Here is a 55949-nt window from a genome sequence, read left to right as displayed (position 1 = left end):
ATCGAGTTTCGTGAGGGCGTAGCGACCCCCAAAGGAAAGTGCGGCCACACCCCCCTCATCATCGGTCACAGCCGTACATGCCCGTCATGTCGCAAACTGATTTGCTCCAAGTGCTCCTTCTGTAGCCAGCCGTGCAGAGATCAGTCCTTGGTCGAGGCAGCATCGCAGGAGATGGAGCGCATTCGATTGCGACGTGAACAGCACGAAGTCAGATGGGCATCGCAGAGCTCCCCCCCTCCAGAATGGGACGAAGTGCCACTCGGCGCATATGAGGACAGCCGACGTTGGGAGCGCATTCGTTAGATCGAGGCTAATGGTCGTCACCATGAGCTTCCAGCAGACCTTCGTATTGACACGACCACCCGGCCTATGATGTCGCGTTTCAGTCATTAACTGGCTGCGAAAAGCGACGGGTACCGCGCCCGAAGCTTTGCCTCATACTGCGTTTTGAAGTTCCAACGCGCAAAGCCTGCCCATGCCCATAGAATCACGCTGGCGTACCAAGCGAACGGAAGGAGGCAGAAGCCTGCGACCGTTGGCGCGATGACCACCCAGTTCTCGCCTGGTGCCCACATTTTACGAGCCTCGTGCTTCAGGAGCTTCTCGACCTCGGCACGACGCAGCCCGGAAATATCAATTGGGGTCACAGCTTGCTCAACGAGGGCTAGCCGATCTCCTTCACGCACGACCTCGACGCCTTCAGTCGAAATCTCGACCGCAAAGGCATCTAGCGCGGCTTCGCGTTGGGCCTTCTCAAACTCCTGCTGCTGACGAGCTCGTGCCGCCGCTGCCGTTTGATCGTTCTTAGCTTGCCTCTCAAGCTCTGCTCGTCGAGCCGCAACCTGCGCCTGGAAATCCATCGGCCTACCCCTCGTCGCTGCCGGAAAGCACGGCACCCAGCAGAGCGCCCCCTACAGCGAGCCCAAGCGTCCCGGCTGCCGCTTTGCGCCCAATGACTTTTGCCCGGTCCTCGGCAACGATCACGTCATCAAGCACACGGGCAGCACGTGCCTGTCGCTCGTGCTCAGGCACTCGACGTTCGAACGTGACCATCAAGGTTTCTCGGTCGGAAACGATCAAATGACGCTGCATGACATTCGCCATGAACACCATCCGCCACCCCTCAGCGGCCATCGCGTTGAGGTAGGCCTGCAGGACGTCGGTTTCGATCCGCCCCTCGTTCAGCAGCAAGGAACTGACCGCTCCATCAGCTACATCTATCACTTTGTATTCGTATTCCATTTCCCCTCGACAACCTCCGCCCCAACTCACGCCGATTCAACCCCAGGGCACTTCGCTTCTAGTGAAGGCTAGGCACCAGCGCTACGACAAATCGTCGTTTGGTCAGACGTTGATTTCAGGCCCGACGTTCTTTCGCCAGCCGTGCTCTCGTGGAGGCGTCAGTGGGTATGGTGCAGGTCGAATTCCAAAGTTAGACTGAGCTAACGATCATAACTTAGGAAACGTCCGAATCACGATGTCACGCCAGAATGGGAAGTCTGTGGGTGGAGCCCTTTCGCCGTGCCGTAATCGGCGCTAGAAGCCATGCCACGACTGGCTTTGATGGCGCTCCTTCCGACGAGTTCGTAATGATGGGGTCAGGTGTTCGAGTCACCTAAGCGGCACCACTTCTCCGAGCGCGATTCGCGCGGGAGGCGGCGCATGAAGCGCCGAAATATATCCTCAAGGTTGAATCGTCAGCTATAGCGCACGTAGCAATCCCTAGCTGAGCAGCTTTGGCTTGACGGGATCGGTGTTTTGGGGCCATGGCGCCGCATTATCTATGCCCGCAGGCCGACATGAACGACGCAGTTGATCCCGTAGACATCGCCATCGGCGGACGCATCCGCACCCGTCGTGAGGAACTGCGTATCACCCAGGCGCAATTGGCCGCCGGCGCAGGCGTGACCTTCCAGCAGATCCAGAAGTACGAGCGGGGCGTGAACCGCGTCTCGGCCGCCCGTCTGCTGCAGATCGCCTCAGTGCTGAAATCGACCGGCGCAGCCCTGTTGGGCGAACTTGAAACGGCCGAGGGCGACGAGCTGGCCCTGGCCGCACCCGGCGTCGCCGAACTGCTGGCGGCCTTCCGCGGCATCAAGGACGCCGCTCAACGCGACGCCCTTCTGACCGTGGCCAAGGGCCTGCGCGGCTGATCAGGCCCGGTTGCTGGCGCTTTTCAGCAACTGCTCAACCTCGTCGCGATGGTCGGCTCCGTCGAGAGCCGCGCCTGCCAACCATGACTGGATGGCGTCCAGTGCGCGCGCATCGCGTCCGTCCGAACGGCCGGCGTCGGACAGGCTCTGGCGGATGATCTCGATCATGCAGACCGCCTCGACGGCCGAGGTCGGGGCGTGATCGAGAAGCGTGGTTTCCGCCGCTTCCATCGGCGTCAGATCCAGTTCGACAAGAAGGTTCTCGCCGCTGGCGGACAGCGATGACGATCCGACCTGTTTCGCCAGATTGGCCGTTTCCAGCCACGAGCGGAAAAGCGGCATGAAGGCGGGGGCGGTTTGGATATTCATGACATTCAGACTTTCTGTAGCGCCCGGATCGATGCGGGCGCTGATTTGGGACGGGCGTAGGGGGCGCATTGGGCCTCCCAGACGCCCAAGAGGGCGAGGAGAAGGAGCTCGAACCAGACGACCATTCGGGTCGATACGATCGACCACAGCAGGGCGTCGGAACCGGCGATGCCGGCCAGATGGGTCGAAACCGCGATGAGCTGGGCGCCGGCGGCGAGAAGCAGCCACCATCGGTCGTAACGGAGCGCCAGACCGACCAGCAGACAGAACATGGACACCGACAGGATCGCCACCCCCCACCGGAAATGCCCGATGAACAGGTGATCGACCAATGGCGTGCCCCAGTTGAGGACGACCAGTGCGACCAGGGCGATCCGCTCCGGCATACGACCCTTCCAAAGCAGAAGGGCCATGACGCCGTAGGTCAGGCACATCAGAAACAAGGACAGCGGCGACCCCATTCCGACGGCCGCGATCAAGCGGCGACGGCGAGAACCGGGGCGAACCCAGTGGGTTTGACTGTCTTGTCTTCGTGCGCGCCGTCCATATGCCAGCCGACCTGATGGTCGTCGGCGACCTGGGCCAGTTCGGAGTGACTGGCGATGACGGCGCCACGAACCTCGGCCAGTTGGCTTAGGCCGCGCACCATATTGGCCAGCGCCTTCTGTCCGACTTCCGCCGCCAGGCGCGCCTCGACCCGACCTTCCAACGCGGTCTGAACCAAGCGGCTGACCTCGATCATCGCCTGATCGACGACGTGTTCGGCGGTTCTGACCTGCCGCGCCACGCGGACGCCGACGTGCATGTTCTTCATTGGCCCATCTCCCGTTAAGCCGTTTGGTCAGCGCATTTCAGCGGGAGCAAGCCGGTCGAAAAGGGATGGAACCACCATGCCCGCCGTCACGATCCCGATGGCGAACAGAAGGGCGATGGCGGCCCCGGCGACGATGATCCCCACCCTCGCCAGAGCCCCACGAGGAGGCGCAGGCAGAAGCCAGGATGTCGTTGGGTCGGAAACCGCATCGCCCGACTGTTCGGCCGACGTGGGATCATTGAGCGGAGGTGAGCGGTCGCTGGGAATGAGTATCGACGCCTCTGAGTAGCCAATACTCAGTCGCCGGGCCGCCAGTTTGCGGTCCGAAACGCCCAGTTTGGCGTAGGCGCGGTGCAGATGATTGCCGACCGTGCGCGGCGAGATGCGCAGGCGCGCAGCGATTTCCTTGTCCTCCAGACCTTGGCCGGCCAGGCGGACGCATTCGCTCTCTCTCGTCGTCAGGCCGTCTGGCATGGGGACCCCCTTGGGCCTGTTTACCCTAAAATGAGGGGGAGTCAGCCGATATGCTTACGCCGCGAAGCAGTTTCTGCAGGCTGCGCGCCGCGTCAGATCACTTGAACATATAAGCATATCTTTATATGCCTGTCGGTCTGACACTGACAGGAGCCTCTCTTGGCCGCTCGTTCTTCCTTCCTCTTCACCTCGGAAAGCGTTTCCGAAGGCCACCCCGACAAGGTCGCGGACCGCATCTCGGACACCGTCGTGGACGCCTTCCTGGCCAAGGATCCCGAGGCGCGCGTGGCGTGCGAGACCCTGGTGACGACCCAGCGCATCGTGCTGGCCGGCGAGGTCCGCGCCACCCAGCCGGGCAACACCAAAGAACAGAACGAAGCCTTCACCCAGAGCATCATCGACAGCCTGGAGCCGCTGGTCCGCGCTGCGGTCAAGGACATCGGCTATGAACAGGACGGCTTCCATTGGGAGACGGCGGACTACTCCTGCTTCCTGCACGCCCAGTCAGCCGACATCGCCGTCGGCGTCGACTCGACCAATGAGAAGGACGAGGGCGCGGGCGATCAGGGCATCATGTTCGGCTATGCGTCGAACGAGACGCCCGAGCTGATGCCGGCGACCCTGCAGTACAGCCACAACATCCTGAAGCGCCTGGCCGAGGTTCGTCACGCCGGCGGCTCGCAGCTTGAGCCCGACGCCAAGAGCCAGGTCACGATCGAATACGAGGACGGCAAGCCGGTCCGCGCCACCTCGATCGTCCTGTCGACCCAGCACGCCAAGGGGCTGAGCTCCGAACAGGTCGCCGAGATCGTCAAACCCTATATCCTCGAAGTGCTGCCGGAAGGCTTCACCGACGAGAACACCGTCTGGCACATCAACCCGACCGGCATCTTCGAGATCGGCGGACCGGACGGCGACGCCGGCCTGACCGGCCGCAAGATCATCGTCGACACCTACGGCGGCGCGGCGCCCCACGGCGGCGGCGCCTTCTCGGGCAAGGATCCGACCAAGGTGGACCGTTCAGCCGCCTACGCCTGCCGCTATCTGGCCAAGAACGTGGTCGCCGCCGGCCTGGCCGACCGCTGCACCATTCAGATCTCCTACGCCATCGGCGTGGCCAAGCCCCAGTCGATCCACGTCGATTTGCACGGCACCGGCAAAATCTCCGAAGCGGTGTTGGAAGACAAGATTCTGGACCTGATCGGCGGCGCCACGCCGCGTGCGATCCGCCAGCATCTGGGCCTGAACAAGCCGATCTACGCGCGCACGACCGCCTATGGCCACTTCGGCCGCGAGCCGGACGCAGACGGCGGTTTCAGCTGGGAAAGGACCGATCTGGTCGATCAGCTCAAGGCGTTGGCCTAAGGCTTCAAGCGGCCTGATCGACGGTCAGGCCGCGCACGCCCGCCAGATTGGCGTCGGTCAGGTCGGCCTGACGGGTCTGGGCGCCGTGCAGCGTCGCCCGGCCCAGATCGGCGCCGGCCAGGACGGCGCGCTTCAGGTCGGCGCCCGACAGGTCAGCGCCGCGGAGCACGGCGCCCGTCAGATCGGCGGGCATCAGCCGGTCGGCGGCGATCAGAAGCGGCCCCAGTTGCGCCTCGCGCATGTCCGCTCCGTTCAGTCGCGCGCCTCGCAGGCGCGCCCCGCGCAGGTCGGCGCGCCGCAGCTTGGCGGAGCGCAGGTCGGCGTTGTCGAGCTGGGCGCCCTGCAACTGCACCCCTTCCATATCCAGGCCATAAAAGACCGCGCCCTTGGCCGACAGGGCGGTCAGGTTCAGGCCCGTGATCGATTTCAGCGGACGCAGGTCGACGCCGTTGAAGACCGACGGCTGTCCTTCCGCGCCGCCGGTCTCGCACCAGCGCGCATGTTCGCGCAGCATCTCGGCGGCGGGCATTTTTTCCACGGACTCGCAGGACGACCTGTTGTCGGTTAGGGCACCCTGCATGTCGGCGCCGTCGGCGCGCCACATGGTTGTCTTGCAGCCCACAAGGATGGCGTCGCGCAAATCGGCGCCCGACAGGTCCGCCCCTGACAGATCGGCGCCGGCCAGGTCGGCCCCGCGGAAATCCGCCTGCTTCAGATTGGCCCGCACCAGTTTGCAGTCCTTCATCACCGCGCCGGAGAAGTCGGCCTTCACAGCGATGACGCCGGCCATCTTGGAGCGTTGAAGATTGGCGCCGGCCAGGCAGGCGCCGCTGGCCTCGGTCTCGTCGCGGTGGCGCGGTTCGATGACCTTGAAGCCCAGTCTGGCGTCGGCGGCCGCGATGGTGCCCTCACGCAGGTCGGCCTCGAACAGATCGGCGCCCGACAGGTCCGCTCCGCGCAGACAGGCGCCGCGCAGATCAGAGCGGCGCAGGCTGGCCTCAGCCAGGATCGCATCCTGCATGTCCGCGCCGAAGAAGTTGGCGTTGTCCAGCTTGGCCCCGGTCAGGTCGCAGCCTTCCAGACAGGCGGCGGCGAAATCGGCATCGGCCAGATTGCGGCCCTTCAGGCTGAGGCCCGACAGGTCCATCCAGGCGAAGACGGCGCGGGCGCCGCCGGGTCGGGCCTGGAACAGCCGGTCGTGCCGGGCGCAGATGACGTCCAGCTCCGCCTGCGTCAGGCGCTTTCTCACGAGGGGTTCAGCGGCGAGGGCCATCAGGACACATTACGCGCCCTGACTTAAGAAACCTTTGAACGGCGAAGCCGCCTCAGACGGTCAGCAGCCCCTGGGCCTGAAGGGCCTCGGCCAACTCGCCCGGCCCGGTCCACAGCCGCGTGTAACCGGCTTCGCCCAGCCGCTTCAGCTCGGTGACCAGATCGGCCTTGGGCGAGGCGACGAACCGGCCGTCGAAGCCCGAGCCATCCTCGCTGATGCGCACCATCGGGCGGCCGGTTTCCAGCCGGTGCAGGAAGCCTTCGCACAGGGCCGCGCCCTCTTCGCACATCAGGCCGGTCTCGACCGTCAGCCCTTGCGCGCGCAGGCGCTCGGTGCCGCGCCCGGCCGCAAACGGCGACGGGTCCATACAGGCGATCACGACCCGCGCCACGCCCGCCTCGGTCAGGAAGTGGGCGCAGGACTTGCGGCCCGACGACCGCGCGCCGCAGGGTTCCAGCGTGACATAGACGGTCGAGCCGACGACATCCGCGCCGGCGGCGGGCACGGCCTGCTCCTCGGCATGGGGACGACCGCCCGGCGCGGTGGCGGCCTGGGCGATGACCCGGCCGTCCTTGACGATGACGCAACCGACCGCCGGATTAGGCCAGGTCTCGCCCATCCGGCCGGTCGCCAGGGCGATCGCCTGGGCCATGAAGGCCTGGTCGGCTTCGCTCCAGCTCATGATGCGGTCGGCAATGTCTCGGCGCGAGCGGCGTCGAGGTAGCGGGCGGCGGTGGGCTTCAGATCCGCGTCCAGATCGATCTCCAGCGGATTGCCCGTGGGGATTTCGACGCCGACGATCTGATCGTCCGGCACGCCGAACAGCAGTTTGACGATGGCGCGCAGGGAGTTGCCGTGGGCGGCGATCAACACATCCTCGCCCGCCTTCAGGCGCGGCGCGATCTCGGCGTCCCAATAGGGCTTCACCCGGTCCAGCGTGGTCTTCAGGCTTTCGGTGTCGGGAATGGCCTTGCCGGCGTAGCGGGGGTCGGCGTTGAAATCGAACTCGCCGCCGGGCGCCAGCGGGGGCGGCGGCACATCATAGCTGCGGCGCCAGATCTTGACCTGGTCTTCGCCGTGTTTCTGGGCCGTCTCGGCCTTGTTCAGGCCCGTCAGACCGCCGTAGTGGCGCTCGTTCAGCCGCCAGTCCTCGATCACCGGCACATCGGTCAGGCCCGCCGACTGCAACGCCAGGGCGCCCGTGCGCTGGGCGCGCGTCAGGACCGAGGTGAACATCACCGCCGGCTTGAACCCGGCCTCGGCGATCAGTTCGCCGCCGCGACGCGCCTGGACCTCGCCTTCCGCCGTCAGATCGACGTCGACCCAGCCGGTGAAGCGGTTCTCGAGGTTCCACTGGCTCTGGCCGTGGCGGAGCAGGATCAGGCGCGGCATTCGGTCGGTCCTTCGAAATAGGGCCTCTCGGGGTAGGACGCCCTCCGAAGTCGGTCAAGGCTCGCGAGCCGCGCCATCGCTTGTCGCGCCGCGCAGGTCGGGGTAACGGTCGGATCGATGTCCGACCGTCTTTTCTTTCCACTGGCGCTCGCCGCCGCCGTCGTGATGATCGCCCTGGCGACCGTCTGGCCCTGAGCCTCTAGAAGAGGATCTTGCGCAGGTTGATGCGGAAGACGCGCCCCTGCGGGTCCAGATAGTCGCGCTGATAGTTGACCGGCGTCTGACCGTCGCTGCTGGTCACCGAGACGCGGTCGTCAAAGATGTTCTGAACGCCGAAGCCGATCCGCGTGCCCTTCAGGAACGGGAAGCGCTCGACCCATGAGGTGCGTTGGGTCAGGTCGGCGAAGGCGAACAGATTGACGGTTGTCCGGCCCGAGAAGTCCAGATCGGGCGACCCCAGCGCGTCGCCATTGACCGTCGTGCCCGAGCGCCAGTTGGCGTTGACGAAGGCGCCCACGCCGTTTCTGGATAGGCCGGTCTGAAGCTGGACCTCATGGCGCGACTGACCGCCCGAGCCGGAGATGGAATCGCCGTCCAGCAGATCCAGCGACGCCAGACCGTCGCGAATGGTGACCTCGTCCTGGACGCGCCAGGTGTGGGTCAGCGACAGGTTGAAGATGCCTTGGCCGGGCTGCATTCCGGATCCCCGTCCGCCGCGCATCCGTCCGCCGCCGGGGCCGCCCGGTCCGCCCGGTCCGCCCATCATCATCATTCCGCCGCCGCCCGGGCCGCCGCCAGGACCGCCGCGTCCGCCCGGACCACGACCGCCCGCCGCCGCCGGGTTCGGCTTGCCGAACGGGCGCGAGAAGTTGAAGCCCCACTGTACGTCCTGCTGCTCGCGCTTGAAGAAGTTCAGCGGACGGGCATCGATGGACACCAGATTGCCGTCCGCATCGCGAACGAACCGATCCGGCAGGGCTGCCTCAAGGTCGGGCGTGATGGCCGGGAAGCTGGAGATTTCATTGTCCGCCTCGGTGCGAGTGTAGGCCAGGTTCAGGCGGAAATCCTTGTCCGACACCGGCTGCCAGTTCATGCCCAGCTTCAGGATGCGCCGATCCTCGGCCTGCAGATTGGGATCGCCGCCGGTGATCCGGTTGATCTCGACGGTCTGGCCGGTGCGGAAGTCGAAGACCGGCGTATTCGGCGTCGATACCGTCGGGTCGTTCAACTGCTGGACCGTTGGAGCCTTGCCCTCGTCGGAATAGTTGGCCGAGAAGGACAGCCGCTCGACCGGCGACCAGTTCAGCCCGGCCCCGACCGAGGACACGCCGCCGAAGTCGGACAGCTCCTGATAGGCCAAGTTCAGATTGGCCGACAGATCGCCGATCTTGGGCAGGACGCCGCGCTCGACGTTGGAGATCGGCAGATCGAAGTTGGCCTGGACGCTGCCCGAGTTGCGCGACTGCGACCGATCCACGGCGACACTTGAACCCAGGCTCTCGGAGAACCGCAGGCTCTCGGAATCCAGCGACTGATAACCGGCCCCGACCTTGAAGGTCGAGGTGATGTCGCCGGCCGGCAGTTCATAGGGACGCCCGTTCAACACCAGTTCCGCCGTCGCCGTCTGGGCCACAGAGTTGGCGGTGTCGCGCGGATTGACGATGGCCCGGTCGGTCAGGTCGCCGAAAGGATTGACCGTCAGATCGCCTGCGATCAAAGCCCGCAACGCCGTCGCGTTCACGCCTCGCCCCGTCGTGGTGTCGGTCTCGACGCGGCTGTATTCCCCCGTCGCCGTCCAGCGCCAGTCACCGACATAGCCGTCGAACACCGTGCCCAGTTCGGCGGTGCGCGTATCGGTCTTGCGCGTCAGGGCGCCGGGCAGGTCCAGATAGCTGAACAGGGTCGCGTCCTGGCCGGTCGGCGAGAACGGATTGGTCCCCGGCACGGTCAGCTGAACATTGGGCAGGCCCTGATAGCTGAAGCTGTTGGAGTCCTCCACGCTGCCGCTCAGCGTCATGCCGACCTTGTCGTTCAGGTCGTGCTTGTAGGTGCCCGACACCGACAGTTCGTCCGTCTTGGGCAGCAGGGTGCGATAGGCGTTGGCCAGTTCGCTGTCGCCGCCGGCTGTCGTGCTGCGGTCGATGTCGCGCTCGGTCTCGAACAGGGTGTTGGAGGTCGTGCCGTTGATATCGACCGACCAGCGGTCCGAGCCGGCGATGCGCAGGATATTGTTCTCGCTGGCGGTGGTCGTGCGACCACCCTGCTCAGGTCGGCTGACGTTGACCGAGGCGGTCAGGGACTTGAAGTCCGCCTTCAGCACGATGTTCACCACCCGCTGATTGGCGCTGTAGCCATAGGACAACGCGGTCTCTTCAGGCAGAACGTCGAACCGTTCGATGGCCTCGGGCGGAATGCCGCGGATTTCGCGGAAGCCCGAGATGCGGCGTCCATTGACCAGGAAGACCGGAGACCCGCCGCGCGCGCTGCGGGTTTGGGCCTCCAGCAGGGTGATCAGTTCGCCGATGTTGGTCGCGCCGAACGCCTGGATCTGGGCGGTGTCGTAAGAGACGATCGGTTCCTGCCCGCCCAGGGCCACCCCGCGCCGCGCCGCCGTCACCTCTACGTCCGGCAGAACGACCGTCGGCTCCTCCTGCTGGACCTGCGCCTGGGCTTCTAGCGGCTGGGCCGCATTGGTTTGGGCCTGAACAGGCTGGACGACACCGGCGGCGGGGGCCAGCGCAAGCAGGAGAAGCGCGGTCTGGGTCATGGAACGACGATCCGGGAGATGATTTCAGCCCTTGTCAGGACGGGACAAACATGGCCGTAAAACGACACAATTCATGAACAAAGTGAAAGCGTTGCACTCTTTCGACACAACGCAAAAACCTGCGACGGAAAGTCCGCTAAAGCGCGTTAAAGCCTGTTGGGTTGCGTTTGGATGATAGCGCGCAAGGCGCGCTCAAACCGGCGTCCTGGCCCAACCTTGGAGTCCAGCGATGAAGACTCCGCGTTGACCGCCTCCGGGCTTTCGGCTATAGGCCCGCCCTCTTGAGATTTCCGCGCCGTGGACGTGTGCTCCGCGGCGTTTTCCGTTCGAAGGTTTGACATGGCCAACAACCCCGGCGCCCGCAAGGCGATCCGCAAGATCGAAGCGCGTACCGAAGTGAACAAGGCGCGCCGCTCGCGCGTCCGCACCTATCTGCGCAAGTTCCAGGAAGCTCTGGCCGGCGGCGACGCCGCCGTCGCCAAGACCGCCTTCATCGAGGCCCAGTCCGAGCTGATGCGCGCCGTCTCCAAGGGCGTCGTTCACAAGAACACCGGCTCGCGCAAGGTTTCGCGCCTGGCCGCCCAGCTGAAGAAGCTGTCGGCCGCCTGAGCCAAAATTAATCCAACAGCGGACGGAGCAGCTGTCGCTGTTTCGTTGTGGGATTATAAAGCAATATCAACGGCGAAGGCGCGCAAGCTCCTTCGCCGTTTTGCGTTGTGTCGCTAACTGTCAAATCTGAAAACACCGATCGTCGAGCCATGATCCGGCCGAAATTCCAAGCGGTGTCAGGGTTTCACGGAGTCAAACAATTTAACTGCAAATCGACCAACGAATCAGCGTTGACCCACCCGGCTCGCGGCGTAAGTTTTGACCTCTAACGCACTTCCATCCCAGCACGGATGAAGACGGCGCGAGGCCTATGTTTCGCGTCGGCGGGAGATGTCTGTTCAGAGGTTAGACCCCGTCCGAAAAGCACTGCTTTTCGGCGCAGGAGAAGTCGTCCCTGAACCATCGCCCTGAAGCGCGGAAGGTCGGAATGGTTCTTCTCAAGGTGGGCGGGCAAAGATGGTTGGGGGCGCAGCGGCGATGGCAGGCGGAACGAAGACGTCGGGACTGACGGATCCGGACCGCATCTGGAGCGAGGCGTCCGTGCGCCTGCGCGCTGAAATCGGCGATGGTCCCTTCTCGTCCTATATCGCCCCGTCGGCGGTCCGCCTGGACAACGCCGGCCATCTGATCCTGGTCACCCCGACCGCCTATGCTCGCGACTGGGTGCGCAAGAACGCCCTGCGTCGCATGAACGAGCTGTGGCTGGGCCTGGACGGCCTGTCGCGCCGCCTTGAGGTGCGCTGCCGCGCCGAAGTGGGTTCGGCCCCGCCGGCCTCGGCCGTGATGCCAGGCAATGTGGTGGACGCCGCCCCGCGTCTGGCCGCCTTCGCCGCCACGCCGCAGATGGCGTCCGCCGCCCCAATCAGCGCCGACGGCGCCCGCGCCGTTCGCGCCGCCGGTCTGCAGGATCGCCTGACGTTCGACAGCTTCGTCGAGGGTCAGGGCAACGCCTTCGCCCTGGCCATCGCCAAACAGGTCGCCAGCTGGGCCGACGGTCACTTCAATCCCGTCTTCTTCTGCGGCCCCTACGGTTACGGCAAGACCCACCTGCTGAACGCGATCGCCTGGGAGGCTCAGCGTCTGCGGCCAGAGGCCAAGGTCGTCTATCTGACCGCCGAACGTTTCCTGTCGACCTTCGTCAAGGCGATGCAGGACCGCTCGACCGCCGCCTTCAAGGAAAGCCTGCGCTCGGCCGACATGCTGCTGCTGGACGACGTCCAGTTCGTGGGCGGCAAGACCTCGACCCAGGAAGAGCTGCTCTCGACCCTGACCGCCCTGATCGAGGACGGCAAACGCATCGTCTTCTCGGCCGACCGTGCGCCCATGGCCCTGACCGAGGTCGAGCCGCGCCTGCGCAGCCACCTTGCCGCCGGTTTGACCTGCCCGGTCGAGGCGGGCGACCGCGAGCTGAAGATCGCCGTGGCCCAGAACCGTCTGAAGGCCCTGTCAGCCCTGGGCGTCGTCCAGGGCGAAGCCAACCCGGAGGTCCTGGCCCAGCTGGTGGACCGCACCCCCGGCTCGATGCGAGAGCTCGAGGGCGCCGTGAACACCCTGGCCGCCGCCGCGGGCGCGCGCCTGTCGTCGGTGTCGGTGGACGAAGCCTCGACCCTGCTGGGCATGGCCATGCGCGGCGGCCCCGAGCGTCGCATCACCGTGGACGAGATTCAGAAGACGGTCGCCGACCACTTCAACATGAAACAGGCCGACCTGCTCAGCGAGCGCCGCACCCGTTCGGTCGCCCGCCCGCGCCAGATCGCCATGTATCTGTGCAAGCAGCACACGACCCGCTCCTACCCCGACATCGGCCGTCGTTTCGGCGGGCGCGATCACACCACGGTCCTGCACGGCGTGCGCAAGATCGAGGAGCTGATGCCGCAGGACGATCAGATCGCCCGCGATGTCGAGGCCCTGACGCGCAAGCTGCGGGGCTGATTTCGAGCGGCGAGTGACGCGTGGCGAGTGACAAGCGAGGAGAAACTGTCTCCTCCTACCGAGTTGCCCCCAATATCCACTCGCCACTCGCCACTAACCACTCGCCACTTCCTTGCAGCACGCGCCCAATCCGCTAGTGTCCCAGGTCACTTAACCGCAGCCGCCTTGCGAGTCGGCCGCGCCGGGCGAGACGACATGCAGCTGACCATCGAACGATCCGCGCTCCTGAAGGCCCTGGGCCACGTGCAGAGCGTCGTCGAACGTCGAAACACCATTCCGATCCTGTCCAACGTCCTGCTGAGCGCGGGCCGCGACCGGCTGGCCTTCGCCGCCACCGATCTGGACATGGAGATGGTCGACGAGGCCGAGGCCCAGGTTCAGGTCGAGGGTCAGATCACGGCTCCCGCCCACACCCTGTACGAAATCGTGCGCAAGCTGCCGGAAGGCGCCGAGGTTTCGCTGCTCTACTCCGGCGACGATCCTCGCCTCGTCGTCTCGGCCGGCCGGTCGCGCTTCAACCTGCCGGTCCTGCCGGCGGGCGACTTCCCCGTCATGTCCACCGACAGCGCCGGCGCCTCCTATGTCCTGCCCAAGGAGGATCTGGCCCGCCTGATCGACAAGACCCGGTTCGCGGTCTCGACCGAGGAAACCCGCTACTATCTGAACGGCCTCTATCTTCACACGGTCGCCGAACAGGGCATTCCCCTGTTGCGCGCCGTCGCGACCGACGGCCACCGCCTGGCCCTGGCCGAGACCCCCGCGCCCGAGGGTGCGGCCGGCGGCCCTGGCGTCATCGTGCCGCGCAAGACGGTGGACCAGGTCCGTCGCCTGCTGGACGACGCCGGCGCACCCGTAGAGGTCACCGTCTCGGCCCAGAAAATCCGCTTCCAGATGGGCGAGGCGTCCCTGACGTCCAAGGTCATCGACGGCGCCTTCCCCGACTATCTGCGCGTCATCCCGCGCGGCAACGACAAACAGGCCGACATCGACAACGCCCTGTTCGCCAAGGCCGTCGACCGCGTCGCCACCATCTCGGCCGAGAAGAGCCGTTCGGTGAAACTGGCGTTCGACAACGACCGCGTGAAGCTGACCGTGCGCAACATGGAAGCCGGCCAGGCCGAGGAAGAGGTCGAGATCGGCTATTCCGACGAACCGTTCGAGATCGGCTTCAACGCCCGCTACCTGCTGGACGTCGCCGGCCAGATCACCGGCGAAAACGCCGCCTTCCGCTTCGCCGACCCGGCCTCCCCCACCCTGGTGCTCGATCCGGGCGATCCGGGCGTTCAGTATGTGCTGATGCCGCTGCGGGTCTAGTCAGTAGCGAGTGATTAGTGACGAGTGGCGAGCAAGATTGGGTTCGCATTGACTCGCCACGCGCCACTCGCCACTCGCCACTTGTGATCACCTCCCTCACCCTCACCGACTTCCGATCCTATGCAGGGGCGCGGCTGGAGATGACCTCCGGGCCTGTGGTGTTGCACGGGCCGAACGGGGCGGGAAAGACCAATCTGCTGGAGGCGATCAGCCTGTTGACCCCGGGCAAGGGGCTGCGGGGCGCCACCGCCGCCGAGATGGGCCGGCGCGAGCCGGGCGAGGCGACCGGGCGCGCCTGGGCCGTCATGGTCGAACTGGACGACGAGACGCGGCTGGGCACCGGGGTCCAGGCGGCGGGCGCCGCGCGGCGTATCGTTCGGATCGACGGCGAGACGGCCCAGCCCGGGCGGCTGCTCGACTATCTGCGTCCCGTCTGGGCCACGCCGGAACAGGACCGGCTGTTCTCCGACGCGCGCGCCGAGCGGTTGAAGTTCTTCGACCGGCTGGTCTTCGCCGCCGATCCCGACCACGCCGCCAGCGTCTCCGCCTATGAAAAGGCGCTGCGAGAGCGGCTGCGCCTATTGAACGACGCCCAGGACGGGCGTGAGGCCGACCCCGTCTGGCTGGACGCCCTGGAGGTTCGGTTGGGCGAGGCCGGAGCCCGCGCCGCCCTCGCCCGGGTCGCGGCCCTGCACGCGCTTCAGGCCGCCATCGACGCCCGCAGCGATCGTCCCTTCCCCCAGGCCGACCTAGGTCTGGACGGCGCCGCCGAACAGATGGCCGAAGCGGGCGCCGAGGAGGACGAGATCGCCGCCGCGATCCGCGACGGCCTGGCCAAGGCCCGCGCCCGCGACGGCGCCGCCGGCCGCTCCCTGTTCGGGCCCCACCGCACCGACCTGACCGCGCTTCACCGCGAGAAACAGCGCCCAGCCGCCGAGGGCTCTTCGGGCGAGCAGAAGGCCCTGGTCCTGAACCTGATCCTGGCCCAGATCGCGCGGCTTTCCGGTCATGCTGCGCGCCCGATCCTGCTGCTGGACGAAGCCCCCGCCCACCTCGACGAAGCGCGCCGCACCGCCCTGTTCGACGAGATCACGGCGCTGGATCTTCAGGCCTTCATGACCGGCACCGAACGCGACCTGTTCGCCGGTCTGGAAGGCCGCGCCCAGTTCGTCCGCGTGGCCGGCGGCGCGCTGGAAATCGACTAGGCTTCAATCACGGAATTCCTCGCTTTTTCGCCGGAATTTCTTATATGTTGCGGGCTTCGGCGCGGTGCGATCCCGCCGTCGATTCGAGCGCCGGGTCCGGCGCTCCATCCCCGTCCCGGTCGGGACTTCAGAGCCAATGACTTCATGACCGATCCGATTGCCGACCTGCCCGAATACGGCGCCGATTCCATCAAGGTTCTCAAAGGCCTGGACGCCGTGCGCAAGCGCCCCGGCATGTATATCGGCGACACCGACGACGGCTCGGGCCTGCACCACATGGTCTATGAGGTGGTCGACAACGCGATCGACGAGGCCCTGGCCGGCCACGCCGACCTGGTCCAGGTCATCCTGAACAGCGACGGCTCGGTCACCGTGACCGACAACGGACGCGGCATTCCCACCGACATTCACGCCGAGGAAGGCGTATCCGCCGCCGAGGTCATCATGACCCAGCTGCACGCGGGCGGTAAGTTCGACCAGAACTCCTATAAAGTCTCCGGCGGTCTGCACGGCGTGGGCGTGTCGGTGGTCAACGCCCTGTCCGACTGGCTGCAGCTCAAGATCTATCGCGACGGCAAGCAGCACGAGATGCGCTTCGAGCGCGGCGACACGGTCAAGTCGCTGGAAATCACGGGCGTCGCGCCGATCCGCGAGGACACCGGCAAGCCGCTGAGCGGGACCGAGGTCACCTTCTTCCCGTCCGTCACGACCTTCAGCCACATCGACTTCGACCTGAAGACGCTGGAACACCGCCTGCGCGAACTGGCCTTCCTGAACTCGGGCGTGGTCATCAAGCTGGCCGACCAGCGCCACGCCGAGCCGGTCGAGATGATCCTGCACTACGAGGGCGGGGTCGAAGCCTTCGTGCGCCACCTCGACAAGTCCAAGACGCCGATCTTGAAGGACGTCATCGTCATTCGCGGCAAGAAGGAAGGGATCGAACTCGACCTCGCCCTGTGGTGGAACGACAGCTACCACGAGACCATGCTGTGCTTCACCAACAACATCCCGCAGCGGGATGGAGGCACCCACCTGTCGGCCTTCCGCGCCAGCCTGACCCGCGTCATGGGCGGCTATATCGAGAGCTCGGGCGCCGGCAAGAAGGAGAAGGTTTCCGTCACCGGCGAGGACGCGCGCGAGGGTCTGACCTGCGTCCTGTCGGTCAAGGTGCCGGATCCCAAGTTCAGCTCCCAGACCAAGGACAAGCTGGTCTCCTCCGAAGTGCGTCCGGCCGTCGAAAGCCTGTGCACCGAGGGCCTGTCGACCTGGTTCGAGGAGCATCCGGTCGAGGCCAAGCAGATCGTGGCCAAGATCATCGAGGCGGCGTCGGCCCGTGAGGCCGCCCGCAAGGCCCGCGACCTGACCCGGCGCAAGTCCGCGCTGGAAATCTCGAGCCTGCCAGGCAAGCTGGCCGACTGTCAGGAACGCGATCCCGCCAAGTCCGAACTGTTCATCGTCGAGGGCGATTCCGCCGGCGGCTCGGCCAAACAGGCGCGCAACCGCGAGAACCAGGCCGTGCTGCCTCTGCGCGGCAAGATTCTGAACGTCGAGCGCGCGCGCTTTGACCGGATGCTGTCGTCGGACCTGATCGGCACGCTGATCCTGGCGCTCGGCACCGGCATCGGCCGCGACGACTTCAACGCCGACAAGCTGCGCTATCACAAGATCATCCTGATGGCCGACGCCGACGTCGACGGCGCCCACATCCGCACCCTGCTGCTGACCTTCTTCTATCGCCAGATGCCCGAGCTGATCACGCGCGGCCACGTCTACATCGCCCAGCCGCCCCTCTATAAGGTCTCCAAGGGCAAGCAGTCGCGCTACCTGAAGGATCAGGCCGAGATGGACGCCTATCTTATCGAGGAAGGCGCGTCAGAGGCCGAGCTGGACCTGTCGACGGGCGAGCGTCGCCTGGGTCTGGACCTGCAATCCCTGGTGCGCGAGGCCAAGGCCTTCAGCGCCGGCGTCGATCGCCTCAGCCAGCGCGCCCCGGCCTTTGCCATCGAACAGGCGGCGCTCGCCGGCCTGTTCGCCGACAACGCCGACATGGCGGTCGCCTCGGCCGCCGCCGCCGTGCGCCTGAACCTCTATGCCGAAGAGGGCGATGGGGAGTGGGCGGGCGCGCCGGGCGAACAGGGCGCCGTGGTCTTCAGCCGCACCCGTCGCGCGGTGCAGGAGACGATCGTGCTGGAAGAGACCCTGATCCGTTCGCTGGACGCCCGTCGTTTGGCCGAACGCGCCGGCGCCTTCGACGGCGTCTTCAGAGCCCCGGCCACCTACCGCCGCAAGGACAAGTCCACGACCATTCGCGGGCCGCTGGACCTGCTGACCGCCGTGCTCGACGCCGGCAAGAAGGGCCTGTCGATCCAGCGCTACAAGGGCCTGGGCGAGATGAACCCCGAGCAGCTTTGGGAGACGACGCTGGACGTCAACGCCCGCACCTTGCTGCAGGTCTCGGTCGAGCACGAGGAAGACGCCAACGATCTGTTCGCCAAACTGATGGGCGACGTGGTCGAACCCCGGCGCGAGTTCATCCAGGACAACGCCCTGGACGCCGCCGTCGACGTCTGACGGCGAAAGGGGCGCGGCCTACTGGCCGCGTCCGCCCGCGATGAAGGCCTGGATGGTCGGGAAGGCCGCCGTCTGGGGACGCATATCCTCGCAGGCGAAGGATTTGATTGCGCCATAGATGCCGCCGGCCGGTGTCGCTTCCCATGGCGTGTCCTCGGAATAGCGATCGGTTTCCGCCCCATCCGCGCCATAGGTCACCGTCGCGCCCGAACGCGACTGGCCGTCCGAGCACCGCACGATGACCTCTTCGGTTTCATGGCTGAGATTGGTCGCCTCGCCGCGCGCGGGCACCCGCGCCATGCGCGTCGTCGCCACGCCGTCCACCGGCGTCAGCGCATCGACATCCACCAGATAGACGGTGGCGTCGCTGCGTGAAAAAGCGGCCCAGCTTTCGGCCGCCGATGGCGATGCGATCGCCGCCGTCGCCAGGATCGCCGCCACGCCGATTGTTCTGATCATTCTCTTCCCTCCCCAGGCAAGGCGATCATTTCATACCCGCGCGCGCGAGAATTCAATCTCTCCCGAAGGCTCCGAACGCGTTTTCGATCAGGGCCGATCGCGAGACGGCAGGGCCTCGATCTCGGCGGTCGTCAGCTTCCTGGCGACGCGCACGCGGCACGGTTGAGGGCCCGTCGCCGGGCTGAGCAAGGCGGCCTGATCGCCGGGACACAGGCGGCTGGATCCGGCGACAGGTTCCAGCGCGATCGACAGGGCGCGAGTCATGTCGCGACAGAAGGGGGTCTCGATCTGGAACACCCCGGCGTCAACTGTCCGGACATAGAGGGTCTGGTCGTTCGGCGCGGTGAAGTTGCGCACCAGATTGGGCCGGAAACACTGGCCGGCGTCGGCGCGGTTGGACGTCGCCACGCCCGGCGAGGGCGCACAGGCCGACATGGCGAGGAGAGCCGCCGACGACAGAATGAGACGATGCATAGTCAACTCCTGAACAGGCCCCCACTTCATCCTGCGCGCGCGGGCGAGGACGATGCAAGGGCGTCCGCCAGCACCGAAGACCGACGGGGCGCCACGCGCGCCGCCAGATCGCACGGCAGGGGCGAGGGCTGACCCAGGATCAGGGCGGCGATATGCTCGCCCAGCAGGGGCGCGACGCAAAACCCGCGCGACCCCAGACCGCCGAGGACATAGAAGCCGTCATCGAGAGCGCCCGCCACAGGTAGGCGATCCGGTGTCGTGGCGCGGATCGCGGCGCGGCTCTGGATTGGCCCCGCCGCCGCGATGCGCTTGGCCAACGCTGGCAGGCGCGCTTCCAAGGTCGCCAGATTTCGCGCGCTGTCGTCCTCGCGCGGCGCCGTGTCGGTGTCGCATCGATCATGGGTCGCGCCGAACAGCATGCCTTGGCCCGTCGGAACCGCGTAGCCGCCCCAGGCCATGGGGTGGGCGGTCACGTCCCCGTCGATCCAGTCCGCCTGCCCCCGAACGGGCGACAGGCGCGGCGTCTGGTCGAACCCGTCCAGCAGGGCGGCCGATCTCCAGCCGGCGGCGAGAACCACCGCATCGACTTCGCCCAGCACCGCGTCGTTTTCGCCGATCAGCCGCCAGCGGCCGGCGGCGCGCTCCAGCCGTGTCACGCGCTCAGCGCGCATCTCCGCTTCCGCCAGCCAGTTCGACAGCACCGCCGCAGGGCGCAGCGCGAACGCCCCCTTCATCAGAAGACCGCCCTGCTCCGTCGCTTCGCCGGCGACGGCTGAGGCCGCCCCTTCGTCCAGCACCACCATGTCACCGTCATTCCAGATCGGCTGGCGGGCGACCTTTTCGAACCGGGCGGCGTCGCGCGGCGCCTGGGGCAGTTGCAGCACGCCGTGGCCCGTTATGGCGCCCGGGATCGCAGAATAAAGATCGCCCGCCCGCTCCAGCGCCTGGGCGTGCAAGGCGGCGATGCCCTGGTCGCCGGCGTCCAGACGCGGCGTGACCAGGGCCGCCGGAAAGCCAGAACCGCCCGCGCCCGGACGCTCGCCCTCGAACACCATCGCCCGGACGCCTTGCGCCTTCAGGGCCCGCACCACCGATGCGCCAGCGATGCCCGCGCCGATCACGGCGACGCGGGGCGGCGGCGACGGCTCGAACGCCGAGGGCAGATGGGCCTCAAGCCGCTCGCGCTTGCGGCCGTGACCGGGGCGCTTCTCGACGACGAAACCTTGCTCGGCCAGGCCCCGCCGCACGGCTCCGGCGACGGTGAAGGTGGCCAGGCGCGCGCCCGGCGCCGAGCGTTTGGCGATCAAGGCCATTACTTCGGGCGACCACATGCCCGGGTTCAGCGCCGGCGAGAAACCGTCCAGGAACCAGGCGTCCGCCGATCCCGACCACTGCTCCAGGGCCCAGGCCGCATCGCCTAGGCCCACGTCCAGCACGGCGTCGAAGCCCGGCAGATCGACCCGGTGGAAGCCCGGCGTCGCGGACGGCCAGTTTGCGATCGAGGCCTCTGTCGCCTCCGCCAGTTCGGGCCAAGCGCCCAGCGCCCGCGCCGCCTCCGCCGCCGTCAGCGGAAACCCCTCGACAGAGAAGATGTGCAGCCGCCCGCCCTCGGGCCGGGTCCGTCGCCACAGATCCAGCAGGGCGGCGATGTTCAACCCCGTGCCGAACCCCAGCTCGGCCACCGTGAAACGATCCCGCCCCCTCCAGGCGTCCGGCAGGCCGCACCCTTCCAGAAACACCGCTCGCGTCTCGGCCAGGCCGTCGTCTCGCGAGAAATAGACGTCGCCGAACCGGCCGGAGCGGGGCTCGCCCTCTTCGGTCCAGGTCAGCAGGGGCGAGGCGTCGTCGTCAGGCGTCATCGCGCGGCTCTAGCACCTTCGTCGCCGACATGAAAAAGGCCGCTCCGGTCGGAGCGGCCTCTTCGGGCTTTGGTGTCGACCCGGCCTAGTGGGCGGCCGCCGGACCGTGCGCAGGCTCGGCCGGCGCGACAGGCGCGGGCGCTGCGGCGGAGGCGTCGGCGCCCTGCATCGTCGTGGCGGCCTGGGCGGCGGTGTCTTCCTGAATGGCCTGATTGGCCGCCGCTTCGGCGTCCTTCGCAGCCTGATCCACCGTCAGGGCGGCTTCTTCGGCGCTGCCGGCGGCCTCGACCGCATCGGTGGCCGGCGCTTCGGCCTTTTCTTCCGGGGCCTTGCTGCAGGCGGCCAGGACCAGGAGCGCAGCGGATGCGGCGACGAGGGCTTTGATACGCATGAAGATGTCTCCGAAGCTTGCGAGACCGGAACGTCTCTTGGCGCGAACGATAGGGCCGCCGCGCGCGGCAGGGCAAGTTAAGATCAGGAAAGCCGGGATCAGTCGGCGGTGATGCTGTTCAACGCCTCTTCCATCTCGCTGAACGACGGCTGCGAGGAAGAGGGAATGTCGCCACGGCCGATCTCGACCGAGATCTGGGCGGCGTTGCCGTGCAGGTGGGCGACCAGCACCGACTGGATGATCTTATAGTAGGCGGCTTCCTCGTTGATGATCGCCGTCAGGCGCGCCGCGAACGGACCGACCAGACCATAGGCCAGGAACACGCCCATGAAGGTGCCGACCAAGGCGCCGCCGATCATTCCGCCCAACACCTCGGGCGGCTCGGTGATCGAACCCATGGTCTTGATGACGCCCAGCACGGCCGCGACGATGCCCAGCGCCGGCAGGCCGTCGGCCAGGTTCTGAAGCGCGTGGGCGTTTTCCAGATGCTCGTGGTGGTGCTTTTCGAGCTGCTTTTCCATCGCATCCTCGACCTGGTGCGGATCCTCCAGGTTCATCGTCATCATCCGCAGGGTGTCGCAGATGAAGTCGACGGCGAAATGGTCCTTCAGCACCTTGGGGTACTTCTGGAAGATGGTCGATTCCTTGGGCTTTTCGATGTGGCTTTCCAGCGCCACCACGCCCTTGGACTTCATCGTCTTGGTCAACTGGAACAGCAGCGACAGCAGGTCCTTATAGTCCTGCTTCTTCCACTTCGGCCCGGCGAAAGTCTTGCCCAGCCCGCCCATGGCCCCCTTGATCACCGGCATGGAGTTGGAGATCAGGAAGGCGGCGATGCCCGCTCCGCCGATCGCCATCAGCTCGTGCGGCGCGGCGTGCAGGATCACTTCGAACTTGCCGCCCGAAATGGCGTAGCTGCCGAAGACGAGGCCGAACAGCAGCACGATGCCGATGATCTGGAACATGGAGGCGAACAATCCTGACGCGAGAGGTCGGGACTATCGCCATTAATCATTAAGACGGCGTTTCGCGAACGCCGCCTTCCCAGTCGTTACAGCCGGGTTTCGCCCTTCAGAATGGCGTTGCGTCCGGCCGCCGTCAGCTTCTGATAGCCCGTCGCCCCGCCCCGCACATAGAGGGCGGCGCCGGTCTTGGACGGATCGAACCCGTCGACCACCAGATCGGCCTTGCGGTATTTGAAGGTGCCGGTCGTCTCCGCCGATTTGATCAGCCTCACAAACACCGGTTGGGCATAGGCGGGCAGTTTGGCCTCGACATGGTCGGCGAAGGCCTGGGCGTCGAACTTGCCTTCCACAACCAGGGCCGCCATGCCGGCCTTGCCGTCCTGGGCCGGCACAGGCACGCCATAGACGATGGCTTCGGTTACGCCCGGCGCGTCCATCAGCACCTGTTCGACCTCTGAGGTCGAGACGTTCTCGCCCTTCCAGCGGAAGGTGTCGCCCATCCGGTCGACGAAGTAGAAATAGCCTTCCTTGTCCTGCTTCATCAGGTCGCCGGTGCGGAACCAGCGGTCACCCTTCTTGAACACGTCGGTCAGGATCTTCTTCTGCGAGGCGGCCTTGTCGGCATAGCCCGAGAAGTCGTGGCGGATGTCGTTGCCGATCAGGCCGATGGCCTCGCCGACCTCGCCGACGCGCGCCAGGCGACACAGGCCGTCCAAGCCGCGGATCGGCTGTTCCGTCTCCACGTCGAACTCGACCAGGCGGATATTGATCTGCGACTTCAGGAAGCTCGGCACCCGACCGATCGCGCCCTGTTTGCCGTCGAAGTTGAACAGCGAGACATTGCCTTCGGTCGAGCCATAGAACTCCAGGATGTCAGGAATCTTGAACCGGCTCTGGAAGTCGGGCCAGACATCGGCGCGCAGGCCGTTGCCGAACGCCAGACGCAGCTTGTGCTTGGTCTCGTCCTCGTGCGGCGGGCAGTTGACCAGATAGCGGCACAGCTCGCCGATATAGACGAACATGGTCGCGCCCGACGAGCGCACGTCGGGCCAGAAGGTGCTGGCCGAGAACTTCTTGCGGATCACCAGCCGCGCGCCGTTCAGCAACGCCGCGCCCACCCCGACCAGGCCGCCGGTCGAGTGATACAGCGGCAGGACGTTGAAGATCCGGTCCTCGGGCGTCGAACGCGTGGCGCCGGCGAAGGCGCGCATATAGGTGCGGGCGCGCGAATGCGGGATGCGCGCCGCCTTGGGCAGACCAGTCGTGCCGGAGGTGTAGATATAAAGGGCTGTGTCGCGGTTGGTCAGGCCTTCGCGCGCCGATTTGGACGGCCGCACCGAAGACCCGCCGCGCACGGGCTTGTCCAGGCCGCGACGGTCGCTGGTCTCCAGATCTTCGGTCAGGCCCAGAACCCAGAGCGCCAAGTTGTGATCGACCAGAGGCCGCGCCTCCTCGATCTGACGCCAGCAATCCTCATCCGCGACGACGTTGAAGGCCTTGGAGATGGCCAGACAGTGGGCCAGCCCCTGCCCGTTCAGATTGGTGTTGATCAAGGCCGTGGCGATGCCGACCTTGGAGAAGCCGATCCACGCCGCCAGATACTCGATCCGGTTGGTCATCATCAGGGCGATGGTGTCGCTGCGACGCAGGCCCCGGTTCTTGGCCCAGTGGGCGAAGCGGTTGGCCATGGCGTCCAGGTCGCGATAGGTCAGGGTGCGCTGACCGTCGTCGATGGCGATGTTGTCGGCGAACTTGTCGACCGCTTCTTCGAAGTCGTCACAGAGCAGGACGTCACTGTCCAACTCGATCGGCTTGATGCGCTTCAACAGACGGAACAGGCCGCGCGCGAACCGGACATCCCTGCGGATATTGGCTACAAAACCCATGCGCGCCGTACTCCGGTCAATGCGTGTTCCACCCGGTCCGGTGATGGACGAAGGCGGCCGGTCGGGTCAACCGTAGGGTCCGCAATCCTTCGCGAACCTGACGAATTGCCGTCCGGCCGTGATCCATTTGTTCGGTTGACGCGGCGGAAATCCAGAGCGCCGCCCTGCTTTTTATTGCCGCATTGACGGCAAATGCGGCGAACACGCGCACGGTCTTCGCCCCATTCCGGGCGGAAACGGTGTTTCTTCGGGGCTTTTGTACCTTACGCGGAACGGCGTTGCGGGACGGCGGGTTGGTTGATCGACGTTATGGAGGACAGAAACAATGTCTATGACCTATGCCAACGCCAATACCGAAGCCCGCGCTGAGGACACGACCTTCGTTCCACGCTACGCCCGCACGACCAAGTCCAAGAAGTCGGTGAAGACCTGGATGATCCTGGCCCCGATCGGCGCGGTGGTGCTGCTGGGCAGCGGCGTCGCCATGATCATGGGCGGCGAACAGGCTGCCCCGGCCCAGTCCGCCGAGACCGCCGCACCGGCCATGCAGACCGCGCCCGCCGCGATGACGGCCACCCAGGCGCCGGTCACGCCCGCCCCGGTCGAAGTCGCGCCCACGCCGGCTGCGGCTCCGACGCCGGCTGCTGCCCCTGCGCCGGTCGCTCGCCGCGCCGAACCCGTGGCCCGTCGCGCTGCGCCCGCCGTCGAACGACCCGCTGCTGTTCGTGTTGAGACGCCGGCTACGCCTGCGGGTCCGCAACCCTACGCCGCGCCGGCGGCTTCGACGTCGAGCACCAGCCAGTTGAACACCGCGCCCGCAGCCTCAACTCCGTCTCCGGTCGTGACCACGCCCGCCGCTCCGGCGATCACGGTCCAGCCGCTGAACTGATCTCAGCGGAAGAATGGAAAGCCCCGGTTTCAGCCGGGGCTTTTTTTCATGATCGAGGTTCAGGCGCCGCTGACGCGCCAGATGACATTGCCCACGTCGTCGGCGACCAGCAGCGCGCCTTGCCGGTCGATCTGCACCCCGACGGGCCGGCCCTGTGCCTGACCCCGGGCGTTCAGAAATCCGGTCAGAACATCCTGCGGCGGCCCGGCGGGACGCCCATCGACGAACGGCACGAAGATCACCTTGTAGCCGCTGCGCACGCTGCGATTCCACGACCCGTGCTGGCCGACGAAAACGCCCGAGCGCAAGGCTGGCGGCAACAGGCTCGCGCCCTGTCCGAACGTCAGGCCCAGCGACGCCGTATGCGCGCCCAGGGCGTAATCCGGCCGGATCGCGCGCGCGACCATCGCCGGATTGGCGGGCGGACGCCTATCGACCGTCTGACCGTAATAGCTCCACGGCCAGCCGTAGAAGGCGCCCGGCGTCACCGAGGTCATATAGTCGGGCACCAGATCGTCGCCGATTTCATCACGCTCGTTGACCGCCACCCACAGCTGGCCGGTCTGCGGGTTCCAGTCCATGCCGACCGGATTGCGCAGGCCCGAGGCATAGACCCGCCGCGCGCCCGTCGCCGGATCAATCTCCAGGATGGCGGCGCGATCGACTTCCTCATCCAGGCCGTTTTCGCCGACGTTAGAGTTCGATCCGACCCCGACATAAAGCCGCCGGCCGTCCGGGCTGGCGACAAGGCTCTTGGTCCAGTGGTGATTGCGGCCGGCTGGCAGGTCTGTGATCTTTGTCGCCGCCGCGTCGATCCGGGTCTGGCCGCTCCGATACGGAAAGGCCACCACCGCATCGGCGTTGGCGACGTACAGCCGATCGCCGACCAGCGCCATGCCGAACGGCGAGTTCAGTCCTGTCAGGAAATCGCTCCTGGTCTCCGCTGCGCCGTCGCCGTCCGCATCCCGCAGCAGGACGATCTTGTTGGGGCTTGGGACGCCGGCGCCGGCCTTGGCCATGACCTTGCCCATCACCCAGCCCCGCAGACCGCCCTTCTTGTCTTCGGGCTTGGGCGGTGCATTCGACTCCGCGACCAAAATATCGCCGTTGGGCAGGCGATAGAGCCAGCGCGGGTGATCCAGGCCTGTCGCGAACGCCTGTACGCGCAATCCCGCCGCCGCGACCGGCGTCGCGCCTTCGGGCCAGCTCGACGCCGGGGCGATGTTGACGGTGGGCAGCAAGCCCTGACGCGGCGCCGGCAGTTGCGGGTCCGGACCAAACCCCGCCGCGACGGGCAAGGCTGTCCCGCCCGCGCAGGCCCCCAGACCGATCACTGTCGCGAGCAGTGTCGAGGCGAACAGGACCGTCCGGGAAGAGCGCATGGCCTTTGATCCTTACCGCGCCGGTTGGGCCGGGAACTCCAGACGACTGACGTCGTATCCGAGGGCCCGCGCCCGTTCGGTCAAGGCGCGCACCTGCTGCTCGCTGGGCAGTTCACGCGTGTAGATGAACAGGCGATTGAAGGTCGGATCGGCCGAGATGAACCAGCTGTAGTCGTCCGCCCGATCCAGCACCCAATAGTCCCAGGTCACGAAACCGGCCAGATATCTCACCCTGAGTTTTGCGTTCGTGCCCGGATCAAGGATTTCGCCCCGTCCGCCGATGGCCTTTTCCTTGCCGTCCGGCGTGCCGACCTGGCAGGTGTCGCGCACATCGACCCGCGTGCCCTCGACCGGCGTATAGATCGACGCGCCGGCGACGCAGCCGTCGGTCAGCCGATCCGGCAGGCGGGCGATCTCGTGCCAGCGCCCGGACCACAGACGCTGCACGTCCACCGGCTTGGCCGGCTGCGGCGCGCGATATTCGGATGGGGACGGCGCGGTCACGCAGCCAGCCAGCGCGATCGCGGCGGCGGCGGATGCGGCGAGGGATTTCAGGCTGGACATGGGCGTTTCCGTTTTGATGCCATAAGCCGCTTTCCGCGACCCTGGTTCCTCTACGTCACAACGCTGTTCTTGGACCTCTTGCCCGTCAGGTCGGAAATCTCACAGGACGTGGCAGTATCAATCGCTTGTCTTACGTCGCACATTGGCGTTGTCACCTCCGCTCGACGGAGACCCTCGGTGGATACTGCCATTCTGACTGCGAACCCAACCCTGTCCGCGCCGCGCCTGACGCACCTTCAGCGCCTGGAGGCCGAGAGCATCCACATCCTGCGCGAGGTGGCGGCCGAGGCCGAGCGCCCGGTCATGCTCTATTCGATCGGCAAGGATTCAGCCGTCATGCTGCATCTGGCGAAGAAGGCCTTCTATCCGTCCAGGCCGCCCTTTCCGCTGCTGCACGTCGACACGACGTGGAAGTTCCGCGCCATGTACGCCATGCGGGAACAGGCGGCCGCCGATCTGGGCGTCGAACTGCTGGTCCACCAGAACCCCGACGCCCTCGCACGCGGCATCAACCCGTTCGATCACGGCTCGGCCCTGCACACGGACTTGTGGAAGACCGAAGGTCTGAAACAGGCCCTGAACCATTACGGTTTCGACGCGGCCTTCGGCGGCGCCCGCCGCGACGAGGAGAAGTCGCGCGCCAAGGAACGCATCTTCTCCTTCCGCACCGCCGAACACCGCTGGGACCCCAAGAACCAGCGCCCCGAACTCTGGCGGCTCTACAACACGCGCAAAAAGCCCGGTGAGAGCATCCGCGTCTTCCCGATCTCAAACTGGACCGAGTTGGACGTCTGGCAATACATCCACCTGGAACGGATCCCCATCGTGCCGCTCTATCTGGCCGCCGAACGGCCGGTGGTGGAGCGCGACGGTGCCCTGATCATGGTCGATGATGACCGGTTCCGGCTGCGCCCCGGCGAGACGCCGCAGATGAAGTCCGTCCGTTTCCGCACCCTGGGCTGCTACCCTTTGACCGGGTCGGTCGAGAGCACGGCCGCGACCCTGCCCGAGGTCATTCAGGAAATGCTTCTGACCACCACCTCGGAGCGGCAAGGCCGGATGATCGACCACGACCAGTCCGCCTCGATGGAGAAGAAGAAGCAGGAGGGCTATTTCTGATGGCCCACCAATCGGATCTGATCGCGCGCGACATCGACGCCTATCTGGACGCCCACCAGCACAAGAGCCTGCTGCGCGTCATCACCTGCGGCAGCGTGGACGACGGCAAGTCCACCCTGATCGGGCGGCTGCTCTACGATTCCAAGATGATCTTCGAGGATCAGATGGCGGCGCTGGAAGCGGACAGTCGCCGCGTCGGCACCCAGGGTGGCGACATCGACTTCGCTCTTCTGGTCGACGGCCTGGCCGCCGAGCGGGAACAAGGCATCACCATCGACGTCGCCTATCGCTTCTTCTCGACCGAGAAGCGGAAGTTCATCGTCGCCGATACGCCGGGCCACGAACAGTACACCCGCAACATGGTCACCGGCGCCTCGACCGCCGACGCCGCCGTCATCCTGATCGACGCCCGGCGCGGGGTGCTGACCCAGACCCGCCGCCACGCCTATCTCGTCAGCCTGCTGGGGATCCGCCACGTCATCCTGGCGGTGAACAAGATGGACCTGATGGGCTGGTCCCAGTCCGTCTTCGACGCCATCGTCGCCGACTTCTCCGCCTTCGCCGACCAGATCGGGCTTCAGGCCTTCGACGCCATCCCGATGTCGGCCCTGCGCGGCGACAACATCACCGAACCCAGCGCCCACTCGCCCTGGTACGCCGGCCCGCCGCTGATGCACCTCTTGGAAACGTTGGAGGTCGGCGACGCTCTTCAGGCCGATCCGTTCCACCTGCCGGTGCAGTGGGTCAACCGGCCCAATCTCGACTTCCGCGGCTTCTCCGGCCAGATCGCCGCCGGGACCGTGCGCCCCGGCGATCCGGTACGCGTCCTGCCGTCCGGCAAGACTTCGACCGTCGCCCGCATCGTCACCGCCGACGGCGACTTGAGCTTGGCCGTCGCTGGTCAGTCGATCACCCTGACCTTGGACGACGAGATCGACGTCTCGCGCGGCGACGTGCTGGCCTCCGCCGACGCGCCGCCCGAGGCAGCCGACCAGTTCGAGGCCACCGTGGTCTGGATGGACGACGAGCCCCTGCTGCCGGGTCGCCCTTACCTGCTCAAGATCGGCGCAAAGCTGGTGGGCGCCACCATCACCGAGCCCAAGCACAAGGTGAACGTCAATACTCTGGAGCAACAACCGGCCAAGCGGCTGGAACTGAATGAAATCGGCGTCTGCAAACTGTCGCTGGACGCCCCCGTCGCCTTCGCTTCCTATGCCGAGAATAAGGACCTGGGCGGCTTCATCCTGATCGACCGGATCTCAAACCGCACGGTCGGGGCGGGTTTGCTGCACTTCGCCCTGCGTCGCGCCCACAACATCCATTGGCAGGCTCTGTCGGTCGACAAGGACGCTCGGGCAGCCATCAAGAACCAGATGGGCCGCGTCATTTGGCTGACCGGCCTGTCAGGCGCCGGCAAATCGACCATCGCCGATCTGGTGGAAAAGCGGCTGCACGCCGACGGTCGCCACACCTATCTGCTGGACGGCGACAACGTCCGCCACGGCCTGAACCGCGACCTGGGCTTCACCGAGGAGGACCGGGTTGAAAACATCCGCCGCGTCGCCGAGGTGTCGAAACTGATGGTGGACGCGGGCCTGATCGTCTTGGTCAGCTTCATCTCGCCCTTCCGCGCCGAACGCCGCCTGGCCCGTGACCTGCTGGGCGAGGGCGAGTTTGTCGAGGTCCATGTCGATACGCCCTTGGCGGTGGCCGAAGCACGCGACGTCAAGGGCCTGTACAAGAAGGCCCGCGCGGGAGAACTCAAGAACTTCACCGGCATCGACAGCCCCTACGAAGCCCCCGAGACGCCCGAGATCGTCGTGGACACCACCACCATGTCGCCCGAGGACGCCGCCGAGCGTATCGTCGCCTGGCTGGATGGGCGCTTCTCGACCGAGGACTTCGCCATCTAGGTTCGGAACCTTGACCGTTCGTCGGACGCTCTAGGAACTGATGACCAATCCGATCCAGAAGCTGGGCCTCGACACCATCGAGCAGTCGCAGATCGCCCGCATCGCCGGGATCAATCTGACGCTGGGCGGTCTGGTCAGCGCGGGCGTGATCCTGCTGATCGCCTTCGCGGCCCATTGGCTGGTGACGCGGTCGCTGCGCCGGGTGCGCGAACGCTCGGACCGCAGCCGTCAGGCGATCTATCTGCTGGAGCGTCTGGCCGGCTACGGCATCATCGTCGTGGGGGTCATGTCAGCCCTGTCGGCGGCGGGGCTGAACCTGTCGTCTCTGACGGTCTTCGCCGGCGCGCTGGGCATCGGTGTCGGCCTGGGGCTTCAGGGGGTGGTCAAGGAGTTCGTTTCAGGCCTGTTCCTGATCTTCGACCGGATGGTGTCGGTCGGCGACTATATCGAGATCGAGGACATCGGCATTCGCGGCGCCATCATGGAGATCGGCCCGCGCGCCACCCGCGTCCGCACCAACGACAACGTCAATGTCCTGGTGGCCAACTCGCGCTTCATCGAACAGCCCGTCACCAACTGGACGATGAAGGGCGACACCCGCCGCATCCATGTCCCCTTCACCGTCGCCTATGGTTCGGACCGGGGACAGGTGCGCGACGCGGTTCTGGCCGCCGCCCGCGCCAGCCCCTTCACCCTGCCCGAGACGGAGGCCCGCAAGAGCCAGGTCTGGCTGGTGGCCTTCGGCGATCGGGGTCTGTCGTTCGAACTGGTGGTCTGGCCGACGCGCGACGCCGTCAAACGCCCGGCGGCCATGCACGCGGCCTACACTTGGCTGATCGCCGACGCCCTGGACGCAGCAGGCGTCGAGGTGCCGGTGCCCCAGACCGATCTTCGCCTGCGCACCGCCTTCGGCTTGGACGGCGAGGAGGCTTTGAAGCGCCTCGGCTACGGCGCCGGCTCACCGCCGCGACCGACCGGGCCGCAAAGTCCCGCCCGAACCGCCAACGACGCCGCCGACGACGTCATGGCCAACGATGAAGCGGAGATGCCGGAACCGCTCGCTCCGCCCAGGGCCCGTCAGACGGACTGAGCCGCCTTGGCCTTCAACCGCCAGGCATGCAGCAACGGCTCGGTATAGCCGTTCGGCTGATCGACGCCTTCGAACACCAGCGCCCGCGCCGCCTGATAGGCCAGACTGTTCTCCGGGTCCGCCGCCATCGGCCGATACAGCGGATCGCCCGCATTCTGACCATCGACCTTGGCCGCCATGCGCTGGAAGGCCGCCTCGACCTGATCGGCCGTACAGACCCCGTGCAGCAGCCAGTTGGCGATATGCTGCGAACTGATCCGCAGCGTCGCCCGGTCCTCCATCAGGCCGATGTCGTGGATGTCCGGCACCTTGGAACACCCCACCCCCTGATCGATCCAGCGCACGACATAGCCAAGTATGCCCTGGGCGTTGTTGTCCAGCTCGGCCGCCACCTCCTCCTCGGACCAGTTGGCGCCGTTCGCCAGCGGCGGGGTCAGCAAGGCCTCCAGCCCCGGCGTCTCGCGCCCGGCCACCTCCTTCTGGACCGCGAACACATCGACCGCATGATAGTGCAGCGCGTGCAGGGTCGCCGCCGTCGGCGAGGGGGTCCAGGCGGTGTTCGCGCCGGTCTTCGGATGGCCGATCTTCTGCTCCAGCATGTCCGCCATCCGGTCCGGCGCCGCCCACATCCCCTTGCCGATCTGGGCCTTGCCCGACAGGCCGCATTTCAGGCCGATGGCGACGTTTCTCGCCTCATAGGCCGCGATCCAGGCGCTGGACTTGATGTCGGCCTTTCGCACCACCGGCCCGGCCTGCATGGCCGTGTGAATCTCGTCGCCTGTGCGGTCCAGGAAGCCGGTGTTGATGAAGACGATCCGGTCCTTCACCGCCTGAATGCAGGCCGCCAGATTGGCTGACGTCCGCCGTTCTTCGTCCATCACCCCGACCTTGATCGCATGGCGCGGCAGGGCCAGCAGGTCCTCGACTGCATCGAACAGACGGTCCGTGAAGGCGGCTTCGTCCGGCCCGTGCATCTTGGGTTTCACGATATAGACCGAGCCGGTCGCGCTGTTGCCGAACCCGCCTAGCCCCTTGATGTCATACAGTGCGATCAGGCTGGTCACGATCGCGTCCATGATCCCCTCGGGCGCCTCCGACCCGTCCGCCAGACGAATGGCCGGGGTCGTCATCAGATGCCCGACATTGCGCACGAACAGCAGGCTGCGCCCCTTCAGGATCACCGAGGACCCGTCCGGCGTGGTCCACTGGCGATCCGGCTCTAGAGCGCGGGTCAGGGTCTCGCCGCCCTTCTTGAACGTCGCCGACAGGTCGCCGCGCATCAGACCCAGCCAGTTGCGATAGGCCTCGGCCTTGTCGGCCGCATCGACGGCCGCCACGGAATCCTCCAAATCGACGATGGTCGACAGGGCCGATTCGAGCACCACGTCCGCCAGCCCCGCCGCATCGGTGCGCCCCACCGAATGGCTGCGGTCGATCACCAGTTCAATGTGCAGACCGTTGTTGACCAGCAGGATCGAGGCGGGCGCGCTGGCCTCGCCCGTAAAGCCGACGAACTGTCCCGCATCCTTCAGCGCAGGCGACAACGCGCCGTCGATCACCGACCAGCCGGCGACATCCGTATGCGATCCCTCCGCCAGCGGCGCCGCCTCGTCCAGAAAGGCCTTGGCCCGCGCCACAACCCGCGCGCCGCGCGCCGCGTCATAGCCGCCGCCGGCCGGCAAGTCGCCCAAAGCATCCGTGCCGTAAAGCGCGTCATAAAGGCTGCCCCACCGCGCATTGGCGGCGTTCAGCAGAAAGCGGGCGTTCAGCACCGGCACGACCAGCTGCGGCCCGGCCATGCGCGCGATCTCGGCGTCCACGCCTTCAGTCCCGATCGTGAACGGCGCCGGCTCCTCGACCAGATAGCCGATCTCTTTCATAAACGCCTGCGACGCCGCCACATCATAGGGCTGGCCCCGCCGCGCCCGATGCCAGTCGTCGATCTGCGCCTGCAAGGCGTCGCGTCGTTCCAGCAGCGCCCGGTTCTCGGGCGCGAACCGCTCGAAGATCGCCGCCGCTCCGCTCCAGAAGGCCGTCGCATCAAGCCCCAGCCCCGGCAGCACGTCCTGCTCGATCAGGGCGATCAATTCGCCCGCGACCTTCAGCCCGGCGCGATCTTCATGGGTCGTCATGACGGCCTCTCTCCGGCGCGACGCCGGCCTGTAACAATGCGTGATCAGGTAAGCCGAGGCCGGACACCGGCGCAAGGGTCACGTCGCGTCATCGCCGTCGCTTTTTGTCCAGGGCGACAGCCGGCTGGTCACAAACGCTTAACCGCGTCCGTGAACGGGACCGCAAGCGACGGCGCCTATTGTGAGCTTACGGACGAACTGGCGTCCGGTCAGTCGAGCGTCTCGCCCATGCTGTTTCTTCTGAACGACGTCGTGTTCGACCTGGACGAGGCCTGCCCGGTCACGCCCGCCGACGCGCGCCGGTTCGAGAAGCTGGGTCTGGACTATCTGCTGGAACTGGGCTGCGAACTGTTCGCCGAGGACCCACTGCTTCACCGCAACGATCCCGAACGCGCCCGTCGCTTGGCCTGGCTGATCGCCGAGCGCAGCCCCGACGTGAACGCCGCCCTGTTCGCGGCGCCGGCCGCCGCCTGCAATCCGGACCTGGTCGAGCCGCGCTTCTGCACCCTGCCCGAACAGGTGATGCGCCAGCTTCAGGCCAAGGGCCGTCGCCTCGACGCCGTCTCTGCCGACCGCGCCGTCTGGAACCGCCTGGCCGCCTGATCGCGACCTGAAACGCCGTCAGAGGACGGCGTTGAACACCACATGGACCAGCGTCGCCACGGCTACGATGAAGCCGAAGCCGACGACCAGCCCCACCGCCGGATGCAGCGGCGCCCGCTCACGCGGCGCATGGGCGATACGGTCTTGCGGATGGATGACAGCCATCGTCCTTGTCCTTTCCCTATGATCCCGGATCGATCCGGGAGGGGAGCGTCGGACTCTGACGGCCTGATCGTCTCCTCCAGAACCGAGCATGACTCCGATAGCCCTTCATGGCGAGGGGTTATTTGCTTTAGACCTATCCGCTGGACGGCGGCGCGTGGAAGTTGCACCCTTGCGCCCAAGAGATGTTCGGGACTGATTGTATGCGTTTGAGTGTTGTAACCAGCGCCATTGCGGCGCTGGGGTCTTTCGTTTTGGCCGCAACGGCCCTGCCGGCGCGGGCGGACTGGCTGCGGGCTGAAAGCGAACGCTTCATCGTCTATAGCGACGGCGGCGAGCGCGCCCTGCGCGATTACGTTCAGAAACTCGAGATTTTCGATCGTGTCATGCAGGTCCGACACGGCGGCTCGATGTCGGATGAGCCGCAGCGCAAGATGCCGATCTATCTCGTCGGCGGTCGCCGAGGTCTGACGCGTGTGCACCCGCAGAGCGGTGAAAACACGATGGGCACCTACTTCCCGACAGAAGAGGATATCTTTGCGGTCGCCATCAGGGGCGACGGCGACGGCGGGATGTCAGGCGACGACATCCTGATGCATGAATACGCCCACCATTACATGCTGGGCAACTTCCCTGGGTCCTACCCGGCGTGGTTCGTCGAAGGCTTTGCCGAATACTATATGACCGCGGACATCGACGTCCGAGATCGGAAAGTTCAACTCGGCCAGTTCAACCAGAACCGCGCCTACTGGATCATGGCCGAAACCTGGATCCCGCTCGATGTCCTGCTGACCAAGCGTCCGGGTGAAGTTCGATCCGAGAGTCAAAAAGCGACCTACTATCCGATCGCCTGGCTGCTGACCCACTGGTTCATCAGCGATCCTGCGCGCCTGGAGCAGTTGGAAGACTATCTGAAGCGCGTTTCGGGCGGCGAGGATTCTGTGCCTGCAATGGAGGCCGCAACCGGAATGTCGTTGCGTGACCTTCAGGTCGCGCTTCGACGCTACACCCGTGGTCGCCTGATGGGCAGGACGCTCAGCGGCCAGTTTCCAACGGCCGACATCGTCGTCACGCGACTGTCGCCCGCCGCCGACGATCTTCTGCTCATCAATCAACGGCTCAAGATCGGCGTCCCCGACGAAGATCGCCAGGCCTTGGGCCAAGAGGTCGCCAGGCTGGCTGCCCAGCATGGCGACGATCCTTTGGCCTTGCTCGCCGCCGGCCATGCCGGTCTCCATTTCGGCGATCGCCCCGCCGGCGAACGTGCGCTTCAACGCCTGCTGGACATCAATCCGGACCATGTCGAAGCGTTGCAGTTCCTGGCGCAGGAGCGGCTCAAACAAGCGCGCGAGGCCGAAGACGACGACCAGGCTCAGGCGTTGCGGGTCCAGGCGCGCAGCTATCTCTCTCGCGCCTATGCAGCCGGTCAGAACGACTACCGCACCCTGATGCTGCTGTCCGAACTTCGCCGGACCCAGCCCGGCTATCCCAACGAAAACGATCTGCTGACCCTAGGCTTGGCGCTGGATCGCGCCCCTCAACTGGCGGCGGTGCGTTTCCCCTATGCGGACGCCCTGGTGAAAACCGGCAAGCCGGAAGAGGCGATCGCGGTGCTGAAACCGGTGGCGAACAATCCCCACGGCGGCGCCGCTTCCATCTTCGCAAGCGGCATGATCGCCGCCATCGAAAAGGGCCAGGCCTTGCCGGAAATTACGCAAGACGCCGAAACGCCACAGATCAGCGAACCGGAGTCGGAGCCGGAAACCCCTCCGCAAACACCGCCGGAATCCGCCCCATCTCCCGCCAGTGAGTGACTTTCGGCGCGCGGCGGGTTAGTCGCGCGCCATGTCCTCCTTGACCCTGCCTGAAGAAGCGGCGCGCCGTCGCACCTTCGCCATCATCGCCCACCCGGATGCGGGCAAGACGACCCTGACCGAGCACATCCTGTTGGCCGGCGGCGCCATTCGTGCGGCCGGCGCCGTGCGGGCGCGGGGCGAGAACCGGCGCACCCGTTCGGACTGGATGAAGATCGAGAAGGAGCGGGGCATCTCGGTCTCGGCCTCGGTCATGACGTTCGAGCACGACGGCAAGATGTTCAACCTGCTCGATACGCCTGGGCACGAGGATTTCTCGGAAGACACCTATCGGACCCTGACCGCCGCCGACTGCGCCATCATGGTGCTGGACGCCGCCAAGGGCATCGAGCCGCAGACGCTGAAGCTGTTCGAGGTCTGCCGGCTGCGCGACATCCCGATCATCACCTTCATCAACAAGCTGGACCGCGAGGCCCAGGACCCGATGGCCCTGCTGGACGACATCGCGTCGCGCCTTCAGCTGGACCCCGCCCCAATCTGGTGGCCGGCCGAGAGCGGCAATCGCCTGCGCGGCATGGTCGAGGTCGGCACCGGCCGGTTCCAGCCCTATACCCGCAAGGCCGCCGGTTCGGCCGAGGATCCCGAACACCCCGCCGCCCTGCCGCTGGACCAGGCGGCGCAGTATTTCGAGGCGGGCGAGCAGGAGAACCTCGCCGAGGCCGTCGAACTGGTCGAGGGCGGCTATCCGGCCTTTGACCGTCAGGCCTTCCTAGAAGGTCACATGACGCCGGTGCTGTGGGGCTCGGCGCTTCGCCACTTCGGCATCGACGAACTGCTGAAGGCCATCGGCGACTGGGCCCCGGCGCCCAAGGTGATGAAGGCGAAGAAGGAATCGCCGCCCGAGACCCGCAACGCCCCCGCCCCCGTCGAGACCGAGGTCGAACCGGGATCGAACGAAGTCACCGGCTTCGTCTTCAAGGTCCAGGCGAACATGGATCCCAACCACCGCGACCGGATCGCCATGTTCCGCATGGCCTCGGGCGCCTTCAAGCGTGGCATGAAGCTGAAGGTGCAGAACACAGGCAAGTCCCTGTCGGTCAATGCGCCGATCATGTTCTTCGCCTCGGACCGCGAACTGGCCGACGACGCTTTCGCCGGCGACGTGATCGGCATTCCGAACCACGGCGTGCTGCGTGTCGGCGACAGTCTGTCGGAGAGCGGCGTGGTCCGTTTCGCGGGCCTGCCGAACTTCGCGCCGGAAATCCTGCAACGGGTTCGCGTGAAGGATCCGCTGAAGGCCAAACACCTGAAGAAGGCGCTGGAAGGTCTGGCCGAGGAAGGCGTGACCCAGCTGTTCCGTCCCGAAATCGGCTCGGACTTCATCGTCGGCGCCGTGGGTCAGCTTCAGTTCGAGGTCATGGCCGACCGTCTGGGCGAGGAGTACGGCCTGGATGTCGTCTTCGAACCCAGCCCCTACGCCGAGGCGCGCTGGATCGCTCCGGGCTCGGAGGGCTCCGACGCGGACGTCGAGGACTTCAGCGGCAAATACCGTCCCCAGATGGCGCGCGACATCGACCAGGCCCCGGTCTTCCTGGCCAAGTCGAGCTGGGAAACCGGCTATGTCGGCGAACGCTTCCCCAAGATCGCCTTCACCAAGACGAAGGAACGGGGCTGATCACAGGTCGCGGAACAGGGCGATATAGTCTTCATAGACGAATATCCGGTTCCTCTGCTGTCCCGTGGCCTCGCGCAGTATGCCCATTCTTTCCAAGTCCCATACGATGGTGTTGGCGTTGGCATAGCTGACACCGAGCATCGCAGCGGCATCGTTCACTTCGACATAGGGATCGCGATAGAGCCGCTCCAAAAGTCGGATCGCCTTACCCGCACGCGCTCCAAGTTCGTTGACCACAGCATCACGATGCGTTTCGCGAAGACTGAGGATGCTTTTCGCCAATCGCGCCGCATCAAGCGCCGCCTCCGAAACGCATTCCAGAAAGAACACTAGCCAAGCCTCCCACTCACCTCGATCTCGAACGGCTTGGAGACGCTGATAATACTCATCTCGTCGTCTCTTCAGAACCAAAGAAACATAAAGGACCGGCTTACTGAGCACCTGTCGTTCGCAAAGCAGGAAGGTGATCAGCAGACGGCCCAGCCGACCGTTGCCATCGACGAAGGGGTGGATGGTTTCGAACTGGGCATGGGCGAGACCGACTTGAATCAGAAGTGCAAGGTCGGTGGGTTGATGCAGGAACTTCTCCAGCGCGCCGATCTGTTCAGGCACCAGATCAGGTGGCGGCGGAACGAAGACGGCGCTCGAAAGGGTCGCGCCTGTCGTGCCGATCCAGTTCTGCGTCGTGCGAAACGCGCCCGGCGTGGCATGACCGCCACGCACACCGTGCATCAGGATTTCGTGGATTTCCCTGAGCAAGCGACTAGAAATCGGCAAAGCGGCTAGACGCGCGACGCCGAACTTTAGGGCCGCCGTGTAGTTGATAACCTCATTGACGTCTCCCATCGGCCGATCGCCACGCATACGCGCTTCTGCCGCGACAAGGTCGTCCAGGGACGCTTGTGTGCCCTCGATCTGGCTGGAAAGAACGGCTTCTCGGCGCACATACATGGCGGTGAAGAGTTCGGGGTGCGGCAAGGTCTCGACTGCGCCGTCCAGCCGTCCCAACGCGAGGTCCGCTTGGCTGAGAACTGCAGTTATGCGACCGGTCAAATCCAGATCGGACGGGGGCAACGGCTCTGGGATGAAGGCCTTGTAGCCGTTCATCTGCTTTACATACCGACCCGCGCGATGGCGATAATCCTTATTATCTACTCCCACCATAAAACCCCCCCACGTACTCCATATTATCGGGGTCGTATAATATGACGTCCGATATTGCGCCATATTGTTCGTTTGAAAAACACATTGCTTCGCCACAGGATAAGCGGCAGTTCAAATGACAAGGCCTTCAATGTCGACGCTTCTCGCCCTCGCCAGCACCGTCCTTATGCTGCAGGCCGCCCCTTCCGTGGGGCTGGTTTCGTACGACGAGGCGGTGCGCTGTGCGGGCCTGACCCAGGCCGCGTCTGAGCTTGAAGGCGGCGAGAGCGCCCAGGGGCGGCAGCTGTATGACGCCGCGCTCTATTGGTCCCTGGCGGCCATGCAGGCCGCGACGGCGGCGGGCAAGGCGGCGCCGGCCGCTGAGGCCGATCAGACCCGCGCGCGCATCATCGCGGTGCGCCAGCTTAACGCCGAGGCGCCCGAGGCCCGCGCCAATCTGCAACGCTGCCAGCAGAAGACGCCGAAACTCGACTAGGGCGCTGGCTTAAGGCCAAGCCGAACCGCATTCCCGGCGCTGCGTTTGCATTGGACGCCGCAGGTGACGCAGCCTGCGTCCCGAAGCGGGATAACCGAGGTCCAGGATGTTTGAATTCGGCCGTGATCTTCGAAAACTCTTCGCCCAGGCGCGAGAGAGCGAAGACCTGGGCTGGGTCGAACTGATCGGCGCGGATCTGCTGCGCGCCGAGGCGCGACGCGAGGCCACGGACGCCGGACGCGTCTCCTGCGCGCGTCCCTTCGAGACCGAGAACCGCGCCTGCGCCCTGTGGCGCGAACACGCCCGGCGCACCGGCGCCGCCGACAGTCTGGACCGGGCCGAACGCTGCGCCGACAGCCTGGTGCGTTCAGCCGTGGGCGAGGATCAGATCGCGCGGGCCGCCATGGCCAAGGCGGCGGTGCTGATGCTGCGCTTTGATCTGTGCGGCGATCCCGTCCGTCTGGACCGCGCGGCGACGATCCTTGCGGCGGTCGGACAGCCGCGCAGCCGACGCATCGCCGTCGGCATGGCCGCGCTTCACTCCCGGCTGACGGTCCGCACGGCCAGGCTGAGCGGCGACATCGCCCGCCTTCATCAGGCGGCTGTCTTGATCGATGAGGCGGTGCGCAGGGACGACGCCGAGGACATGGATCTGCGCATGGATCGCGCGGGCCTTTCGCTGGAAATGGGCGTGGTCCAGCGCGACGTGCATCTACTGGATCAGGCCGGCCGCGACCTGGGCGCCCTGGTCGAGGCCGCCTCCCCCGACCATCGCCCCCTGACCCGCGCCCGCGCCCTGGCCCTGTGCGGCGCCGGCCTGTCGGCCCTGGCCGCCATTGCGGGGCATGACGAGGCCCGCAGTCAGGGGCGGATCATGTTCGACGCCGCCGCTGATCAGTTCACGCCGGATCACAGCCCCTTGGACTGGGCCGCGATCCAGGTGCTGCGCGTCGGCGACGACGCCCAGCCGCTGATGCTGCTGACCCAGGCGGAAGCCCTGACGCAGGGCGGCGAGCTGATTATCGGCGCCCTGGCCCGAGAGCGGCGCATCACGCGTGAGGTGGCCTTGGCCGAGGCGGTTAAGAACCTGACCGCCCTGATGACGCTGGAAACCCGTCTTCGCGCGCGCATGGCGACGGCGACGCCGCTGGACTGGGCCGCCGATCAGATCGGCATGGCCGAGATCATGTTGGCGAGGCATCGGCTGGGCGGCGTCGTCCCGACCGATCTGGGGCTGATCCTGGGCGAGGCGGCGATGACGGCCCGGGAAATGGGCGTCGACGCCCTCGCCGACCGCGCCGAGGCGTTGTTGAGGTCCTAGACCTCAGCCGCCCATGGCGACGAAGGCGCCGTTCAGGAACCGCGTCTTGCCATAGGCCATCCGCTGCCCGTCATCGGCCAGAACCCGTCCGCCGGCGGCTTCCAGCACCGCCTGTCCCGCTGCGGTGTCCCATTCCGAGGTCGGACCGGTGCGCGGATAGGCGTCGAACCGCCCCTCGGCGATCAGGCAGAACTTCAGCGACGAATCCGTCCCCTGCCAGCGCGAGCAGCCGTGCCGAGCGGCCAGACGCGTCGCTTCTTCGTCGGTGACGCTGTGGCTCAGCAGGGCCATGCCTTCCTGCGGCCGATCACGTACCCGGATCGGACGCCAGTCCTCGCCCGAATGCGCCTCGCCGGCCTGAAGGGCGCCGAACTGACGCCGGAAGGCGCCGCCCTCGGGCTTGTCGGTGCGCCAGGTCGTCGCCGTCGCCGGCGCCGTCACCACGCCCGCGACCGGATAGCCGTCATGGATCAGGGCGATATTGACGGTGAAGGCCTCGCCGCCGCGCACGAAACCGCGCGTGCCGTCCAATGGATCGATCAGCCAGAACCAGTCCTCGGCCGCCTCGGGCGCGCCGTCGGCCGACACGGCTTCTTCCGCCACCGTCTGCACGCCGGGATACAGGGCCGCCAACCGTTCCAGGATCAGAGCCTCGGCCGCCCGGTCCGCTTGCGTCACCGGGCTGTCGTCGGACTTGGTCTCGACCGCCGTGCCTGCGCGCCAATAGGGCAGGATCAGCCGCGCGGCCTCCTCTGCGATCTCGGCGATGGCCAGGGACAGCGCGCCGGACGTCAGATCGCGCTCAAGAGCAGGTGTGGAAGAGGTCGTCATTGGCGGGTCGATAGACCATCCGGGCGGTTCCATGAACCGGCAAATCACTCCAACTTCGCGCGCGACACGAACTGTGACCTGAGCGCGCCAGACATCATGACCTCCCCCCACGACACAGATGCCGCTCCGCTGGACCTCCCGGTCGATGGGACGGAGCTGGCGACCTACATCGCGGCCAAGCTGTGCCATGACTTCATCAGTCCGTCGGGCGCCATCGTCTCGGGCCTGGACCTGATGCAGGATCCGACCGCTCAGGACATGCGCGACGACGCCCTGGCCCTGATCGAGCAGAGCGCCAGGAAGATGGTCGCCCTGGTTCACTTCGCCCGCGTCGCCTTCGGCGCCGCCACGACCAGCGAGACGTTCACCGCCCGCGAGATCGAAGGTTTGGTGTCCGGCATGGTGCAAGGGGGCCGCGCCTCGCTGGACTGGCGCATCGCCGACGCCGAGTTCACCAAGCCCCAGGCCCGCGCCCTGACAAACCTCGCCTATCTGACCGTCGGGGCCCTGCCGATGGGTGGCGTCGCCACCATTCAGTCGCGGGTGGAAAACGGCCTGCTCTATCTGGAAGGCTTCGCCGAGGGCGCCCGCGCCCGGCTGAAGCCCGAGGCCGTCACGGGTCTGGCCGGCGAACGCCTGGTCGAGGGTCTGGCCGGCCAGTGGATCCAGCCCTACTGGCTGTGGCTGACCGTGAACGAGGCCGGCGGCGCTCTACGCGTCAAGGTTGAAGACGGAAAGGTCGCGCTGGTCGCGCGAATGCCTGTCTGAGGCGTTTCCAAACGACTCATTAACTGGCGTTTGAGATAAAAACAGTCCATGCGCCACGGGCGAAAGCCGTCGTGTCATTGAGGGATCGACCTTTGGACTTCCGAACCTGCCTGATCGTCGACGACAGCCGCATCATCCGCAAGGTTGCGCGTCGCATCGTCGAGGGCCTGGGCTATGAGGTCGATGAGGCGGCGGACGGCTCCGAGGCCCTGGCCTATTGCACCGGCGCCATGCCCGACGTCCTGCTGGTGGACTGGAACATGCCTGTGATGGACGGCATCACCTTCCTGCGTCGTCTGCGCGCTATGCCGGGCGGCAAGCAACCCAAGGTCCTGTTCTGCACGATCGAGACCCGCCCCGAGCGGATCGCCGAAGCCCTGGCCGCCGGCGCCGACGACTATGTGATGAAGCCGTTCGACGGCGAAATCCTGCAGTCCAAGCTGACGGAGGTCGGAGCGATCGCCGCATGACGCCTGAGGACTTCGACAAGCTGCAGTCCCTTCTCGCCACCCGCGCTGGCTATCGGCTGTCGCGAGATCGCATCCATCTGGCTGAACACCGGCTGGGTCCGATCGCGCGGCGCGAGGGCTACGCCAATGTCGAGGCCCTGCTGGCGAACCTGTGGGCCAATCCGGTCGCCTCGCTGGCCTGGTCGGTGATCGAGGCCCTGCTGAACGCCGAGACCTGGTTCCGCCGCGACCGCACCCCTTTCCGCATCCTTGAAACCGAACTGCTGCCGGCCCTGTCCAGGGCGCGGCCCGACGGACGGATCAAGATATGGTCGGCCGGCTGTTCGACCGGCCAGGAGGCCTGGTCCATCGCCATGGCGGCCAGGGAGATCGGCGTCGACGTCGATCTGGTCGCCACCGACCTGTCGCAGCGCGCGATCGAGAAGGCGCGCTCGGGCCTCTATACCGGCTTCGAGATCCAGCGCGGGCTCACGGCCAGGACCATGCTGCGCTGGTTCGAACCGCGGGAAGACCAGTGGATCATCAAGGCCGAACTGGCCGACGCCGTGCGTTTCGGTCGCGCCAACCTGCTGGACGAACCGACCGATGACGCCCGTTTTGACGTCATCTTCTGCCGCAATGTCATAACCGATATGGACCCGTCGCGCCGGGCGCGTCTGCTCGACGGACTGGAGCGCCGCCTGGTCGATGACGGCTGCCTGCTTCTGGGCGTGGACGAAAGTCTTGAAGGCGAGACGGTCGCCTTCCGCGCCGTAAACGGCCGCCGGGGCCTATATGTAAAGGCGCCGTCCGCGCTTCGCCGCGCCGCCTGACCCCGCCCTTCATGCGGGCGATCAGCCCGCGTGCAACTCCTGCTTCACCCGTTCCGCCAGGGTCTTGATGTCCAGCGGCTTGGGTAGGAAGGACACGCCCGTCTCATCCTGCAACAGGTCCGAGAAGTCGCTCTCGGCATAGCCCGAGATGAACATGACCGGCGCGTCGCCCAGATATTTGCGCGCCTTCTTCAGCAAGGACGGCCCGTCCAGTCCCGGCATGATGACGTCCGAGATCATCATGTCGATCTGGCCGGCGTGTTCCTCGGCCAGCAGCAGGGCTTCCTCGCCGTCGGCGGCCTCGATGACTTCATAGCCGCGCTGGCGCAGCAGCCGGGCGGCGATGCCGCGCACGGCGTCCTCGTCCTCGACGAACAGGATACGGCCGGCGCCCGACAGGTCGCGCGGCGCCTTGGCCTTGACCTCGACCGGCTGAACCTCGGCCAGTTCCGCCTCGCCCGCCGCCGGCAGGAAGATGCGGAAAGCCGCGCCCATTATCTTAGAGTCTGGGCCCTCAATATTGCTGACGGTGATATGGCCGCCCGCCTGCTGCACGATGCCATAGACGGTGGCCAGCCCCATGCCGGTCCCCTCGTTCACCGCCTTGGTGGTGAAGAAGGGTTCGAAGATCTTGTCCGCCAGTTCGGGCGGCACGCCGGGTCCGGTGTCCGAAACCTCGATCAGGGCCACCTCGTCCGTCGGCGCATCGACCCAGCCCAGGGCCCGCGCCTCGTCGCCCGTCAGGCGCCGGGTGGCGATGGTGACGACGCCGGCGCCCGGCTCGACCACGCCGCGCATGGCGTCGCGAGCGTTGACGGCCAGGTTCATCACCGCCGTCTCCAGCTGAGACTTGTCGGCCAGCACGACCGGCAGGTCGCGTCCGTAGTCGGTCTCCAGCCGCACGTCCTCGCGCAGCAGCCGCCGCAGCAGGATGGCGAACTCGCCCACCAGCTCGCCAAGGTCCAACCGCTCGCGCCGCACCGTCGACTTGCGCGAGAAGGCCAGCAGTTTGCGCACCAGATCGGCTGCGCGAATGGCCGTCTGACGGATCTCGTTCAGGCCTTCGTAGGAGGGATCGCCCACCGGGTGCCGTTCCAGCAGACCCGACAGCTGAAGCTGGATCGCCGTCAGCAGATTGTTGAAGTCGTGCGCCACGCCCCCGGCCAGTTGGCCCACGGCCTGCATCTTCTGGGCCTGGTTGAGCTGAAGCTCCATCGACTTCTGGCCCGAGACGTCGAACAGCCAGATGCGCCGCTTGTCGCCCTCGGGCGCCACATACAGATGCAGCATCTTGTCGGGATAGGCCCGCGCGACCAGTTCGATCGGCCCCGACGATCCGCCCGCCAGCTTCAGCCGCGCCTCGGCGATGCCGCCCGGATCGAACAGATGCCCAAAGGCCGCATCGCGCGCCGCCCCCGGTCCGGTCAGGACCGCCAGCGCCGGATTGGCCTCTTCCGCGCGGCCGGAAAACAGGTCGTCGCCGCCGATCACGGCCGAGCCGAACGGCGCCCCGGCGGCCATGGCCCGCGCCTCGCCGGTCGCCGCGGCGGCGGGCGTGTGAACGGGCGCGGCGGCGATGGGCAGGACGGCGTCCGGCGCCGCGCGCATCAGGAACCGGCCCTCGCCCGCCTGGCCGATCACGACCTCGACCTCGCGCTGTCCGATCATGACGATGGCGCGGCCCGGCTCGCCTTTGCGCGCCTGGGCGAAGGCCATGTAGAGGGCCTGGGCCGACTTGCCGCGCGGCAGGGCGCCGGTCGCGCCATTGGCTTCGGACCAGGCCGCGTTGAAGGCCAGGATCTGTCCTGAATCCCACACCAGCGCCGCCGGTTCGGCCATGGCGTCCAACACCTCGATGGCCGCGTCGCTGCTCGGCTTGGCGTCCGCCGCCCGGCGGAAGCCGAAAAGACCGATCAGGGCGATGGCGCCGACGGTCAGGATCAGCACCAGTCCCGGCGCCGAAATCGGATTGTCCCGAAACGCCGGATAGGCCAGGGCCGCGATCGCCACGACGACCCCGAACGCCATCACGCCGGACAACAGGTCGAACGAAGGGCGGCGGGTGGACGTCATACAGCCTCGCGAATCAGTGTTGCGATCATACGCCCAAATCCTGACGCCGCCTTACCGGCGCTTGCGGGACTGGAAGACGAAGCCGATGATCTTGGCGGCGGCGTCGAAATGTTCGCGCGGAATGACCTCGTCCACCTCGACGGTCGCGTACAGGGCGCGCGCCAGCGGCACGTTCTCGACGATCGGCACGCCGTGCTCGGTCGCCACTTCGCGGATGCGCAGGGCCAGGGCGTCGACGCCCTTGGCCACGCAGATCGGCGCCCCGTCGCCCTGATCCGGCTCATAGCGCAGGGCGACCGAATAGTGGGTCGGGTTGGTCACGATGACGGTGGCCTTGGGCACATTGGCCATCATCCGCTGGCGGCTGCGTTGCATGCGGATCTGCTTCAGCTTGGCCTTGATGTGCGGATCGCCTTCGGACTGTTTGAAGTCTTCCTTCAGCTCTTCCTTGGTCATGCGCATCCGTTTGGCGAAGCGCATCTTCTGCCAGATGAAGTCGGCCCCGGCCGTGGCGCCCAGCAGGATGATCGAGGCCACGAACAGCGACATGGCCATGTCGCGCGCCAGCGGCAGGATCGCCAGCGGGCTGATCGAGGCCATGTTCTCGAACTCGCGCAGGTGCGGCTTCAACACCATCCAGCACACCGCGCAGACGGCGATCAGCTTCAGGAAGGTCTTGACGAACTGCGCCAGGCCGTCGGGGCCGAAGATGCGTTTGAACCCCTGCATCGGACTGACCGCCGACCATTTGGGCTTCAGCTTTTCGGCGGTGAAGATCAGGCCGGACTGGGCGACATTGCCCCCGACCCCGCCCAGGATGGTCGCCAGCATGACGGCGCCCAGGAAGGGCGCCACGGCCCAGACGGCGCGCACCATGATCTGGTTGCCCGCGCCCGAGTTCAGCACGCCCAGCATCTCGTGCGGGGCGGCGATAAAGGGCAGCATCTGTTCGGCGATGGACGAGGCGAACCAGCCTCCCCCCATCAGGATCACCGCCGCGGCGCCCGCCAACGACAGCACCTGGGCGACGTCGGGCGACTTGGCCGCATCGCCCTTCTTTCGGGCGTCCTCAAGCTTTCGCGGGGTCGCCTCTTCGGTTTTCGACTCGGGATCCGCGCCTTCAGCCACCAGGGCCTCCCAGCACGAAATACTCCGCCAGACGGCGGTAGCGGTCGATGAAGAGGGTGCCCAGCGCACCCAGGCTCAGGGCGAAGATCGACAGGCCCAGGATCACGCTCAAGGGCGCGGCGGCGAAATAGACCTGGAACGACGGCATGACCCGCGCCACCAGGCCGGATGCCAGGTTGAAGATCAAGGCGAAGACCAGCACCGGCGCCGACAACTGCACGCCCAGCAGGAAGCTGTCGCCCAGGGTCCGCACCGCCATCTGGGTGAAGTCGGCCATCATCAGCGGCTGGGCCGGCGAGATCAGCCGATACGAGCCCACCATGCCGGCGATGAACAGGTGATGGGTGTCGGTGGCGAACAGCAGCGTCACCCCCAACAGGGCCAGAAAGGCGGCGATGGTTGAACCCGGCTGGGCCTGCATCGGATTGGCGGTCTGGGCGAAGCTCAGCGTCGTCTGCAACGACACGATCTCGCCCGCCGTCGCCAGGGCGCTCATGAACATGCGTAGAAGCAGGCCGATCATCAGGCCGACGACCACCTCGCGGATGATCCACCCGACCATCAAACCCATGCTGTCCGGCAGCCCCGGCAGCGATGCGCGCACCACCGGCCACAGCGCCAGACTGATGACCAGGGCCAGCGACAGTCGCACGCGCGGCGGCACATAGGCCTCGCCGAAGCCGGGGATCAGCATCAGGATCGCCCCGATCCGGGCGAAGATCAGCCCCCCGGCCCAGACCTGATCGGCGGTCGCATAAGCGTCCACTACATCCCCGCGATGCGGGCCGCGATCTGGCGCATGAAGCCGCCCAACAGGGCGCCCATCAGCGGCAGGAACAGGATCAGTGAAACGAAGATGGCGATGATCTTGGGCGCATAGATCAGGGTCTGTTCCTGAATCTGCGTCAGGGCCTGGAACAGGCCGATCACCACGCCCACAACCAGGCCGACCAGCAGCACCGGCAGGCACAGTTGGATCGTCAGCCAGATGGCGTCGCGCCCGACGTCCAGAACTTCCGCGCCGTTCATCGGCCCACTCCAGCAACTACTGGGCAGAAAATGCCGACAGGATGGTTAACAGGCCGCTAACCAGACGCGTCTTCGTCCAGACTTGACCACGGAAAAATCTCGTCAGCGGCCTTGAACGGCGCCGCTTCCATGCCGACTTCCCCGCCTTCGCCTTGGGGAGCGCCAGCCATTCGATTTCAGACGAATTAGACGAATTAGACTCTCTTTTTTCGACTTCGCCGTCTGAACGCGCGTCCGCCTCGTAATGGGACGGCTCGCCCTCTCCCCTTCCCTCAAGCGCTCCGCTATCTAGGCCGCCATGACCGACGCCCCCGCCTCCAAAGTCTCCCAGGCCGACGCCGAAGCCGCCGTCCGCACCCTGATCGAATGGGCCGGCGACAACCCGGACCGCGAAGGTCTGCTGGAAACCCCCGCCCGCGTCGCCAAGAGCTACCGCGAGCTTTTCCAGGGCTATGAGGTGGATCCCCTCTCCTATCTGGAGAAGACCTTCGAGGAGACCGGCGGCTACGACCAGCTGGTCGTGCTGAAGGACATCCGCTTCGTCAGCTTCTGCGAGCACCATATGCTGCCGGTCGTGGGCAAGGCGCACGTCGCCTATCTGCCGACAGACCGCGTCGTCGGCATCTCCAAACTGGCTCGCGTCGTGCGCGGCTTCGCCCGCCGCCTTCAGATCCAGGAGAAGATGACCTCCGAGATCGCCGAGGCCATCCAGACCGTCCTTCGCCCCCACGGCGTCGGCGTGGTCATCGAGGCCGAGCACAGCTGCATGACCCTGCGCGGCGTCAATGCGCCCGGCGCCAGCCTGTCGACCAGCCACCTGATCGGCGTCGTCCGCGACGACCCCCGCACGCGCGAGGAGTTCATGCGTCTGGTGCTGTCGTGATGTTCGCCTGACAGGCGAACTGGCCCGACGCTTGCGGTGAAGGGATCAAAGGAGGCGCTGACGATGCCCTGGTCCCTGATTTCGACCCGCAATGAGACAGTTCAGATCGCCCGCGGCGGCTGGCTGGACGCGCTGCGTTTCATCGTGGCCTTCCTGATCATCCTGCATCACTTCCAGGCCGCCGGTCCCGAGCCGCTCGCCCATCTGATCAATCCGATCTTCGAACGCGGCGGCTTCCTGCTGACCAACTTCTTCCTGATCGACAGCGGCTATGTGCTGATGCGTGTCTACGGCGCGGCGGTGGACAAGGGTCGGATGTCGCCCGGCGACTTCTTCCTGAAGCGGTTCCTGCGCGTCGTGCCCGCCCACCTGATCATGGGTCTGTCGCTGGTCGGCTTCGTGCTTCTGGCCACCGCTGCGGGCTCGCCGCCCCGCAATCCCGAATGGTTCGAGTGGGATCAGCTGCCGGCCCAGCTGCTGCTGCTGCAATCCTATGGCGTGCACGGCGGCTTGGGCTGGAACGCCCCGACCTGGTCGATCTCGGCCCTGATCGGCTGCTATCTGGCCTTCCCCTGGATCATTCGCGGCCTGATGCGTCTGGGTCCGTGGTCGGCCCTGGCCGTCGGTGTCGGCGTCTATTTGGTCGCCAACCAGCTGTGCTGGTCGTTCCTCGGCTATCCCGTTTATCAGATGCCGATGCGCTACGGCATCATCCGCGCCCTCCCGCTGTTCTTCCTGGGCATGTGCCTGGCCTGGTTCGCCCAGAAGGTCTGGATCGCGCCGCGTCTGGCCGGCTGTGCCGGGGTGCTGGCCGCCGTCGGCTTCTTCGCGCTTCAGCTTCACGACAAGCACGCCCTCGTCGCCCTGACCCTGATCTCGGTCATCATCCTGGCCGCCGGCGCCGTGCCTGTGACCAAGCCCTCGAAGTGGGTGGAGACCGCCGCCATGGTCTCCTTCTCCATGTTCATCTCCAACGAGGTGGTCCGCATCGTCTGGTTCGGCGTGGTCAATGCGGTGGAAGCCCGCGTCGGCTTGCCCCTCTTTGTTCAATGGGGCCTGTGGGGCCTGGGCGTCATGGCGGCGGTCGCCTTCGCCTTCGCCTTTCACTTCGCGATCGACAATCCAATCCAGACCCGCATCCGCGCCTGGCTGAAGCGTCGCAGCGCCCGTCGCGGCAAGGCCCAGCCCAAGCTCGGCCCGGTCATCTCCATCGACGGCTGACTGCCAGCGATCCTCGACTCCAAGGTCGCCTTGGCGACCGACGATCCTCGACCAAAGTCGCTCTCTCCACTCGCCCCGCTCTCGGTCAATGTCGGCGTCCACGCATCCTGAAGGATGTGCAGAACGGCCGATAACGGCGACACGGGAGGAAATGGATCATGGCAACCGACGCACCCCTTGCGTCCGGAGGAGAGGAGCACACCGTCGATCGCAGCGATCGCCTGGTCATCCTCGCCTCATCGGTCGGCACCGTCATCGAGTGGTACGACTTCTATCTCTACGGCTCGCTGGCGGCGATCATCACCGTCCAGTTCTTCTCGGGCGTCAACGAGACGACCGGCTACATCTTCGCCCTGATGGCCTTCGCCGCCGGCTTTGCGGTGAGACCCTTCGGCGCCATCGTCTTCGGGCGGCTGGGCGACCTGTGGGGACGCAAGAACACCTTCCTCGTCACCATGCTGCTGATGGGTCTGTCGACCTTCGTCGTCGGCCTGTTGCCGCCCTATGCGGTCATCGGCATCGCCGCGCCCATCATCCTGGTGCTGATGCGCCTGATCCAGGGCCTGGCCCTGGGCGGTGAATACGGCGGCGCCGCCACCTACGTCGCCGAGCACGCCCCGCAGGGCAAGCGCGGCTTCTACACCTCCTTCATCCAGATCACGGCGACCGCCGGCCTGGTGCTGAGCCTCGTGGTGATCCTGAGCGTCCGGCTTGCGGTCGGCGAAGAGGCCTTCGCCGCCTGGGGCTGGCGCATTCCGTTCCTGGTCTCGATCCTGCTCTTGGGCGTCTCCCTGTGGATCCGCCTGAAGCTGGCCGAAAGCCCGTCGTTCAAGCGGATGAAGGCCGAGGGCAAGGGCTCCAAGACCCCGCTGAAGGACAGCTTCGGCAAATGGCCCAACCTGAAGCTGGTGCTGATCGCCCTGCTGGGCCTCACCGCCGGTCAGGCCGTCATCTGGTACACAGGCCAGTTCTACGCCCTGTTCTTCCTGGAACGGGTCATGAAGCTCGACGCCACCCTGGTCTATGTGCTGCTGACCATCGCGCTTCTCGCGGCGTCGCCCTTCTTCATCTTTTGGGGCTGGCTGTCGGATAAGGTGGGGCGCAAGCCGATCATCCTGGCCGGCTGCCTGATCGCGGCCCTGACCTATTTCCCGCTGTTCAACGCCCTGACCCAGGCCGCCAATCCGAAACTGGCCGCCGCCGCCGCCTCGGCGCCCGTCACGGTCTATGCCGATCCGGCCGACTGTAATCTGCAGTTCGATCCGGTAGGCAAGACGGTGTTCAACCACTCCTGCGACGTGGCCAAATCCTATCTGGCCAAGGCGGGCGTGACCTACACCAACGTCGCGGCGCCGGCGGGCACGGTCGCCGAGGTCCGCATCGGCGATCAAGTCGTCATCCCCAGCTTCCGGGGCGACGCCATGGCCCCGGCCGATTTCGCCGCCCAGAAGAAGACCTGGGACAAGAGCCTGGGCGAGGCGCTGACCGCCGCCGGCTATCCGGCCAAGGCCGACAGCGCCCTGGTCAACAAGCCGATGGTGGTGCTGATCCTTTTCATCCTCGGCTTCTATGTGACCATGGTCTACGGACCAATCGCGGCGGCCTTGGTCGAGATGTTCCCGACCAACATCCGCTACACCTCCATGTCCCTGCCCTATCACATCGGCAACGGCTGGTTCGGCGGCTTCCTGCCGACCACCGCCTTCGCCATCGTGGCGGCGACGGGCAATATCTACTCCGGCCTCTGGTACCCGATCGTGGTGGCTTTGGGGACAGTCGTTCTGGGCTTCCTGCTGGTCAAGGAAGGCAAGGACGTCGATCTGAACGCCTGATCCTGCTTTCAGGCGCAATGGAGGGCGGGTCGTCGCAGGACGGCCCGCCTTTCGCTTGTGAAACACCCCTTGCCCGGTTCAGATGCCCCGATGTTCAGCCTGACGATCCTCGGCCTGGTCGCCGCCTATATGGCGGTGCTGTTCGCCGTCGCCTGGTCTCAGGAACGGCCGTCGGCGCGCGCGCGCGGCAAGGGCTTGGGGCCGTCGGTCTACGCCCTGTCCTTGGCCATCTACTGCACCTCATGGACCTACTACGGCGCGGTCGGCACGGCGGCGCGCGACGGGTGGGAGTATCTGCCCATCTACATCGGCCCGGTGATCGGCCTGACGCTGCTGTTCCCGCTATGGCGGCGGATCGCGGCGGCGGCCCGGCGCGAGAACGTCGGCTCCATGGCCGACTTCGTCGCCTCGCGCTACGGCAAGAGCCAGACCCTGGGCGCGGCCGTCACCATCGTCGCCATCCTGGGGTCGCTGCCCTATATCGCGCTGCAGCTGAAGTCGCTTTCGATGGCCGGCGCCCTGCTGACCGCCGGCACGCCGGTGGCGGGGTCCGAGGGTCTGACGGTTCTGGTGCTAGCGGGCGTTCTGGCCTTCTTCGCCATCCTGTTCGGCGCGCGCCGTCCCGACCTGACCGAGCACAATCGCGGCCTGATCCAGGCGATCGGGCTGGAGTCGATGGTCAAGCTGGGCGCCCTGCTGTTCGTCGCCGTCTTCGCTTTGGTCCTGCTGCTGAACGAAGGATCGCCCCCGCGCATCATAGAGGGCCTGGGCGCCCTGGCCGCACCGCCCGAGGTCACGCCGCGTTTTACCGCTATCACCCTGCTGTCGACCCTGGCCATCTTCTGCCTGCCGCGCCAGTTCCACGTCGCCTTCGTCGAAGGCGGTCAGCCGTCGGACGTGAAGCGGGCGAGGTGGATCTTTCCGCTCTATCTGCTGCTGACCAGTCTGGCGGTGCTGCCCCTGGTGGCGGCGGGCGCCCTGTTCGCGCCGTCGGTCAATCCGGACCTGCTGGTGCTGGCCCTGCCGTTCCAGCGGGGCGAGACCCTGCTGACGGCCGTGGTCTTCGTCGGCGGCTTCTCGGCCGCCACCGCCATGGTCATCGTCGAGGCCGTCGCCCTGTCGGCCATGGTGTCCAACAGCCTGATCCTGCCGTTCCTGGCGCGCGAGCGTTGGCGGGTGCGCGGCGACGCCTCGGACATGGCGGGGACCATTCTTCAGGTCCGGCGCGGCGCCATTGTCGCCGTCCTGCTGCTGGCCTGGCTCTATTATCAGGCGACGAACCAGTCGCGCGGCCTGGCGGCCATGGGGCTGGTGTCCTTCGCGGCGATGGCCCAGCTGGCGCCGGCCCTGTTCGGCGCGGTCCTGTGGCGGGGCGGCCATGCGCAAGGGGCGCTGGCGGGCATGACGGTCGGCATGGGCGTCTGGATCGTCATGCTGGCCATGCCCCAGCTGTCGCCCGGCGCGCCCTGGCACCTGCACGTCATGATGGGAGTCAAGGATCCGCTGGCGCTCGGCGTCTTCGTCAGCCTGGCGCTGAACCTGGCGGCCTATGTCGGCGTGTCGCGCTTCGCCCAGCCCCGCTTGATCGACCGGGTTCAGGCCCGCGCCTTCGTGGATCGGCTGGGACCGGACTGGATGGAGGCCCGGCCCGCGCCGTCGGGCGCCTCGGTCGGCGATCTGCGCGCCCTGGTCGCCCGCTTCATCGGCGACGAACGGGCCGAGCGCGCTTTCACCGCCTGGGGCGATGAGACCGACACAAAGCTCCGCGACGCCGATCCGGCCGATGCGGCCCTAGCCCGCGCCGCCGAGCGGATGCTGGCGGGCGCCATCGGCGCGGCCTCGGCCAGGCGGGTTATCGCCGCGGCGCTGGCCGGCGTTGGACGCGCGCCCGAGGACGTGGTGCGGATGCTGGACGAGGCGTCCCAGGCCGTCCAGTTCAACCGCGACCTGCTGCAGACCACGCTCGACAACATCGACCAGGGCGTGATCGTGGTGGACGAGGATCTGCGCGTCACCGCCTGGAACCGGCGCTACGTCGCCATGTTCGACCTGCCGGCCGGCTTCGTCCACGTCGGTCTGCCCATCGCCGTCATCTATCGCCTGAACGCCGAGCGCGGCGAAAGCCCGGACGACATCGAGGCCTGGGTCGAGCGGCGGCTGGAGGCGCTGAGCCGCCGCATCTCCCACGATCACGAACGCCAGCAGCCCGACGGCCGGGTGCTTCGCTCCTCCGGCGCGCCGATCCCCGGCGGCGGCTACGCCACCAGCTACACCGACATCACCGCCCTGCGCCAAGCCGCGCGTGAGCTGGAAGAGGCCAACGAACGGCTGGAGGCCCGCGTGGCGGACCGCACCGCCCGACTGGATGAGGCCCGGCGCGTGGCAGAGGACGCCACGGCCTCCAAGACCCGGTTCCTGGCCGCCGCCAGCCACGACCTGCTGCAACCGCTGCACGCCGCCCGGCTGTTCATCGCCGCCCTGAAGGAGGAGCCGGCGCTTGAGGATGCGACCAGCCGCACCCTGGCCGTCAACGCCGACCGCGCCATCGACAGCGCCCACCGTCTGCTGACGGCCCTGCTGAACCTGTCAAAGCTGGAGGCCGGCGGCGTGCGGACCAATGTCGCGCGGCTGTCGCTGGGCGGGCTGTTCGACGAACTGCGCCGCGAGTTCGCGCCTGTGGCCGAGGCCAAGGGTCTGGATCTGACCGTGATGCCCAGCCGCCTGTGGGTCGCGTCCGACCGCGATCTGCTGCGCTCCATGCTGCAAAATCTGGTGGCCAACGCCATCCGCTATACGGATGCCGGCCGGGTGCTGGTGGGGGCGCGTCGGCGGGGCGGGACGGTGCAGTTGTTCGTCTGCGACACAGGGCGCGGCATTCCCGACACCGACCATGAAACCGTCTTCGGCGAGTTCGTGCGTCTGCCGGGCGCCGTGGACGAGCCGGGCGCGGGCCTGGGCCTGGCCATCGTACGCCGCCTGTCCAGCCTGCTCGATCACCCGCTGGAGCTGAGCTCGCGTGTGGGGCGCGGCACGACCTTCCGGATCACCGTGCCGCGCAGCGCGGCCGACCGGCCCGCCGAGGCCGCGCCGGTGCGCGAGGCGCGCCTGCCGCTGGCGGGCCTGCGCGTGCTGTGCGTGGACAATGAGCCGGTGATCCTGGACGCGCTGAACGCCCTGCTCACCCGCTGGGGCGCGCGGCCGACGCTGGTCGCCAGCGTCGAGGCGGCCAAGGCGGCGGTCGGCCCGTTCGACGCCGCCGTGGTCGATCTGCATCTGGGCGACGGGCCCGAAGGGTTCGCCGTCATCGACTGGCTGAGGCCCCAGGGCGTGCGCCGTATCGCCCTGGTCACCGCCGACACCCGCGACGGACTGAACGAGCAGGCGACCGCGGCCGGCGCCGTCCTTCTGCCCAAGCCGATAAAGCCGGCGGCGCTAAAGGCCTTCCTGTCGAGCTAGGAGTTGGCGCGTTAAGCCGGGTCCAGCGACTTGGCCAGGATCACCGCCTGGGTCCGGTTGTGAACGCCCAGCTTTCGAAACACGCTGGTCAGATGCGCCTTGATGGTGGCTTCGGAAACACCGAGGTCGAAGGCGATCTGCTTGTTCAGCCGCCCGGCCTTCAACCCTTCCAGGATGCGCAGTTGCGACGGCGTCAGGCTGGCGACCCGGGCGGCCAGATCGTAGTCGGTCTTGGGCACATCCGGGGCCCAGCTGTCGCCGGCCAGAATGGCGGCGATCGCCTCGACCATCTGCGGCAGGGACGAAGATTTGGGAATGAAGCCAGCGGCGCCCAGACCCAGGGCGTGGCGCACCACCGGCGCGTCCTCGCTGGCCGAGACCACCGCCACCGGCACGGTCGGCTGCTCGGCCCGCACGGCGGCGAGCCCCGCCATGCCCTCGCTGTCCGACAGCTTCAGATCCAGCAGCAACAGATCGACCGGTCCGGCGACCATCGCGGCCTTAGCCTCGGCAAGGCTGGCGCATTCCACCACCTCCGCGCCCGGCGCCGCCTTGTCGACGGCCGAGCGCAGGGCGGCGCGAAACAGGGGATGGTCGTCGGCGACGACGATGCGATCCATGGGCGTCCTTCCGTGCGCGGCGTCTGACCGGCCGCGTCGTCGCCATCATGGCGCGGTTCGACTTTGGTCGAAATTAGACCAATGGCCAATGGCTCCCCGAGGCCGGAGGCGGAAAGGTCGCCAAAGGGACGCCCGCGCCAGACGGGCGCGGGAGGTTCATCATGATCAAGACAAGCCTGATGGCGGGAGCCGCCGCCGTCGCGCTGATGGCGACGCCCGGCCTGGCCTCGGCCCAGGACCAGGCCGCGCTC

The 55949-nt window shown here is 66.6% G+C and carries 52 protein-coding genes (2 of these 52 cut by a window edge); 25 read left to right on the top strand and 27 right to left on the bottom strand.

Features of this window, described 5'->3' with window-relative positions; genetic code table 11:
* Positions 1-303: the final stretch of a cold-shock protein gene (locus HF680_RS06255; RefSeq protein WP_185224447.1), read on the top strand. Its footprint begins 1665 nt before the window's first position; 303 of the gene's 1968 nt are visible here — the last part of the coding sequence; the start codon falls outside the window, past its left edge; the stop codon is at positions 301-303.
* Positions 304-389: 86 nt separating this feature from the next.
* Here HF680_RS06255 and HF680_RS06250 read toward each other — a convergent pair whose 3' ends face one another.
* Together HF680_RS06250 and HF680_RS06245 are read right to left on the bottom strand one after the other, a co-directional pair.
* Positions 390-860, bottom strand: coding sequence for a hypothetical protein (locus HF680_RS06250; RefSeq protein WP_185224446.1), 471 nt, complete (start codon positions 858-860; stop codon positions 390-392).
* A 4-nt stretch (positions 861-864) separates the two neighbouring features.
* On the bottom strand, positions 865-1242 hold the full coding sequence (locus HF680_RS06245; RefSeq protein WP_185224445.1) for a DUF4177 domain-containing protein: 378 nt from the start codon (positions 1240-1242) through the stop codon (positions 865-867).
* A 557-nt stretch (positions 1243-1799) separates the two neighbouring features.
* On the opposite strand from HF680_RS06245, the gene HF680_RS06240 reads away from it, so the two are divergent.
* Positions 1800-2153 (top strand): helix-turn-helix domain-containing protein, encoded by a 354-nt coding sequence (locus HF680_RS06240; RefSeq protein ID WP_039246365.1) that lies wholly within the window; start codon positions 1800-1802, stop codon positions 2151-2153.
* On the opposite strand, the gene HF680_RS06235 is transcribed toward HF680_RS06240, so the two are convergent.
* From HF680_RS06235 to HF680_RS06220, 4 genes are read right to left on the bottom strand one after another with little or no spacing between them, the layout of a single operon-like run.
* Positions 2154-2522: a hypothetical protein gene (locus tag HF680_RS06235; RefSeq protein WP_045811546.1), complete on the bottom strand. Its 369-nt coding sequence runs from the start codon at positions 2520-2522 to the stop codon at positions 2154-2156.
* Between the two features lie 5 nt (positions 2523-2527).
* On the bottom strand, positions 2528-2983 hold the full coding sequence (locus HF680_RS06230) for a hypothetical protein (protein WP_045811545.1): 456 nt from the start codon (positions 2981-2983) through the stop codon (positions 2528-2530).
* Between the two features lie 14 nt (positions 2984-2997).
* Entirely contained in the window at positions 2998-3336 is a 339-nt protein-coding gene (locus HF680_RS06225) for a hypothetical protein (protein ID WP_185224444.1), read from the bottom strand.
* Positions 3337-3363: 27 nt separating this feature from the next.
* Positions 3364-3810, bottom strand: coding sequence for a helix-turn-helix domain-containing protein (locus HF680_RS06220; RefSeq protein ID WP_045811544.1), 447 nt, complete (start codon positions 3808-3810; stop codon positions 3364-3366).
* 159 nt (positions 3811-3969) lie between these two features.
* On the opposite strand from HF680_RS06220, the gene metK reads away from it, so the two are divergent.
* The gene (metK, locus tag HF680_RS06215) at positions 3970-5175 is read left to right on the top strand and encodes a methionine adenosyltransferase (protein ID WP_045811543.1); all 1206 of its coding nucleotides are present in this window, start codon (positions 3970-3972) and stop codon (positions 5173-5175) included.
* 4 nt (positions 5176-5179) lie between these two features.
* Here metK and HF680_RS06210 read toward each other — a convergent pair whose 3' ends face one another.
* The 4 genes from HF680_RS06210 to HF680_RS06195 all read right to left on the bottom strand — a co-directional run bounded on the left by HF680_RS06210 (position 5180) and on the right by HF680_RS06195 (position 10607).
* A complete protein-coding gene (locus HF680_RS06210; RefSeq protein WP_156146823.1) occupies positions 5180-6448 on the bottom strand; it encodes a pentapeptide repeat-containing protein in 1269 nt (422 codons plus the stop codon).
* Between the two features lie 52 nt (positions 6449-6500).
* Positions 6501-7130 (bottom strand): bifunctional diaminohydroxyphosphoribosylaminopyrimidine deaminase/5-amino-6-(5-phosphoribosylamino)uracil reductase RibD, encoded by a 630-nt coding sequence (locus HF680_RS06205; RefSeq protein WP_017505935.1) that lies wholly within the window; start codon positions 7128-7130, stop codon positions 6501-6503.
* On the bottom strand, positions 7127-7840 hold the full coding sequence (gpmA, locus tag HF680_RS06200; protein WP_045811540.1) for a 2,3-diphosphoglycerate-dependent phosphoglycerate mutase: 714 nt from the start codon (positions 7838-7840) through the stop codon (positions 7127-7129). The genes HF680_RS06205 and gpmA overlap by 4 nt, the downstream gene beginning before the upstream one ends.
* Before the next feature lie 199 nt (positions 7841-8039).
* The gene (locus HF680_RS06195; protein ID WP_045811539.1) at positions 8040-10607 is read right to left on the bottom strand and encodes a TonB-dependent receptor plug domain-containing protein; all 2568 of its coding nucleotides are present in this window, start codon (positions 10605-10607) and stop codon (positions 8040-8042) included.
* Between the two features lie 339 nt (positions 10608-10946).
* Between HF680_RS06195 and rpsT the strand changes: the two genes are divergently transcribed.
* The 5 genes from rpsT (at position 10947) to gyrB (ending at position 18238) form a co-directional block, all read left to right on the top strand.
* A complete protein-coding gene (rpsT, locus tag HF680_RS06190) occupies positions 10947-11216 on the top strand; it encodes a 30S ribosomal protein S20 (RefSeq protein ID WP_017505938.1) in 270 nt (89 codons plus the stop codon).
* 456 nt (positions 11217-11672) lie between these two features.
* Positions 11673-13148, top strand: a complete 1476-nt coding sequence (gene dnaA / locus HF680_RS06185) for a chromosomal replication initiator protein DnaA (protein ID WP_369796287.1) — start codon at positions 11673-11675, stop codon at positions 13146-13148.
* A 195-nt stretch (positions 13149-13343) separates the two neighbouring features.
* Positions 13344-14462: a DNA polymerase III subunit beta gene (gene dnaN / locus HF680_RS06180; RefSeq protein ID WP_045811537.1), complete on the top strand. Its 1119-nt coding sequence runs from the start codon at positions 13344-13346 to the stop codon at positions 14460-14462.
* A gap of 83 nt (positions 14463-14545) precedes the next feature.
* Positions 14546-15667, top strand: a complete 1122-nt coding sequence (gene recF / locus HF680_RS06175; RefSeq protein WP_185224443.1) for a DNA replication/repair protein RecF — start codon at positions 14546-14548, stop codon at positions 15665-15667.
* A 144-nt stretch (positions 15668-15811) separates the two neighbouring features.
* Positions 15812-18238, top strand: a complete 2427-nt coding sequence (gene gyrB / locus HF680_RS06170) for a DNA topoisomerase (ATP-hydrolyzing) subunit B (protein ID WP_185224442.1) — start codon at positions 15812-15814, stop codon at positions 18236-18238.
* Positions 18239-18256: 18 nt separating this feature from the next.
* Here the strand turns inward: gyrB and HF680_RS06165 are convergent, their stop codons facing one another.
* From HF680_RS06165 to HF680_RS06140, 6 genes are all read right to left on the bottom strand, one after another.
* Positions 18257-18697 (bottom strand): hypothetical protein, encoded by a 441-nt coding sequence (locus HF680_RS06165; RefSeq protein ID WP_185224441.1) that lies wholly within the window; start codon positions 18695-18697, stop codon positions 18257-18259.
* A gap of 87 nt (positions 18698-18784) precedes the next feature.
* Entirely contained in the window at positions 18785-19171 is a 387-nt protein-coding gene (locus HF680_RS06160; protein ID WP_185224440.1) for a DUF6491 family protein, read from the bottom strand.
* A 26-nt stretch (positions 19172-19197) separates the two neighbouring features.
* Positions 19198-21030: an FAD-dependent 5-carboxymethylaminomethyl-2-thiouridine(34) oxidoreductase MnmC gene (gene mnmC, locus HF680_RS06155; RefSeq protein ID WP_185224439.1), complete on the bottom strand. Its 1833-nt coding sequence runs from the start codon at positions 21028-21030 to the stop codon at positions 19198-19200.
* Positions 21031-21115: 85 nt separating this feature from the next.
* A complete protein-coding gene (locus tag HF680_RS06150) occupies positions 21116-21421 on the bottom strand; it encodes a hypothetical protein (protein ID WP_045811531.1) in 306 nt (101 codons plus the stop codon).
* Positions 21422-21519: 98 nt separating this feature from the next.
* Positions 21520-22386: a flagellar motor stator protein MotA gene (motA, locus tag HF680_RS06145; RefSeq protein ID WP_039246359.1), complete on the bottom strand. Its 867-nt coding sequence runs from the start codon at positions 22384-22386 to the stop codon at positions 21520-21522.
* 86 nt (positions 22387-22472) lie between these two features.
* The gene (locus HF680_RS06140) at positions 22473-24272 is read right to left on the bottom strand and encodes a long-chain-acyl-CoA synthetase (RefSeq protein WP_045811530.1); all 1800 of its coding nucleotides are present in this window, start codon (positions 24270-24272) and stop codon (positions 22473-22475) included.
* 325 nt (positions 24273-24597) lie between these two features.
* Between HF680_RS06140 and HF680_RS06135 the strand changes: the two genes are divergently transcribed.
* Positions 24598-25161 (top strand): hypothetical protein, encoded by a 564-nt coding sequence (locus HF680_RS06135; protein ID WP_185224438.1) that lies wholly within the window; start codon positions 24598-24600, stop codon positions 25159-25161.
* Positions 25162-25220: 59 nt separating this feature from the next.
* Here the strand turns inward: HF680_RS06135 and HF680_RS06130 are convergent, their stop codons facing one another.
* Complete coding sequence (locus HF680_RS06130; RefSeq protein WP_185224437.1) at positions 25221-26543, bottom strand: PQQ-dependent sugar dehydrogenase; 1323 nt, start codon at positions 26541-26543, stop codon at positions 25221-25223.
* Positions 26544-26555: 12 nt separating this feature from the next.
* A complete protein-coding gene (locus HF680_RS06125) occupies positions 26556-27107 on the bottom strand; it encodes a lipocalin family protein (RefSeq protein WP_185224436.1) in 552 nt (183 codons plus the stop codon).
* Between the two features lie 177 nt (positions 27108-27284).
* Here HF680_RS06125 and cysD point away from each other — a divergent pair, with 177 nt between their 5' ends.
* From cysD to HF680_RS06110, 3 genes are read left to right on the top strand one after another with little or no spacing between them, the layout of a single operon-like run.
* Positions 27285-28226: a sulfate adenylyltransferase subunit CysD gene (gene cysD / locus HF680_RS06120; RefSeq protein ID WP_185224435.1), complete on the top strand. Its 942-nt coding sequence runs from the start codon at positions 27285-27287 to the stop codon at positions 28224-28226.
* On the top strand, positions 28226-30139 hold the full coding sequence (gene cysN, locus HF680_RS06115; RefSeq protein ID WP_185224434.1) for a sulfate adenylyltransferase subunit CysN: 1914 nt from the start codon (positions 28226-28228) through the stop codon (positions 30137-30139). Before cysD ends, cysN begins: the two co-directional genes overlap by 1 nt.
* A gap of 40 nt (positions 30140-30179) precedes the next feature.
* The gene (locus HF680_RS06110) at positions 30180-31229 is read left to right on the top strand and encodes a mechanosensitive ion channel family protein (protein ID WP_185224433.1); all 1050 of its coding nucleotides are present in this window, start codon (positions 30180-30182) and stop codon (positions 31227-31229) included.
* Here HF680_RS06110 and HF680_RS06105 read toward each other — a convergent pair.
* Positions 31217-33361, bottom strand: a complete 2145-nt coding sequence (locus tag HF680_RS06105; RefSeq protein WP_185224432.1) for a malate synthase G — start codon at positions 33359-33361, stop codon at positions 31217-31219. The two genes, HF680_RS06110 and HF680_RS06105, sit on opposite strands and share 13 nt — an antisense overlap.
* A 228-nt stretch (positions 33362-33589) precedes the next feature.
* On the opposite strand from HF680_RS06105, the gene HF680_RS06100 reads away from it, so the two are divergent.
* On the top strand, positions 33590-33964 hold the full coding sequence (locus HF680_RS06100) for a hypothetical protein (protein WP_045811590.1): 375 nt from the start codon (positions 33590-33592) through the stop codon (positions 33962-33964).
* A gap of 18 nt (positions 33965-33982) precedes the next feature.
* Here HF680_RS06100 and HF680_RS06095 read toward each other — a convergent pair whose 3' ends face one another.
* Positions 33983-34129: a hypothetical protein gene (locus HF680_RS06095; RefSeq protein WP_167334160.1), complete on the bottom strand. Its 147-nt coding sequence runs from the start codon at positions 34127-34129 to the stop codon at positions 33983-33985.
* A gap of 200 nt (positions 34130-34329) precedes the next feature.
* On the opposite strand from HF680_RS06095, the gene HF680_RS06090 reads away from it, so the two are divergent.
* Positions 34330-35940, top strand: a complete 1611-nt coding sequence (locus HF680_RS06090; RefSeq protein WP_205196074.1) for a hypothetical protein — start codon at positions 34330-34332, stop codon at positions 35938-35940.
* Between the two features lie 31 nt (positions 35941-35971).
* Positions 35972-37615, top strand: coding sequence for a peptide chain release factor 3 (locus HF680_RS06085; protein WP_185224431.1), 1644 nt, complete (start codon positions 35972-35974; stop codon positions 37613-37615).
* Here the strand turns inward: HF680_RS06085 and HF680_RS06080 are convergent, their stop codons facing one another.
* A complete protein-coding gene (locus HF680_RS06080) occupies positions 37616-38722 on the bottom strand; it encodes a Fic family protein (protein WP_205196073.1) in 1107 nt (368 codons plus the stop codon).
* Between the two features lie 187 nt (positions 38723-38909).
* On the opposite strand from HF680_RS06080, the gene HF680_RS06075 reads away from it, so the two are divergent.
* Both HF680_RS06075 and HF680_RS06070 read left to right on the top strand, forming a co-directional pair.
* On the top strand, positions 38910-39254 hold the full coding sequence (locus HF680_RS06075; protein ID WP_235968873.1) for a hypothetical protein: 345 nt from the start codon (positions 38910-38912) through the stop codon (positions 39252-39254).
* A 106-nt stretch (positions 39255-39360) separates the two neighbouring features.
* Positions 39361-40575, top strand: a complete 1215-nt coding sequence (locus HF680_RS06070) for a hypothetical protein (RefSeq protein WP_185224428.1) — start codon at positions 39361-39363, stop codon at positions 40573-40575.
* A gap of 3 nt (positions 40576-40578) precedes the next feature.
* On the opposite strand, the gene cysQ is transcribed toward HF680_RS06070, so the two are convergent.
* Positions 40579-41406, bottom strand: coding sequence for a 3'(2'),5'-bisphosphate nucleotidase CysQ (gene cysQ, locus HF680_RS06065; RefSeq protein WP_185224427.1), 828 nt, complete (start codon positions 41404-41406; stop codon positions 40579-40581).
* Between the two features lie 96 nt (positions 41407-41502).
* On the opposite strand from cysQ, the gene chpT reads away from it, so the two are divergent.
* From chpT to HF680_RS06050, 3 genes are all read left to right on the top strand, one after another.
* Positions 41503-42174 carry a histidine phosphotransferase ChpT gene (gene chpT, locus HF680_RS06060; protein ID WP_185224426.1) on the top strand — a complete coding sequence of 224 codons (672 nt, stop codon included), beginning with the start codon at positions 41503-41505 and terminating at the stop codon, positions 42172-42174.
* 92 nt (positions 42175-42266) lie between these two features.
* Complete coding sequence (locus HF680_RS06055) at positions 42267-42644, top strand: response regulator (protein WP_017505646.1); 378 nt, start codon at positions 42267-42269, stop codon at positions 42642-42644.
* Positions 42641-43456 (top strand): CheR family methyltransferase, encoded by an 816-nt coding sequence (locus tag HF680_RS06050; protein WP_185224425.1) that lies wholly within the window; start codon positions 42641-42643, stop codon positions 43454-43456. The genes HF680_RS06055 and HF680_RS06050 overlap by 4 nt, the downstream gene beginning before the upstream one ends.
* 21 nt (positions 43457-43477) lie before the next feature.
* On the opposite strand, the gene cckA is transcribed toward HF680_RS06050, so the two are convergent.
* From cckA to fliQ, 4 genes are read right to left on the bottom strand one after another with little or no spacing between them, the layout of a single operon-like run.
* On the bottom strand, positions 43478-45529 hold the full coding sequence (cckA, locus tag HF680_RS06045; RefSeq protein WP_137720227.1) for a cell cycle histidine kinase CckA: 2052 nt from the start codon (positions 45527-45529) through the stop codon (positions 43478-43480).
* Positions 45530-45580: 51 nt separating this feature from the next.
* Entirely contained in the window at positions 45581-46657 is a 1077-nt protein-coding gene (flhB, locus tag HF680_RS06040) for a flagellar biosynthesis protein FlhB (RefSeq protein ID WP_185224424.1), read from the bottom strand.
* Positions 46650-47423, bottom strand: a complete 774-nt coding sequence (fliR, locus tag HF680_RS06035; RefSeq protein WP_039246288.1) for a flagellar biosynthetic protein FliR — start codon at positions 47421-47423, stop codon at positions 46650-46652. The genes flhB and fliR overlap by 8 nt, the downstream gene beginning before the upstream one ends.
* On the bottom strand, positions 47423-47686 hold the full coding sequence (gene fliQ / locus HF680_RS06030) for a flagellar biosynthesis protein FliQ (protein WP_017505641.1): 264 nt from the start codon (positions 47684-47686) through the stop codon (positions 47423-47425). Before fliQ ends, fliR begins: the two co-directional genes overlap by 1 nt.
* Before the next feature lie 298 nt (positions 47687-47984).
* Here fliQ and folE point away from each other — a divergent pair, with 298 nt between their 5' ends.
* From folE to HF680_RS06010, 4 genes are all read left to right on the top strand, one after another.
* Complete coding sequence (folE, locus tag HF680_RS06025) at positions 47985-48569, top strand: GTP cyclohydrolase I FolE (RefSeq protein ID WP_039246287.1); 585 nt, start codon at positions 47985-47987, stop codon at positions 48567-48569.
* 63 nt (positions 48570-48632) lie between these two features.
* On the top strand, positions 48633-49790 hold the full coding sequence (locus HF680_RS06020) for an acyltransferase family protein (RefSeq protein ID WP_185224423.1): 1158 nt from the start codon (positions 48633-48635) through the stop codon (positions 49788-49790).
* A gap of 158 nt (positions 49791-49948) precedes the next feature.
* On the top strand, positions 49949-51622 hold the full coding sequence (locus HF680_RS06015) for an MFS transporter (protein WP_185224422.1): 1674 nt from the start codon (positions 49949-49951) through the stop codon (positions 51620-51622).
* A 90-nt stretch (positions 51623-51712) separates the two neighbouring features.
* Positions 51713-55078, top strand: coding sequence for a hybrid sensor histidine kinase/response regulator (locus HF680_RS06010; protein ID WP_045811515.1), 3366 nt, complete (start codon positions 51713-51715; stop codon positions 55076-55078).
* An 11-nt stretch (positions 55079-55089) separates the two neighbouring features.
* Here the strand turns inward: HF680_RS06010 and HF680_RS06005 are convergent, their stop codons facing one another.
* Positions 55090-55698 (bottom strand): response regulator transcription factor, encoded by a 609-nt coding sequence (locus HF680_RS06005; RefSeq protein WP_045811514.1) that lies wholly within the window; start codon positions 55696-55698, stop codon positions 55090-55092.
* 161 nt (positions 55699-55859) lie between these two features.
* Here HF680_RS06005 and HF680_RS06000 point away from each other — a divergent pair, with 161 nt between their 5' ends.
* Positions 55860-55949, top strand: the 5' end (the start) of a protein-coding gene (locus HF680_RS06000; protein WP_185224421.1) for a DcaP family trimeric outer membrane transporter. The gene runs 1266 nt beyond the window's last position; 90 of the gene's 1356 nt are visible here — the first part of the coding sequence; it begins with the start codon at positions 55860-55862; its stop codon lies off the right edge, out of view.

This window comes from Brevundimonas huaxiensis (assembly GCF_014218725.1).
In the GTDB taxonomy this organism is placed as follows: domain Bacteria; phylum Pseudomonadota; class Alphaproteobacteria; order Caulobacterales; family Caulobacteraceae; genus Brevundimonas; species Brevundimonas huaxiensis.
Note: the sequence above shows the minus strand (reverse complement) of the source record. Positions and strands in the feature narration are given on the sequence as shown.

What these genes read in the sequence shown, in the direction of transcription:
- cckA (WP_137720227.1), bottom strand. Translation starts at nt 45,529, where the DNA reads ATGACGTCCACCCGCCGCCCTTCGTTCGACCTGTTGTCCGGCGTGATG.
- HF680_RS06140 (WP_045811530.1), bottom strand. Translation starts at nt 24,272, where the DNA reads ATGGGTTTTGTAGCCAATATCCGCAGGGATGTCCGGTTCGCGCGCGGC.
- motA (WP_039246359.1), bottom strand. Translation starts at nt 22,386, where the DNA reads ATGTTCCAGATCATCGGCATCGTGCTGCTGTTCGGCCTCGTCTTCGGC.
- gpmA (WP_045811540.1), bottom strand. Translation starts at nt 7,840, where the DNA reads ATGCCGCGCCTGATCCTGCTCCGCCACGGCCAGAGCCAGTGGAACCTC.
- HF680_RS06095 (WP_167334160.1), bottom strand. Translation starts at nt 34,129, where the DNA reads ATGGCTGTCATCCATCCGCAAGACCGTATCGCCCATGCGCCGCGTGAG.
- chpT (WP_185224426.1), top strand. Translation starts at nt 41,503, where the DNA reads ATGACCTCCCCCCACGACACAGATGCCGCTCCGCTGGACCTCCCGGTC.
- mnmC (WP_185224439.1), bottom strand. Translation starts at nt 21,030, where the DNA reads ATGACGCCTGACGACGACGCCTCGCCCCTGCTGACCTGGACCGAAGAG.
- HF680_RS06205 (WP_017505935.1), bottom strand. Translation starts at nt 7,130, where the DNA reads ATGAGCTGGAGCGAAGCCGACCAGGCCTTCATGGCCCAGGCGATCGCC.
- HF680_RS06080 (WP_205196073.1), bottom strand. Translation starts at nt 38,722, where the DNA reads ATGAACGGCTACAAGGCCTTCATCCCAGAGCCGTTGCCCCCGTCCGAT.
- HF680_RS06110 (WP_185224433.1), top strand. Translation starts at nt 30,180, where the DNA reads ATGACCAATCCGATCCAGAAGCTGGGCCTCGACACCATCGAGCAGTCG.
- HF680_RS06070 (WP_185224428.1), top strand. Translation starts at nt 39,361, where the DNA reads ATGTTTGAATTCGGCCGTGATCTTCGAAAACTCTTCGCCCAGGCGCGA.
- HF680_RS06225 (WP_185224444.1), bottom strand. Translation starts at nt 3,336, where the DNA reads ATGAAGAACATGCACGTCGGCGTCCGCGTGGCGCGGCAGGTCAGAACC.
- cysN (WP_185224434.1), top strand. Translation starts at nt 28,226, where the DNA reads ATGGCCCACCAATCGGATCTGATCGCGCGCGACATCGACGCCTATCTG.
- HF680_RS06240 (WP_039246365.1), top strand. Translation starts at nt 1,800, where the DNA reads ATGAACGACGCAGTTGATCCCGTAGACATCGCCATCGGCGGACGCATC.
- fliQ (WP_017505641.1), bottom strand. Translation starts at nt 47,686, where the DNA reads ATGAACGGCGCGGAAGTTCTGGACGTCGGGCGCGACGCCATCTGGCTG.
- HF680_RS06050 (WP_185224425.1), top strand. Translation starts at nt 42,641, where the DNA reads ATGACGCCTGAGGACTTCGACAAGCTGCAGTCCCTTCTCGCCACCCGC.
- HF680_RS06005 (WP_045811514.1), bottom strand. Translation starts at nt 55,698, where the DNA reads ATGGATCGCATCGTCGTCGCCGACGACCATCCCCTGTTTCGCGCCGCC.
- HF680_RS06165 (WP_185224441.1), bottom strand. Translation starts at nt 18,697, where the DNA reads ATGATCAGAACAATCGGCGTGGCGGCGATCCTGGCGACGGCGGCGATC.
- HF680_RS06230 (WP_045811545.1), bottom strand. Translation starts at nt 2,983, where the DNA reads ATGGGGTCGCCGCTGTCCTTGTTTCTGATGTGCCTGACCTACGGCGTC.
- folE (WP_039246287.1), top strand. Translation starts at nt 47,985, where the DNA reads ATGACCGACGCCCCCGCCTCCAAAGTCTCCCAGGCCGACGCCGAAGCC.
- HF680_RS06150 (WP_045811531.1), bottom strand. Translation starts at nt 21,421, where the DNA reads ATGCGTATCAAAGCCCTCGTCGCCGCATCCGCTGCGCTCCTGGTCCTG.
- HF680_RS06250 (WP_185224446.1), bottom strand. Translation starts at nt 860, where the DNA reads ATGGATTTCCAGGCGCAGGTTGCGGCTCGACGAGCAGAGCTTGAGAGG.
- HF680_RS06125 (WP_185224436.1), bottom strand. Translation starts at nt 27,107, where the DNA reads ATGTCCAGCCTGAAATCCCTCGCCGCATCCGCCGCCGCCGCGATCGCG.
- HF680_RS06020 (WP_185224423.1), top strand. Translation starts at nt 48,633, where the DNA reads ATGCCCTGGTCCCTGATTTCGACCCGCAATGAGACAGTTCAGATCGCC.
- HF680_RS06195 (WP_045811539.1), bottom strand. Translation starts at nt 10,607, where the DNA reads ATGACCCAGACCGCGCTTCTCCTGCTTGCGCTGGCCCCCGCCGCCGGT.
- HF680_RS06015 (WP_185224422.1), top strand. Translation starts at nt 49,949, where the DNA reads ATGGCAACCGACGCACCCCTTGCGTCCGGAGGAGAGGAGCACACCGTC.
- HF680_RS06085 (WP_185224431.1), top strand. Translation starts at nt 35,972, where the DNA reads ATGTCCTCCTTGACCCTGCCTGAAGAAGCGGCGCGCCGTCGCACCTTC.
- HF680_RS06210 (WP_156146823.1), bottom strand. Translation starts at nt 6,448, where the DNA reads ATGGCCCTCGCCGCTGAACCCCTCGTGAGAAAGCGCCTGACGCAGGCG.
- HF680_RS06100 (WP_045811590.1), top strand. Translation starts at nt 33,590, where the DNA reads ATGCTGTTTCTTCTGAACGACGTCGTGTTCGACCTGGACGAGGCCTGC.
- HF680_RS06090 (WP_205196074.1), top strand. Translation starts at nt 34,330, where the DNA reads ATGCGTTTGAGTGTTGTAACCAGCGCCATTGCGGCGCTGGGGTCTTTC.
- HF680_RS06235 (WP_045811546.1), bottom strand. Translation starts at nt 2,522, where the DNA reads ATGAATATCCAAACCGCCCCCGCCTTCATGCCGCTTTTCCGCTCGTGG.
- cysQ (WP_185224427.1), bottom strand. Translation starts at nt 41,406, where the DNA reads ATGACGACCTCTTCCACACCTGCTCTTGAGCGCGATCTGACGTCCGGC.
- HF680_RS06160 (WP_185224440.1), bottom strand. Translation starts at nt 19,171, where the DNA reads ATGCATCGTCTCATTCTGTCGTCGGCGGCTCTCCTCGCCATGTCGGCC.
- dnaN (WP_045811537.1), top strand. Translation starts at nt 13,344, where the DNA reads ATGCAGCTGACCATCGAACGATCCGCGCTCCTGAAGGCCCTGGGCCAC.
- HF680_RS06220 (WP_045811544.1), bottom strand. Translation starts at nt 3,810, where the DNA reads ATGCCAGACGGCCTGACGACGAGAGAGAGCGAATGCGTCCGCCTGGCC.
- HF680_RS06135 (WP_185224438.1), top strand. Translation starts at nt 24,598, where the DNA reads ATGTCTATGACCTATGCCAACGCCAATACCGAAGCCCGCGCTGAGGAC.
- HF680_RS06130 (WP_185224437.1), bottom strand. Translation starts at nt 26,543, where the DNA reads ATGCGCTCTTCCCGGACGGTCCTGTTCGCCTCGACACTGCTCGCGACA.
- HF680_RS06010 (WP_045811515.1), top strand. Translation starts at nt 51,713, where the DNA reads ATGTTCAGCCTGACGATCCTCGGCCTGGTCGCCGCCTATATGGCGGTG.
- gyrB (WP_185224442.1), top strand. Translation starts at nt 15,812, where the DNA reads ATGACCGATCCGATTGCCGACCTGCCCGAATACGGCGCCGATTCCATC.
- HF680_RS06245 (WP_185224445.1), bottom strand. Translation starts at nt 1,242, where the DNA reads ATGGAATACGAATACAAAGTGATAGATGTAGCTGATGGAGCGGTCAGT.
- dnaA (WP_369796287.1), top strand. Translation starts at nt 11,673, where the DNA reads ATGGTTGGGGGCGCAGCGGCGATGGCAGGCGGAACGAAGACGTCGGGA.
- HF680_RS06075 (WP_235968873.1), top strand. Translation starts at nt 38,910, where the DNA reads ATGTCGACGCTTCTCGCCCTCGCCAGCACCGTCCTTATGCTGCAGGCC.
- HF680_RS06105 (WP_185224432.1), bottom strand. Translation starts at nt 33,361, where the DNA reads ATGACGACCCATGAAGATCGCGCCGGGCTGAAGGTCGCGGGCGAATTG.
- rpsT (WP_017505938.1), top strand. Translation starts at nt 10,947, where the DNA reads ATGGCCAACAACCCCGGCGCCCGCAAGGCGATCCGCAAGATCGAAGCG.